General features: G+C 72.9%; 57 protein-coding genes and 1 tRNA gene (1 of these 58 cut by a window edge). 32 read left to right on the top strand and 26 right to left on the bottom strand.

Annotated features, from left to right (window positions below):
• Positions 1 to 16 precede the first annotated feature (16 nt).
• Positions 17 to 265: a hypothetical protein gene (locus tag AC5WRL_RS06630; RefSeq protein ID WP_496087354.1), complete on the top strand. Its 249-nt coding sequence runs from the start codon at positions 17 to 19 to the stop codon at positions 263 to 265.
• Positions 262 to 501 carry a hypothetical protein gene (locus AC5WRL_RS06625; protein ID WP_496087353.1) on the top strand — a complete coding sequence of 80 codons (240 nt, stop codon included), beginning with the start codon at positions 262 to 264 and terminating at the stop codon, positions 499 to 501. Before AC5WRL_RS06630 ends, AC5WRL_RS06625 begins: the two co-directional genes overlap by 4 nt.
• Here the strand turns inward: AC5WRL_RS06625 and AC5WRL_RS06620 are convergent.
• Positions 473 to 1114 carry a TetR/AcrR family transcriptional regulator gene (locus AC5WRL_RS06620; RefSeq protein ID WP_496087352.1) on the bottom strand — a complete coding sequence of 214 codons (642 nt, stop codon included), beginning with the start codon at positions 1112 to 1114 and terminating at the stop codon, positions 473 to 475. The two genes, AC5WRL_RS06625 and AC5WRL_RS06620, sit on opposite strands and share 29 nt — an antisense overlap.
• Before the next feature lie 107 nt (positions 1115 to 1221).
• Between AC5WRL_RS06620 and AC5WRL_RS06615 the strand changes: the two genes are divergently transcribed.
• Positions 1222 to 2103, top strand: a complete 882-nt coding sequence (locus AC5WRL_RS06615) for an NAD(P)-dependent oxidoreductase (RefSeq protein WP_496087351.1) — start codon at positions 1222 to 1224, stop codon at positions 2101 to 2103.
• Positions 2104 to 2254: 151 nt separating this feature from the next.
• On the opposite strand, the gene AC5WRL_RS06610 is transcribed toward AC5WRL_RS06615, so the two are convergent.
• A complete protein-coding gene (locus tag AC5WRL_RS06610; protein ID WP_496087350.1) occupies positions 2255 to 2845 on the bottom strand; it encodes a CGNR zinc finger domain-containing protein in 591 nt (196 codons plus the stop codon).
• A gap of 101 nt (positions 2846 to 2946) precedes the next feature.
• Here AC5WRL_RS06610 and AC5WRL_RS06605 point away from each other — a divergent pair, with 101 nt between their 5' ends.
• Both AC5WRL_RS06605 and AC5WRL_RS06600 read left to right on the top strand, forming a co-directional pair.
• Positions 2947 to 3678: a metallophosphoesterase gene (locus AC5WRL_RS06605; RefSeq protein ID WP_496087349.1), complete on the top strand. Its 732-nt coding sequence runs from the start codon at positions 2947 to 2949 to the stop codon at positions 3676 to 3678.
• A complete protein-coding gene (locus AC5WRL_RS06600) occupies positions 3675 to 4280 on the top strand; it encodes a LysE family translocator (RefSeq protein ID WP_496087348.1) in 606 nt (201 codons plus the stop codon). The genes AC5WRL_RS06605 and AC5WRL_RS06600 overlap by 4 nt, the downstream gene beginning before the upstream one ends.
• Before the next feature lie 94 nt (positions 4281 to 4374).
• Here AC5WRL_RS06600 and AC5WRL_RS06595 read toward each other — a convergent pair whose 3' ends face one another.
• The 5 genes from AC5WRL_RS06595 to AC5WRL_RS06575 form a co-directional block, all read right to left on the bottom strand.
• Positions 4375 to 5643 (bottom strand): beta-ketoacyl-[acyl-carrier-protein] synthase family protein, encoded by a 1269-nt coding sequence (locus tag AC5WRL_RS06595; RefSeq protein ID WP_496087347.1) that lies wholly within the window; start codon positions 5641 to 5643, stop codon positions 4375 to 4377.
• Between the two features lie 98 nt (positions 5644 to 5741).
• A complete protein-coding gene (locus AC5WRL_RS06590; RefSeq protein ID WP_030726299.1) occupies positions 5742 to 5990 on the bottom strand; it encodes an acyl carrier protein in 249 nt (82 codons plus the stop codon).
• 85 nt (positions 5991 to 6075) lie between these two features.
• Positions 6076 to 7110 carry a ketoacyl-ACP synthase III gene (locus tag AC5WRL_RS06585; RefSeq protein ID WP_496087346.1) on the bottom strand — a complete coding sequence of 345 codons (1035 nt, stop codon included), beginning with the start codon at positions 7108 to 7110 and terminating at the stop codon, positions 6076 to 6078.
• A gap of 21 nt (positions 7111 to 7131) precedes the next feature.
• Positions 7132 to 8085, bottom strand: a complete 954-nt coding sequence (locus AC5WRL_RS06580) for an ACP S-malonyltransferase (protein ID WP_496087345.1) — start codon at positions 8083 to 8085, stop codon at positions 7132 to 7134.
• A gap of 112 nt (positions 8086 to 8197) precedes the next feature.
• The gene (locus tag AC5WRL_RS06575) at positions 8198 to 9394 is read right to left on the bottom strand and encodes a PucR family transcriptional regulator (protein WP_496087344.1); all 1197 of its coding nucleotides are present in this window, start codon (positions 9392 to 9394) and stop codon (positions 8198 to 8200) included.
• 54 nt (positions 9395 to 9448) lie between these two features.
• Between AC5WRL_RS06575 and AC5WRL_RS06570 the strand changes: the two genes are divergently transcribed.
• Complete coding sequence (locus AC5WRL_RS06570; protein ID WP_496087343.1) at positions 9449 to 10153, top strand: pirin family protein; 705 nt, start codon at positions 9449 to 9451, stop codon at positions 10151 to 10153.
• A gap of 117 nt (positions 10154 to 10270) precedes the next feature.
• On the opposite strand, the gene AC5WRL_RS06565 is transcribed toward AC5WRL_RS06570, so the two are convergent.
• Positions 10271 to 13615 carry an AfsR/SARP family transcriptional regulator gene (locus AC5WRL_RS06565; RefSeq protein WP_496087342.1) on the bottom strand — a complete coding sequence of 1115 codons (3345 nt, stop codon included), beginning with the start codon at positions 13613 to 13615 and terminating at the stop codon, positions 10271 to 10273.
• A 280-nt stretch (positions 13616 to 13895) separates the two neighbouring features.
• On the opposite strand from AC5WRL_RS06565, the gene AC5WRL_RS06560 reads away from it, so the two are divergent.
• Positions 13896 to 15281 carry a nucleobase:cation symporter-2 family protein gene (locus AC5WRL_RS06560; RefSeq protein ID WP_496087341.1) on the top strand — a complete coding sequence of 462 codons (1386 nt, stop codon included), beginning with the start codon at positions 13896 to 13898 and terminating at the stop codon, positions 15279 to 15281.
• Here AC5WRL_RS06560 and AC5WRL_RS06555 read toward each other — a convergent pair.
• Positions 15232 to 16080: a serine hydrolase domain-containing protein gene (locus tag AC5WRL_RS06555; RefSeq protein ID WP_496087340.1), complete on the bottom strand. Its 849-nt coding sequence runs from the start codon at positions 16078 to 16080 to the stop codon at positions 15232 to 15234. The two genes, AC5WRL_RS06560 and AC5WRL_RS06555, sit on opposite strands and share 50 nt — an antisense overlap.
• 83 nt (positions 16081 to 16163) lie before the next feature.
• Here AC5WRL_RS06555 and AC5WRL_RS06550 point away from each other — a divergent pair, with 83 nt between their 5' ends.
• Positions 16164 to 16649: a MerR family transcriptional regulator gene (locus tag AC5WRL_RS06550; RefSeq protein WP_496087339.1), complete on the top strand. Its 486-nt coding sequence runs from the start codon at positions 16164 to 16166 to the stop codon at positions 16647 to 16649.
• Positions 16646 to 17683: an aldo/keto reductase gene (locus tag AC5WRL_RS06545; protein ID WP_496087338.1), complete on the top strand. Its 1038-nt coding sequence runs from the start codon at positions 16646 to 16648 to the stop codon at positions 17681 to 17683. The genes AC5WRL_RS06550 and AC5WRL_RS06545 overlap by 4 nt, the downstream gene beginning before the upstream one ends.
• Here the strand turns inward: AC5WRL_RS06545 and AC5WRL_RS06540 are convergent.
• The 4 genes from AC5WRL_RS06540 to AC5WRL_RS06525 form a co-directional block, all read right to left on the bottom strand.
• Positions 17644 to 17823 (bottom strand): hypothetical protein, encoded by a 180-nt coding sequence (locus AC5WRL_RS06540; RefSeq protein WP_496087337.1) that lies wholly within the window; start codon positions 17821 to 17823, stop codon positions 17644 to 17646. The two genes, AC5WRL_RS06545 and AC5WRL_RS06540, sit on opposite strands and share 40 nt — an antisense overlap.
• Positions 17820 to 18419, bottom strand: coding sequence for an Rv1733c family protein (locus tag AC5WRL_RS06535; RefSeq protein WP_496087336.1), 600 nt, complete (start codon positions 18417 to 18419; stop codon positions 17820 to 17822). The genes AC5WRL_RS06540 and AC5WRL_RS06535 overlap by 4 nt, the downstream gene beginning before the upstream one ends.
• A gap of 94 nt (positions 18420 to 18513) precedes the next feature.
• Positions 18514 to 19746: an acyltransferase family protein gene (locus AC5WRL_RS06530; RefSeq protein WP_496087335.1), complete on the bottom strand. Its 1233-nt coding sequence runs from the start codon at positions 19744 to 19746 to the stop codon at positions 18514 to 18516.
• Positions 19730 to 20842, bottom strand: coding sequence for an alpha/beta hydrolase (locus AC5WRL_RS06525; protein WP_496087334.1), 1113 nt, complete (start codon positions 20840 to 20842; stop codon positions 19730 to 19732). Before AC5WRL_RS06525 ends, AC5WRL_RS06530 begins: the two co-directional genes overlap by 17 nt.
• A gap of 215 nt (positions 20843 to 21057) precedes the next feature.
• Here AC5WRL_RS06525 and AC5WRL_RS06520 point away from each other — a divergent pair, with 215 nt between their 5' ends.
• A complete protein-coding gene (locus tag AC5WRL_RS06520) occupies positions 21058 to 21654 on the top strand; it encodes a TetR/AcrR family transcriptional regulator (RefSeq protein WP_496087333.1) in 597 nt (198 codons plus the stop codon).
• Positions 21651 to 22466 (top strand): alpha/beta fold hydrolase, encoded by an 816-nt coding sequence (locus tag AC5WRL_RS06515; RefSeq protein WP_496087332.1) that lies wholly within the window; start codon positions 21651 to 21653, stop codon positions 22464 to 22466. The genes AC5WRL_RS06520 and AC5WRL_RS06515 overlap by 4 nt, the downstream gene beginning before the upstream one ends.
• 1 nt (position 22467) lies before the next feature.
• On the opposite strand, the gene AC5WRL_RS06510 is transcribed toward AC5WRL_RS06515, so the two are convergent.
• The 3 genes from AC5WRL_RS06510 to AC5WRL_RS06500 form a co-directional block, all read right to left on the bottom strand.
• Positions 22468 to 23169 carry a response regulator gene (locus AC5WRL_RS06510; protein ID WP_496087331.1) on the bottom strand — a complete coding sequence of 234 codons (702 nt, stop codon included), beginning with the start codon at positions 23167 to 23169 and terminating at the stop codon, positions 22468 to 22470.
• A complete protein-coding gene (locus AC5WRL_RS06505; RefSeq protein ID WP_496087330.1) occupies positions 23166 to 24464 on the bottom strand; it encodes a sensor histidine kinase in 1299 nt (432 codons plus the stop codon). The genes AC5WRL_RS06510 and AC5WRL_RS06505 overlap by 4 nt, the downstream gene beginning before the upstream one ends.
• Before the next feature lie 185 nt (positions 24465 to 24649).
• Positions 24650 to 25366: an SDR family NAD(P)-dependent oxidoreductase gene (locus AC5WRL_RS06500; protein WP_496087329.1), complete on the bottom strand. Its 717-nt coding sequence runs from the start codon at positions 25364 to 25366 to the stop codon at positions 24650 to 24652.
• Positions 25367 to 25444: 78 nt separating this feature from the next.
• On the opposite strand from AC5WRL_RS06500, the gene AC5WRL_RS06495 reads away from it, so the two are divergent.
• Positions 25445 to 25906: a winged helix-turn-helix transcriptional regulator gene (locus AC5WRL_RS06495; RefSeq protein ID WP_496087328.1), complete on the top strand. Its 462-nt coding sequence runs from the start codon at positions 25445 to 25447 to the stop codon at positions 25904 to 25906.
• 6 nt (positions 25907 to 25912) lie between these two features.
• Here the strand turns inward: AC5WRL_RS06495 and AC5WRL_RS06490 are convergent, their stop codons facing one another.
• The 3 genes from AC5WRL_RS06490 to aceE form a co-directional block, all read right to left on the bottom strand.
• On the bottom strand, positions 25913 to 26797 hold the full coding sequence (locus tag AC5WRL_RS06490; protein WP_496087327.1) for a DUF4429 domain-containing protein: 885 nt from the start codon (positions 26795 to 26797) through the stop codon (positions 25913 to 25915).
• 87 nt (positions 26798 to 26884) lie between these two features.
• Positions 26885 to 28072, bottom strand: a complete 1188-nt coding sequence (locus AC5WRL_RS06485) for an alpha/beta hydrolase (protein WP_496087326.1) — start codon at positions 28070 to 28072, stop codon at positions 26885 to 26887.
• Between the two features lie 149 nt (positions 28073 to 28221).
• Positions 28222 to 30954 (bottom strand): pyruvate dehydrogenase (acetyl-transferring), homodimeric type, encoded by a 2733-nt coding sequence (aceE, locus tag AC5WRL_RS06480; protein ID WP_496087325.1) that lies wholly within the window; start codon positions 30952 to 30954, stop codon positions 28222 to 28224.
• 418 nt (positions 30955 to 31372) lie between these two features.
• Between aceE and AC5WRL_RS06475 the strand changes: the two genes are divergently transcribed.
• The 9 genes from AC5WRL_RS06475 (at position 31373) to AC5WRL_RS06435 (ending at position 38259) form a co-directional block, all read left to right on the top strand.
• Positions 31373 to 31801, top strand: a complete 429-nt coding sequence (locus tag AC5WRL_RS06475; RefSeq protein WP_496087324.1) for a DUF3052 domain-containing protein — start codon at positions 31373 to 31375, stop codon at positions 31799 to 31801.
• Positions 31802 to 31898: 97 nt separating this feature from the next.
• Complete coding sequence (locus AC5WRL_RS06470; protein WP_496087323.1) at positions 31899 to 32357, top strand: peroxiredoxin; 459 nt, start codon at positions 31899 to 31901, stop codon at positions 32355 to 32357.
• 94 nt (positions 32358 to 32451) lie between these two features.
• Positions 32452 to 33039 (top strand): TerD family protein, encoded by a 588-nt coding sequence (locus tag AC5WRL_RS06465; RefSeq protein WP_496087538.1) that lies wholly within the window; start codon positions 32452 to 32454, stop codon positions 33037 to 33039.
• Positions 33040 to 33086: 47 nt separating this feature from the next.
• Entirely contained in the window at positions 33087 to 34253 is a 1167-nt protein-coding gene (locus AC5WRL_RS06460; protein ID WP_496087322.1) for a DUF475 domain-containing protein, read from the top strand.
• A gap of 114 nt (positions 34254 to 34367) precedes the next feature.
• Complete coding sequence (locus AC5WRL_RS06455) at positions 34368 to 35120, top strand: Tellurium resistance (protein ID WP_496087321.1); 753 nt, start codon at positions 34368 to 34370, stop codon at positions 35118 to 35120.
• Between the two features lie 109 nt (positions 35121 to 35229).
• Positions 35230 to 35562, top strand: coding sequence for a type VII secretion target (locus AC5WRL_RS06450; RefSeq protein WP_496087320.1), 333 nt, complete (start codon positions 35230 to 35232; stop codon positions 35560 to 35562).
• Positions 35559 to 37358: an alpha/beta hydrolase gene (locus AC5WRL_RS06445; RefSeq protein ID WP_496087319.1), complete on the top strand. Its 1800-nt coding sequence runs from the start codon at positions 35559 to 35561 to the stop codon at positions 37356 to 37358. The genes AC5WRL_RS06450 and AC5WRL_RS06445 overlap by 4 nt, the downstream gene beginning before the upstream one ends.
• Positions 37359 to 37447: 89 nt before the next feature.
• On the top strand, positions 37448 to 37927 hold the full coding sequence (locus tag AC5WRL_RS06440) for a hypothetical protein (protein ID WP_496087318.1): 480 nt from the start codon (positions 37448 to 37450) through the stop codon (positions 37925 to 37927).
• Positions 37927 to 38259, top strand: coding sequence for a hypothetical protein (locus AC5WRL_RS06435; protein ID WP_496087317.1), 333 nt, complete (start codon positions 37927 to 37929; stop codon positions 38257 to 38259). Before AC5WRL_RS06440 ends, AC5WRL_RS06435 begins: the two co-directional genes overlap by 1 nt.
• Here AC5WRL_RS06435 and AC5WRL_RS06430 read toward each other — a convergent pair.
• The gene (locus AC5WRL_RS06430) at positions 38240 to 38917 is read right to left on the bottom strand and encodes a TerD family protein (RefSeq protein WP_496087316.1); all 678 of its coding nucleotides are present in this window, start codon (positions 38915 to 38917) and stop codon (positions 38240 to 38242) included. The two genes, AC5WRL_RS06435 and AC5WRL_RS06430, sit on opposite strands and share 20 nt — an antisense overlap.
• 111 nt (positions 38918 to 39028) lie before the next feature.
• Between AC5WRL_RS06430 and AC5WRL_RS06425 the strand changes: the two genes are divergently transcribed.
• From AC5WRL_RS06425 to AC5WRL_RS06415, 3 genes are read left to right on the top strand one after another with little or no spacing between them, the layout of a single operon-like run.
• The gene (locus AC5WRL_RS06425; protein WP_496087315.1) at positions 39029 to 40204 is read left to right on the top strand and encodes an HpcH/HpaI aldolase/citrate lyase family protein; all 1176 of its coding nucleotides are present in this window, start codon (positions 39029 to 39031) and stop codon (positions 40202 to 40204) included.
• On the top strand, positions 40201 to 42648 hold the full coding sequence (locus AC5WRL_RS06420) for a phosphoribosyltransferase (protein WP_496087314.1): 2448 nt from the start codon (positions 40201 to 40203) through the stop codon (positions 42646 to 42648). Before AC5WRL_RS06425 ends, AC5WRL_RS06420 begins: the two co-directional genes overlap by 4 nt.
• Positions 42645 to 43541 (top strand): HAD family hydrolase, encoded by an 897-nt coding sequence (locus AC5WRL_RS06415; RefSeq protein WP_496087313.1) that lies wholly within the window; start codon positions 42645 to 42647, stop codon positions 43539 to 43541. The genes AC5WRL_RS06420 and AC5WRL_RS06415 overlap by 4 nt, the downstream gene beginning before the upstream one ends.
• Here AC5WRL_RS06415 and AC5WRL_RS06410 read toward each other — a convergent pair.
• The 4 genes from AC5WRL_RS06410 to AC5WRL_RS06395 form a co-directional block, all read right to left on the bottom strand.
• Complete coding sequence (locus tag AC5WRL_RS06410; RefSeq protein ID WP_496087537.1) at positions 43423 to 44091, bottom strand: DUF4383 domain-containing protein; 669 nt, start codon at positions 44089 to 44091, stop codon at positions 43423 to 43425. The two genes, AC5WRL_RS06415 and AC5WRL_RS06410, sit on opposite strands and share 119 nt — an antisense overlap.
• Before the next feature lie 58 nt (positions 44092 to 44149).
• Positions 44150 to 44374: an FmdB family zinc ribbon protein gene (locus AC5WRL_RS06405; RefSeq protein ID WP_496087312.1), complete on the bottom strand. Its 225-nt coding sequence runs from the start codon at positions 44372 to 44374 to the stop codon at positions 44150 to 44152.
• A gap of 9 nt (positions 44375 to 44383) precedes the next feature.
• The gene (locus tag AC5WRL_RS06400; RefSeq protein ID WP_496087311.1) at positions 44384 to 45721 is read right to left on the bottom strand and encodes a hypothetical protein; all 1338 of its coding nucleotides are present in this window, start codon (positions 45719 to 45721) and stop codon (positions 44384 to 44386) included.
• A gap of 70 nt (positions 45722 to 45791) precedes the next feature.
• A complete protein-coding gene (locus AC5WRL_RS06395) occupies positions 45792 to 46559 on the bottom strand; it encodes a DUF4097 family beta strand repeat-containing protein (protein WP_496087310.1) in 768 nt (255 codons plus the stop codon).
• Positions 46560 to 46699: 140 nt separating this feature from the next.
• Between AC5WRL_RS06395 and AC5WRL_RS06390 the strand changes: the two genes are divergently transcribed.
• Positions 46700 to 46771 (top strand) — tRNA-Val (locus AC5WRL_RS06390).
• Positions 46772 to 46831: 60 nt separating this feature from the next.
• Here AC5WRL_RS06390 and AC5WRL_RS06385 read toward each other — a convergent pair.
• On the bottom strand, positions 46832 to 47332 hold the full coding sequence (locus AC5WRL_RS06385; RefSeq protein ID WP_496087309.1) for a hypothetical protein: 501 nt from the start codon (positions 47330 to 47332) through the stop codon (positions 46832 to 46834).
• A gap of 20 nt (positions 47333 to 47352) precedes the next feature.
• Complete coding sequence (locus AC5WRL_RS06380) at positions 47353 to 48696, bottom strand: MFS transporter (RefSeq protein ID WP_496087308.1); 1344 nt, start codon at positions 48694 to 48696, stop codon at positions 47353 to 47355.
• A gap of 98 nt (positions 48697 to 48794) precedes the next feature.
• Here AC5WRL_RS06380 and AC5WRL_RS06375 point away from each other — a divergent pair, with 98 nt between their 5' ends.
• The 7 genes from AC5WRL_RS06375 to AC5WRL_RS06345 all read left to right on the top strand — a co-directional run.
• Positions 48795 to 49367, top strand: coding sequence for a CGNR zinc finger domain-containing protein (locus AC5WRL_RS06375; protein WP_496087307.1), 573 nt, complete (start codon positions 48795 to 48797; stop codon positions 49365 to 49367).
• Between the two features lie 124 nt (positions 49368 to 49491).
• On the top strand, positions 49492 to 50196 hold the full coding sequence (locus AC5WRL_RS06370) for a GntR family transcriptional regulator (protein WP_496087306.1): 705 nt from the start codon (positions 49492 to 49494) through the stop codon (positions 50194 to 50196).
• The gene (locus AC5WRL_RS06365; RefSeq protein ID WP_496087305.1) at positions 50193 to 50978 is read left to right on the top strand and encodes a LamB/YcsF family protein; all 786 of its coding nucleotides are present in this window, start codon (positions 50193 to 50195) and stop codon (positions 50976 to 50978) included. The genes AC5WRL_RS06370 and AC5WRL_RS06365 overlap by 4 nt, the downstream gene beginning before the upstream one ends.
• The gene (locus tag AC5WRL_RS06360; RefSeq protein ID WP_496087304.1) at positions 50975 to 51619 is read left to right on the top strand and encodes a 5-oxoprolinase subunit B family protein; all 645 of its coding nucleotides are present in this window, start codon (positions 50975 to 50977) and stop codon (positions 51617 to 51619) included. The genes AC5WRL_RS06365 and AC5WRL_RS06360 overlap by 4 nt, the downstream gene beginning before the upstream one ends.
• Entirely contained in the window at positions 51616 to 52476 is an 861-nt protein-coding gene (locus AC5WRL_RS06355) for a 5-oxoprolinase subunit C family protein (RefSeq protein ID WP_496087303.1), read from the top strand. Before AC5WRL_RS06360 ends, AC5WRL_RS06355 begins: the two co-directional genes overlap by 4 nt.
• Positions 52477 to 52591: 115 nt before the next feature.
• Positions 52592 to 53047 (top strand): VOC family protein, encoded by a 456-nt coding sequence (locus AC5WRL_RS06350; protein ID WP_496087302.1) that lies wholly within the window; start codon positions 52592 to 52594, stop codon positions 53045 to 53047.
• A 192-nt stretch (positions 53048 to 53239) separates the two neighbouring features.
• A protein-coding gene (locus tag AC5WRL_RS06345; protein ID WP_496087301.1) for an MFS transporter crosses the window boundary here: on the top strand, positions 53240 to 54118 show its 5' portion. The gene runs 447 nt beyond the window's last position; 879 of the gene's 1326 nt are visible here — the first part of the coding sequence; its start codon is at positions 53240 to 53242; its stop codon lies off the right edge, out of view.

Here is a 54118-nt window from a genome sequence, read left to right as displayed (position 1 = left end):
GCGGTAATCTGCTCCCGTGGCAGAACCGCTGAAGACCTGGGTAGCGGGCCGGGAGGTGGATGTCCCGAACAGCATTCCGGACATCCGGGCCGCCCTGCCCCCGCAGCGCCGGCCGGACTTCGACACGGCCATCAACGAGGCCGGCGTGCACGAGATCCATGCCGTGATGCGGCACTGGATGCTGGAGGCCGTACCGGACCCGGCCGCCGACGCCACCATGGAGCGGCTGGCCCGGGAAGAGGCCGAGCGGCACGGCGCCGGGTGAGGCATCGCATCGCCTACGCGCCGCCGGCCGACGACGGCTTGCGCAAGATGCCGCGCCGGACGGAGTTCGAGAGCGCGATGGCGACGACGATCGCCCGCGAACCGTACGGCCACGGCTCCACGGAGGTCGGCGGCGACCGCGACCGCCGCGACGCCACGGTGGCGGGGGCCATCGTCCGCTATGTGGTCTCGGCGACTGTGCTGACCGTCACGGTGGTTCGGCTGATCTCGCTGTAAGCGGCGGCAGGCAGGCAGGCAGGTAGGCGGGCAGGCGGCCCCAGACGTCGTACGAGCGCAGCAGGCGGGCCAGTTGGCGGCCCGTGGTGTGCAGGGGGGCCTCGCTGCGGTTGACCTGGGCGGTGACTTCGGCGCCTTCCAGGGCGGCGATGATCGTGGTGGCCAGTTCGGCGGCGTCCCGGGGGCGGTAGCCCGCGCCGAGCAGCTTGTCCCGCACCAGGCGCTCCCAGCTGTCGAGCGCTTCCGCGCAGACCCGCTGGATCTCCGAATCGGTGCCCAGGGTTTCCAGCGCCGCCGCTGTGACCGGGCAGCCGTCCGTCCAGCCGGAGGCGCGGAGGTCCTCGGCGAGTCGGCGGGCGCATGCCTCCACCGCCTTGGCCGGGTCCTGGTCGGTGTCCAGTGCCGTCCGCAGGAACTCCGCGAACTCCCCGCCGCTGTGCTGGATCGCGGCGACGGCCACGGCCTCCTTGCCGCCGGGGAAGAAGTGGTAGACGGAGCCGAGGGTGGCCTGCGCCTCCTGGGAGATCTGCTTGATGCCGGTGCCGACGTAGCCCTGCCGCTGGAGGAGGCGCGCGGCGGCGATGACGATGCGATCGCGGGTGCTGGTCTGCATGTGGCCACCGTACCGGCTGCTGGGTAGAGCGTTCGTTCTAGGGGCGTGGTACGTTCTGGGCCGGCTCTAAATAGAGCGCTCGTTCTAGTCATCTGGAGTTGGTCGGCATGAGCAGCGGCATCAAGCGGTCCGTCACGGTCATCGGGCTCGGCCCGATGGGGCAGGCGATGGCCGGGGCGTACCTGGAGTGCGGGTACGAGGTCACCGTCTGGAACCGCACCGCCTCGCGGGCGGACAGGGTGGTGGCGCGGGGCGCGGTGCTCGCGCCGAGTGTGGAGGCGGCGCTGGCCGCCAACGAGCTGGTGGTGCTCAGCCTCACCGACTACGAGGCGATGTACGCCGTACTGGAGCCGGCCGCTGCGGCACTCAAGGGCCGGGTGCTGGTCAATCTCAGCTCCGACACCCCCGAGCGGGCCCGGGAGGCCGCCCGCTGGGCGGCCGAGCACGGCGCCGTACAGCTCACCGGCGGCGTCACGGTGCCGCCGGCCGGGGTGGGGCAGAGGGAGTCGGTGATTCTCTACAGCGGGCCGCGCGAGGTGTTCGACGCGCATAGGGCGACGCTCGAAGTGCTGGCCGGGGTGGCCGACCACCGGGGAACGGACCCCGGGCTCGCCGCGCTGCTCTACCAGATCAACATGGTCATCTTCTGGACCTCCATGCTCAGTTACTGGCAGGCGATCGCACTCGCCGAGGCCAACGGACTGGCGGCGGCCGACGTGCTGCCGATCGCCACCGACGTGGCGAAGTCCCTGCCGGGGTTCTTCGCCTTCTACGCCGAACGGATCGATGCCGGGCAGCACGCGGGCGACGTGGACCGGCTCGCCATGGGAACGGCCAGCGTCGAACATGTCCTGCACACGAACACGGACGCGGGGGTGGACGCCACCTTGCCGACCGCCGTCGCTCAGCTTTTCCAGCGCGGCATGGCGGCGGGCTGCGCGGGGGAGAGCTTCTCCAGTTTGTTGGGGGTGATGAAGAAGCGGGGTTGATAGGGCGTCGGGTGGGGGGTGCTGCCCTTGGTCGGGGCTGTCTCGTTTTCGGGCGGGGGGCGGGCGGGCGGGTGCGGGGGTGGCACCCACCCTGGGCCCCACCCACGCACCCGCCCGCCCGCCCGAAAACGAGACGGCGGTCAGTGGCGACTCACGACGAAGCGTCCGCTCCCGTCCGGCGGCGGTAGTGGCGGGCGGCGCGGGCGCGGTTGGCGCAGGAGGGTTTGCACCATTCCTGGCGGCCGTGGCTCTTGACGAAGTACCGCACGCAGCGCGGGGCCGTGCAGGCGCGGAGGTGTTCGCGTTCGGGGCCGGTCAGGAAGGTGATCGCCGCGCGGGCCAGGGCGGCGAGGAGACGGGTGTCCGGAGGTGTCTCCGGCGCGAGCCATGTCGTCGCGGGGGTGCCGTTGGCCGGCCAGTGGAGCTGGGGGGTGACGGGTTCCAGCGCGGCCGTGGCATTGAGGCGGGCCAGCGCCTCCTCGGCCGGCATCAGCCGCTGGGCGTCGGCCGGGCTGGGGGGCGCGGGGCTGACGGCCCTGGCGAACAGGGCGCGGACGGCGCCGCGCAGCGCGGTGATCCGCTGCCGCAGTTCCTCGCTCGCGCGCACTCCCTCGGTGGGCAGCGCGCGCGGTTCGCCGAGCCAGCCCGCCAGTCCTTCGACGGTGGCCAGGTCGTCGGTCACCCCGCCGTTGCCGTCGTGGCGGATGGTGCTCGCCAGGTCGAGGGCCGGCCAGTGTTCCATCGTGGTTCCTCGCTCGGTTGATGACATCCGGGTACACAGTCTAAGGTCCGTCTAACGGAAAAAGAAGAATTTGACGTGAGAAGAAGAGGAGGGGGTGTGCTGTGCTGCTTGCCCAGATCAGCGACCTGCACCTGGACGGAAGCCCACGGGCCACCGAACGTGCCACCCGGGTCATGGACCACCTGCGCGCTCTGCCCCGCCCCGTCGACGCGCTGCTCGTCACCGGGGACATCGCCGACCACGGCGCCGAGGACGAGTACGCGGAGGCGGCCCGCATCCTGGAGGCGCCCTTCCCCGTACTGCCGTGCCCCGGCAACCACGACGCGCTGGCCCCCGCCGCGTACGAGAAGGCGTTCGGTCCCGGCAATCAGGTTCATCACATCGGGGGTGCCGCCATCCTCATGTGCGATGTCACCCTTGAGGGAAAGGACGAGGGGTACCTGTCCCCGCCGACCGCCGAGTGGATCGATCACACCCTCGCGAGCTGCCCGCCCGGCGTCCCCGCGCTGATCGCCTTCCACCAGCCGCCCGTTGAGCTGCACCACCCCCTCCCCGACGCCGGGATGCTCACCAACCCGGGGGAGTTGGCGGCCCTGCTCGACGCGCACCCGCGCGTCGCCGGCCTCCTCACCGGACACGCCCACACGGCCGCCGCCTCCGTCTTCGCCGGCCGGCCGCTCATCGTGGGGCCCGCCGTCACCTGGACACTGCGGATGCCGTGGGAGGGCGACCACCCGGCCGACCGGGAGCAGCCGCCGGGGCTCGCCTTCCACATCCTCGACGACGCGGCACGGCGGCCACGGCTGACCACCCACTTCCGCGTCATCCCGTGACCGGCTACGCCCTGGCGATCCTGCCGCTCGTCGTCACTCCGGGGGCCAGTCTCACCCTCCTCATCCGGCATGTCACCGAGGGCGGCCGGCAGCGGGCCGTACCCGTCATTCTGGGGACGGCCACCGGGCTGTACGTTCACGCCACGCTCGCGCTCGCCGGCCTCTCGGCCCTGGTGACGCGGTCCGATGTGGCGTTCGCCGTGGTCCGGTTGATCGGGGCCGGCTATCTCATCGGGCTCGGGGCGTGGACCTGGTGGTCCGCCCGGACCGGGCCGCGCGCCGCCGCCGGGCGCGGTGGCCGGGCGCGGTGGAACTCCGCCTATCCGCAGGCGCTGTTCGCCAACGTCCTCAACCCCAAGGCGGCTTCGGTCTTCCTGACGCTCATCCCGCAGTTCATCGTGCCCACCCGGGCGCTCGGCCCGCAGATTCTCGCCCTCGCCACCGTCCAGGTGGTCATGGTCGGCCTGTGGCTGGCCGGCTGGGCGCTGCTGGTACGGCGGGCCGCCCCGTATCTGGCGAGCGACCGGGTACGGCGTACGGTCGGCCGGGTCACCGGCGGCGTGCTCGTCGGGTTCGGACTGTGGTCCCTGATCACCGCGTGACCGCCCGGCGAACACCCGGCCACGTACGCATGGCGAAGGCCGCCCCCCGGGACACGGTGCGTTCCCGGGGGGCGGCCTTCGCCATGCGGTCCGCTCAGATCGAGCGCAGCGCCAGCACCACGTTGTGGCCGCCGAAGCCGAAGGAGTTGTTCAGGGCGGCGATCCGCCCGGACGGCAGCTCGCGGGGCGTGCCGCGCACGATGTCGGCGTCCGCCACCTCCGGGTCCACCTCGTCCAGGTTCAAGGTGGCCGGGGCCAGCCGGTTGTGCAGGGCCAGGACGGTGGCCACCGTCTCCACGCCGCCCGCGCCGCCCAGCAGATGGCCGGTCATCGACTTGGTCGCGGAGATCGCCGCGTGGTCGAGGTCGGCGCCCAGTACCTTGCGCATCGCCTTGATCTCCGCCACGTCGCCCTGCGGCGTGGAGGTGGCGTGCGCGTTGACGTGGGCCAGTTCCCTCGGGTCGAAGTCCGTGGTCTCCTGAAGGTGTTCGAGCGCCGCCGCGATGCCCCGGCCGGTCGGCTCGGGCTGCGCGATGTGGTGGCTGTCGGCCGACAGGCCCTGGCCGATCACCTCGCAGTACACGCGCGCGCCGCGCCGCTCGGCGTGCTCGGCGGACTCCAGGACCACCACGCCCGAGCCCTCGCCCATCACAAAGCCGTCGCGCGCCGTGTCGTACGGACGCGAAGCGGCCTGCGGGTCGTCGTTGTTCTTGCTCATCGCCATCATGCTGGCGAACGCCGCGATCGGCAGCGGGTGGATGCACGCCTCCGTACCGCCCGCGACCACGATGTCGGCGCGCCCGCTGCGGATCATCTCCACCGCGTAACCGACCGCCTCCGAGCCGGACGCGCAGGCGCTCACCGGCGCGTGCACCCCCGCCCGGGCGCCGATCTCCAGACCGACGTTCGCGGCCGGGCTGTTCGGCATGAGCATGGGCACGGTGTGCGGGGAGACCCGGCGCGCGCCCTTCTCCTTCAGTACGTCGTACTGGTCGAGGAGCGTGGTCACGCCGCCGATGCCGGAGGCCACCACGGCACCCAGGCGCTCGGGGATCACCGCCGACTCCTCCTCACCGGCCTTGCCGGTGAAGCCGGCGTCCGCCCACGCCTCGCGGGCGGCGATCAGCGCCAGCTGCGCCGAACGGTCCAGGCGCCGGGCCAGCGGCCGGGGCAGCACCTCGGACGGGTCGACGGCGACGGTCGCCGCGAATCGTACGGGCAGCTCGGCCGCCCACTCCTGCTCAAGGGGCCGCGCACCGGACGTGCCGGCGAGCAGTGCATCCCAGGTTGACGCGCTGTCGCCACCCAGCGGTGTGGTTGCGCCGATGCCGGTGACAACCACCGTTCGATTGGTCGCGTTCACGGGACTTTCCTATCCGCTAGTAAGGGTTCAGAGGTACAGGGGTACCGCGCCACCACTCGGTGGCGACAGGCGTCGGGCCCAGGCTCAGCCGGTCAGACTCAGCTCTGGTGGGTCAGGATGTAGTTGGCGGCGTCGCCGACGGTCTTCAGACCCTTGACGTCGTCGTCCGGGATCTTGACGTCGAAGCGCTCCTCGGCGGCCACGACGACCTCGACCATGGACAGCGAGTCGACATCGAGGTCATCGGTGAACGACTTGTCCTCAAGCACGTCCTCCTCGGGGATCCCGGCGATCTCGTTCACGATCTCGCCGAGACCAGCGATGATCTCTTCCTTGGTGGCAGCCATTACGGCGCTCCTTCAGTGTGCTGCGGTGGGTACCGCATCTGGGTGATGAAACGGCCCGGCGCTCGCCGTGCCGACTCAGTTGTGCTTAGGGGAGAGTAACGACCGTCGCGGCGTACACGAGCCCCGCCCCGAAGCCGATGACGAGAGCGGTGTCCCCGCTCTTCGCCTGGCCGGTCGCCAGCATCCGCTCCATCGCGAGCGGAATGGAGGCGGCCGAGGTGTTACCGGTGGTTTCGATGTCGCGGGCGATCGCGACATGCTCCGGCAGCTTCAAGGTCTTCACCATCGAGTCGATGATCCGCATGTTGGCCTGGTGCGGGATGAACACATCCAGGTCATCGGCGGTGATCCCGGCGGCGTCCAGCGCCTGCTGCGCCACCTTCGCCATCTCGAACACCGCCCACCGGAAGACCGTCTGGCCCTCCTGGCGCAGCGCCGGGAACTTCACCTCGCCCTGGGAGTCCACCGGAAGATCGCTCACATCGCCGATCCGGAACCGGTCCCACGGCACGGTCTGCGCGATGACGTCCGACTTGTCGCCCTCCGAGCCCCACACGGTGGGGCCCATCGCGGGCTCCTCGGCGGGGCCGAGTACGACCGCGCCCGCGCCGTCGCCGAACAGGAAGGCCGTGGAGCGGTCCTCCTTGTCGGTGAGGTCGGACAGCTTCTCCACCCCGATCACCAGCACGTAGTCGGCGCTGCCGGAGACGATCAGGCCCTTGCCGACCGCCAGGCCGTAGCCGAAGCCGGCGCAGGCGGCGGAGATGTCGAACGCGGCGGCGTTGCCGGTGCCCAGCTTGTGGGCGATCTCGGTGGCCACGGACGGGGTCTGCATGAAGTGGGTCACGGTGGCGACCACCACGGCGCCGACCTGGTCGGCGGTGATCCCGGCGTCGGCGATGGCCTTGCCGGCGGCGTCCAGGGACATCGAGGCGACCGTCTCGTCCTCGCCCGCCCAGTGCCGGGTCACGATGCCCGAACGGGAGCGGATCCACTCGTCGGAGGAGTCGATGTGTCTGAGGATCTCTTCGTTCGGTACGACCCGGGCCGGGCGGTAGCCGCCGACGCCGAGGATGCGCGCGTGGGGCGCGCCCGTGGCGGGACTGATGGTGGCGGTCATACTCGGTGGCTCCTCTTCGCCTTATTCGCTTGATTCGCCTGTGGGTGAAGCGTCGGCCTCAGCGCCGGCGAGCAGGTCGCGGGCGGCCGGCAGCTGCTCCGGGGTCTTGATCGCCAGCTGGGCGACGCCCTTGAGGTTGCGCTTGGCCAGACCGGCGAGCGTGCCGCCGGGGCACAGCTCCACCAGCGCGGTGGCCTCCAGGCTCCGGAAGGTCTCCGTGCACAGGTCCCAGCGCACCGGGTTGGAGACCTGTGCCACCAGGCGGCGCACGATCTCCTTGCCGCTGGTGACGACCTCACCGTCGGCGTTCGACACGTACTGGATGCCGGAGGCCGGGTCGGCCGGGCTGAGGTCCGCGACCGCGGCGTCCATGGCGGCCACGGCGGGCGCCATGTGCGCGGTGTGGAACGCACCGGCCACCTTCAGCGCGATGACCCGCGCCTTGTCGGGCTTGTCGGCGGCCAGCGCCGCCAGCTGTTCCAGGGTACCGGCGGCCACGATCTGACCGCCGCCGTTGTTGTTGGCCGGGGTCAGGCCCAGCGCGTCGAGCTTCGCCGCGACCTCGTCCGGGTCACCGCCGAGCACGGCGGACATCCCGGTCTCGGTGACGGCGGCGGCCTCGGCCATCGCCAGACCGCGCTTGCGGACCAGCGTCATGGCCTCCTCGTCGCTCAGCACCCCGGCGATCGCCGCCGCCGCCAGCTCACCGACGCTGTGCCCGGCGACCACTCCGCGGTACGGGGCGCCGTCCAGCAGCGCGCGGGCCGACAGCAGGGAGCCGGCGACCAGCAGCGGCTGTGCCACTGCCGTGTCGCGGATCTCCTCGGCGTCCGCTTCCGTGCCGTAGTGGATCAGGTCGAGGCCGATGGCCGCCGACCAGCTGTCCAGCCGATCACGGGCACCGGGGACATCGAGCCAGGGCGTGAGGAAGCCGGGCGCCTGTGCGCCTTGGCCGGGAGCGACGAGTACGAACACCCTCACACTCTCTCTTGGCCAAGGGTGTCCACGCCGGTGGGGACGGGGACGAAGAACGGCTGATCGAGTTGTGAGGACCCCACAACGTAAGGGGTGAGCCTCACCCGGCCGCTCACACCCGCTGCTCCCCATCGGCGAGCCGTCCCAGCATCAGCGCGATGCGCAGCGTAAAGGCCGATCGGACATCGGACGGCGGCCAGCCGGTGACGTCCGTCACACGACGCAGCCGGTAGCGAACGGTGTTGGGGTGCACAAAGAGCATTCTGGCGGCACCCTCCAGGGAGCTGGCCTGTTCCAGATACACACTCAGCGTTTCCAGCAGCGCGGCGCCCGACTGCTGAAGCGGTCTGTAGATCTCCTCCACCAGGAGTGTCCTGGCCACCGGATCGCCCGCCATGGCGCGCTCGGGCAGCAGATCGTCCGCCAGTACGGGGCGCGGGGCGTCCGGCCAGGCGGCGCACGCCCGGAGCCCGGCGGCGGCGGCCTGCGCGGAGCGGGTGGCCGCCCGCAGATCGCCGACCACCGGTCCCGCCACCACCGGGCCGGACGCGAACGGACCGATCAGCGCCTTGGCGGCGGCCAGCGGATCGTCGCTGCCGCCGGTGATCACCACCAGCCGCTTGCCGAGCACCCCGGTCAGCACCTGGAGCTTGGCGTACCGGGCGGCTCGCCGGATCGCCTCCACCGTCAGCTCGCTGTCGCCGTTGGGCGCGCTGCCGAGCAGCACTGTCACATGGTCGGGCGAGGACCAGCCGAGCGCCGCCGCCCGGGAAAGATCACCCTCATCGGCCTCCCCGGACACCACGGCGTTGACGACCAGGGATTCGAGCCGGGCGTCCCACGCGCCGCGCGCCTCGGCGGCCTGCGCGTACACCTGGGCGGTGGCGAAGGCGATCTCGCGGGCGTAGACGAGCAGCGCGCCGCGCAGCGCCTCCTCCTGGCCGGGGGCGGCGATCTCGTCGACGGCGGCCTCGACGACCTCGATGGTGGTACGCACCATCTCCACCGTCTGGCGCAGCGTGATCGCCCGGGTCAGCTCGCGCGGCGCGGTGCCGAACACGTCCGTGCTGATGGCCTGCGGGGTCTCGGGATGCCGGAACCACTCGGTGAACGCCGCGATGCCGGCCTGGGCGACCAGGCCGATCCAGGACCGGTTCTCCGGCGGCATCGCGCGGTACCAGGGCAGTTGCTGATCCATCCGGGTGATCGCGGCTGCCGCCAGCTTCCCGGACGATTGTTCGAGGCGGCGGACGGTTGCGGCATGCGGGTGGCTCTGATCGGCATCGGACACGGGACCAGCCTGCCTCATCTCGCGGGTGCGCATGCGCGGCGGGGGTGTCCGGGCGGTGGATACGGTGGCCGCATGCGTGACGAACGGGAGGCCGACAGGGTGCGGGTCCAGCGCGGCGCGGACCGCTATCGCGGCGGGCGGCCGGGGGAGGGGATCGACAGCCGGTACGCCTTCTCCTTCGGCGCCCACTACGACCCCGACAACGTACGGTTCGGGCCGCTGCTCGCCTGCAACGAGGAGCGGCTGGCGGCGGACTGCGGCTTCGGCGAACACCCGCACCGCGATGTGGAACTCGTCAGCTGGGTGCTCTCCGGCGAGCTGACGCACCGGGACGCGGCGGGCCGCACGGTGGTGCTGCGGCCGGGCGACCTCCAGCACCAGTCGGCGGGGGCCGGCATCCGGCATGTGGAGCGCAACGCGGGGGCGCTGCCGGTGTGCTTCCTCCAGATGTGGCTGGAGCCGCGCGCGCCGGGCGGCGCGCCGGCGTACGCGGTGGTGCGCGCGGTGCGGGACGGCGAACCGTACGAGGTGGCCGGGGCCGGCGCCCGGCTGTGGGTACGGCGGCCGGCGGCCGGGGCCCACTTTGACCTGCCGGTGGCGGGACAGGTGTACCTGCATGTGGCGGCGGGCGCGGTACACCTGGGCGACACGGTGCTGGAGGAGGGCGACGCCGCCCGCATCACGGCCCCGGACGGCGCCGCATCACCCCCGAACCCGAGCGCGGTGGCCGACCGTGACAGCGAGGTGCTGGTGTGGGAGTTCCACGGGGAGGACTGACAGGGCGGGGCCGGGCGGGGCTGGGCCCGGCTCGGCCCGGCGCGGCCCGGGCAGGCCCGGCGGAACTCCGCTCGACCCGGCGTCCGCCGTCGCCGAAGATGGGCGCCTCGGCCGGACCTACCCCTCGGACGGCGGTCGCCTGCCCAGCAGCGCCGCCGTTTCCGTCCGGCGCGGGATCGCCAGGGCGGTGAAGAAACGGTGGGCCCGGCCCCACGCGGCGCGGGCGCCCGGGGCATCGCCGGTCAGCGACCGGGCGTGGCCCAGCGGGACCAGGGCCAGCGCATGGACCAGGTGTTGGCCCGAGTGGCGGGACACCCGCAACGCCCGGCGGCATTCCCGTACCGTGCCGGCCGGATCGCCCTCCGCCAGCAGGGCCTCGGCCAGCGCCAGATGGGCCTTGGCCAGGGCGAGCGGGTTGCCGGACGCCGCCCGCACCACGGCGCCCTCGGCCGGTTCGCGCGCCCCCTCCAGCCGCGAGACGGCGATCAGCATGTCCACCTCCCCGGCCCCGTACCCCGTCCGTTCGATGATCGTGCCCGCTTCCGCCAGATGACCGCGGGCCCACTTCCGGTGGCCCAGGCCCAGTTCCGCCTCGGCCAGCCCGATCAGCGAGTCGGCATGCGAGTTGCGGTTCTCCACCTGGCGGGCGATCCGCAGCGCCGCGCGGTGCGCCCGCGCCGCCGCCGCCCAGTCGCCCGCGTCGTTGTGGACCCGGCCGATCGTCTCGTACGCGATGCCCTCGCCGTACCGCAGTCCCGCCGCCCGGGCGACGCGCAGCGCCTGTTCCAGATGCCCGAGCGCCGCGCGCTGATCGCCCCGTTCCTGCTGGACCAGGCCCAGGTTCACCAGCACGATCGCCCGCAGATTGTCGTGCGGGGTGCGGTCCAGGATGGGGAGGGTGGCCAGCAGCGTGTCCTCGGCGGGGCCGAGCCGGCCCAGCAGGTGGTAGACGGAGGCCAGATTGTTCCGCCCGGAGGACTCGCCGCGGTCGGAGCCCTCCTCGTGGTCGAGGCGGATCGCGGTGCGGTAGTGCGGCAGCGCCGCCCGGGGCCGTCCTGACTGTTTCAGGCAGACGCCGACCCCGCGCCGGGCGTCCGCCTCCGCGCGCCGCCAGCCGAGCCGGCGGGAGAGCGTGAGCCCCTGCCGGTAGTGGGCCAGCGCGGCCGGGAACTGCGCCATCCGCCAGTGCGCGTGCCCCAGCGTCTGGTGCATCGCCGCCATGCCGCGGGTGTCCTCGTCGGCGGTGGCGGCGGCGAGGCCCAGCTCCGCGACGCGCTGCCACTCGGCGAGCGGGCGCTTGTGGTGCAGATAGTCCTGGAGCACCGTCACCAGATTCCAGGACTGCGGCAGCCCGGCGCCCGGGGCGCAGGGCGCGGCGGGGAGCGCCACGGCGGCGGTGATCTCCTCCCAGGCGGCGTCCAGCCAGGCACTGGCGGCGGCGCGATCGGCGAAGGTCTGCGGAAGCACGTCGTGCGGTACGGGGTCCTGGGGCGTCCAGAGCACCGCGAACTCGCAGGCGCCCGCCGCCGCCACGGCGGAGCGCAGGTAGTACGTCATCAGCCGGGTGACGGCCGCCCGCCGCTCGGTGGCCGCATCCTCCTCGGCGGTGCGTTCGGCCGCGTACTCCAGCAGCAGATCGTGGCAGGCGAACCGGTACGGGCCCACCTCCGTGGCCAGGTGCACCCGGGCGACGGTGTCCAGCAGTTCGGCGGCCCGGGCCCGGCCGACCCCGGCGAGCGCGGCGGCAGCGGCGGTGGCGATGCCGCCGCTGGGGGCGAGGGACAGCAGCCGGAACATCCGGCGGGCGGGCGGCGGCAGCGCCCGGTAGGAGAGGTCGAGGGCGGCGCGTACGGCGCTGTGTTCGTCGTCGCCCTCCACCCGCAGATGGCCGAGCCGGCCCCGGTCGGTCAGCTCGGTGACGTACGAGCCGAGGGTGTGGTGCCGCAGATCGCCGAGCCGGGCGCCGGCGATGGCCAGCGCGAGCGGCATGTGGCCGCACCGGTCGGCGAGCCGGCGGGCCGCCTCGGGCTCGGCGTTGAGCCGGTCCGCGCCGATGCGCTGGGTGAGCAGGGCCAGCGACTCGGCGGGGGTGAGCGCGTCGAGGGTGATCCGGTCGGCGCCTTCGCGGGCGCGCAGTCCGCCGAGCCGGTCGCGGCTGGTGATGATGGTGAGACAGCCGGGGCCGCCGGGGAGCAGGGGGCGTACCTGTTCGGCGCTGCGGACGTTGTCGAACAGCAGCAGGACCCGGCGTTGGGCGAGGAGCGAGCGGTAGAGCGCGATCTGTGCCTGGAGTTGTGCGGGAATGTCGGCGGGCGATCGGCCGAGGGCTTGCAGGAGCAGCGGCAGCGCCTCCGCCGCGGACATCTCGCCGCCGGGGTCGAAGCCGCGCATGGTGAGCCAGAGTTGGCCGTCGGGGAACCGGTCGGCGATGGAATGGGCCCAGCGTACGGCGAGGGTGGTCTTCCCGGCCCCGGCGGCGCCGACGACGAGCGTGACCTGGCTGCCGGCGGCGGCGAGGGCGTTGAGTTCGGCGGTGGCGGCGTCCCGGCCGACGAACCCGCCCACCCGGGCAGGCAGCTGCCGGGGGACGGCGGGGACGGCGGGGACGGCGGGGACAGCGGGGACATCGGGGACGTTGGACTCCGCTGCGGTCCCGGCCGGAAGCCGCAGGGCTCCCGCGACCGGCGCGCCCGCGCTCCGCGGCCCGGTGGTGGTCCCGGTGGTCCTGGTCAGTACCCGGTGGTGGGCCTCGCGCAGCTCCGGACTCGGGTCCACACCCAGTTCGGCGACCAAGCGGGCGCGCAGGGTCCGGTAGATCTCCAGGGCCTGGGCCGGGCGGCCGGCCGCCGACAGCGCGTCCATCAGCAGGGCGTGCGGGCGTTCGCGCAGGGGGTCCTCCGCGGTGAGCCGGGTGAGTTCGGCGATCGCCTCGGGCTCCAGGCCCTGCGCCAGCAGGGCCCGCGCTCTGCCTTCCCGTGCGGTGGTGCGCAGTTCCAGCAGCCGGGCGGCCTCCGCCCGGCTGTGGGGGTCCTCCAGGCCGGCCAGCGGGGCGCCGCGCCACAGTGTCAGTGCCTCGTCGTACGCGGCCAGGGCCTGTCCCGCCCGGCCGTCGAGCGCGGTCCGGTGCGCCGTGTCCAGCAGGGTGGTGAAGACGGCGGCGTCGAGTGCGCCGCGCGCCACGTGGAGCAGATAGCCGGGCCGCCGGCTCTCGATCAGTCCTTCGGCGCCGGCCGGCGCGAGAGCCCGGCGCAGTTCGGCCACCAGTGCCCGTACCCGGGCCGCCGCCGAGACCGGCGGGTGTTCGCCCCACAGCCGGTCGGTGATCGCCGCGACGGACACCACCCGGTTGGCCTCCAGCAGCAGCGCCGCGAGCAGCGCGCGCTGTTTTCCGGTGAGTGGCACCGGCCGGCCGTCGAAGCGGATCCCCACCGGCCCGAGGACGGTGAACTCCGTCGTGACCATCGCCAACTCCCCCCAGACGTTCGAGAGGTTACAGGCCGTACAGGGTACGCATGCCTCGGGTCCGCCGGGTGGTCTCCTTCGTCGCGGGGCTCGGGGCGAAGGCCGTGAGACGGCTCAGGTCCGGAGGCGGCCCGGTGCGTACGGCGTCGGCCGGTGAGCCGGTTCCGGCGGCGGGCTGTGACCGCGCGTGCCCCGCCGTGCTTGGCCGAGCGCGGTCGCGGTCACACGGACGAAATCCCGGTGATATCAACAGACTGTTTAAGGCGCCTACCGTCCAGCTATGGCCAGAGCTTCGCGAGATCAGGTCCATCCCGTCGACGCCGTCCCCCACCCCGCCCGCCTGATGGCGTTCGGGCTCCAGCACGTACTCGCCATGTACGCCGGCGCCGTGGCCGTCCCGCTGATCGTCGGCGGCGCGCTCGGGCTCACCCCCGCCGAGCTGGCGTATCTGATCACCGCCGACCTGCTGATCTGCGGCATCGCCACCCTCATCCAGTGCGTCGGCTGGTGGCGGTTCGGGGCCCGGCTGCCGATCATGCAGGGCTGCACGTTCGCCGCCGTCACCCCGATGGTCCTCATCGGGCAGGACGGCGGGCTGCCCGCCATCTACGGCTCGGTCATCGTGTGCGGCATCGCCATCATGCTGCTCGCCCCGCTCTTCGGCCGGCTGCTGCGCTTCTTCCCGCCCCTGGTGACCGGCACCGTCATCCTCATCATCGGCCTCAGCCTGCTGCCGGTCGCCGGAAACTGGGCGGCCGGCGGCGCCGGGGCGGAGGACTTCGGCGATCCGCGCAACCTCGGCCTGGCCGGCGGCGTCCTGCTGGTGACGCTCCTCATCCAGCGCTTCGGCCCCGGACTGCTGGGCCGCGTCGCCGTCCTGGCCGGCATCGCCGTGGGCATGGCGGCGGCCGTACCGCTCGGCTACACCGACTTCACCGGCGTCGCCGACGCCGACTGGCTCGGCGTGAGCACCCCCTTCCACTTCGGGGCGCCCGCCTTCCACCTGACGGCCATCGTCTCCATGCTGGTGGTCGCCCTGGTGACGATGACCGAGACCACCGGCGACCTGATCGCGGTCGGCGAGCTGACCGACCGCAAGCCCGACCCGCGCCGGCTCGCCGACGGGCTGCGCGCCGACGGCCTGTCCACCGTGCTCGGCGGCGTCTTCAACACCTTCCCCTACACCGCGTACGCGCAGAACGTCGGCCTGGTCGCGCTCACCCGGGTCCGCAGCCGGTGGGTGGTCGCGGCGGCCGGCGCCATGCTGGTGGTGCTCGGACTGCTGCCCAAACTGGGCGCCGTCGTCGCCGCCATCCCCGCCCCCGTACTGGGCGGCGCCGGGCTGGTGATGTTCGGAACGGTCGCCGCCGGCGGGCTGCGTACCCTGGCGCGCGTCGACTTCGGCGACGGCGGCCACCGGCTGACCGTCGTCGCCGTGTCCGTGGCGGTCGGCCTGCTGCCGGTCGGGGTGCCCGGCGTCTACGCCCGGTTCCCGCACTGGTTCCAGACCATCATGGACAGCGGCATCAGCGCCGGCTGCGTCACCGCCATCGCGCTCAACCTGCTCTTCCACCACCTGCCGGCCGGCCGCCGTGAGGCGGTGGCAACCGCACCCGTTACGCCTGATCCGCCCGCTGAGACAGCTCGGCCAGCACCGCGTCCGTGAACGCCGGCCACGCCTGCGCCGCCCACGCCCCGAACGGCCGGTCCGTCAGCACCACACACGCCGCGCCCGCCGCACCCGCCGCCGGATCCACCCACAGGAAGGTCCCCGACTGCCCGAAGTGCCCGAACGTCCGCGGCGAGGAGCCCGCACCCGTCCAGTGCGGGCTCTTGTGGTCCCGGATCGAGAAGCCGAGACCCCAGTCGTTCGGCTTCTGATGCCCATAGCCCGGCAGCACCCCGTTCAGCCCCGGGAACGCCACCGACGTCGCCTCGTCCACCGTCTCCCGCGCCAGCAGCCTCGGCGCCTGCAACTCGGCCGCGAAGGCGGCCAGATCGTCCACCGTCGAGATCCCGTCCCTGGCCGGCGAACCCACCAGCTCCGTGGCCGTCATCCCCAGCGGCTCCAGCACCGCCTCCCGCAGATAGTCCGCGAACGGCATCCCCGTCGCCTTCGCCAGATGATCGCCCAGCACCTCGAACCCCGCGTTCGAGTACAGCCGCCGGGTGCCCGGCTCCGCCATCACCCGGTGCTCGTCGAAGGCCAGACCCGAGGTGTGCGCCAGCAGATGCCGTACGGTCGACCCGGGCGGACCGGCCGGCTCCGCCAGCTCCACCGCCCCCTCCTCGACCGCCACCAGCACCGCGTACGCCGCCAGCGGCTTGGTCACCGACGCCAGCGGGAACCGCTGCCCGGCAGGCCCGTGCACCCCGGCCACCCGCCCGTCCGCCAGCACCACGGCCGCCGCCGCGGCCGGCACCGGCCAACTGTCGATGATCTCCAGGCTGCGCAGTGTTGACATGCCCCCGAGCGTAGCGCCCGGCCCCGTACTCCCCGCCCGGCGGCCCTTGCCTTGAGTGCGCTCGAAGTCCGTACGGTGGGACCATGACCCTGACCCAGCAGGAGATCACCGGAACCGGCACCGGCCCAGGCACCGCGACGGAAACGGACGACGACCTGTGTGCCTCGGTCGACCGGCCGCACCCCAGGCCCAGCGGCCAGGACCGCTACAGCATCAGTGAGGTCGCCGCCCACACCGGGCTGAGCGTGCACACCCTGCGCTGGTACGAGCGCATCGGCCTGATGCAGCACATCGACCGCTCCCACACCGGGCAGCGCCGCTACACCAACCAGGACCTGGAGTGGCTGGCCTTCGTCGGCAAGCTGCGGCTGACCGGAATGGCGGTCGCGGACATGGTGCGGTACGCCGATCTCGTACGACAGGGAGACCACACCTACCCCGAGCGCCGCGCGCTGCTGGTCGCCACCCGCGCCGAGGTGACGCGCCGGATGGCCGAACTGCACGGCACGCTCGCCGTCCTCGACTTCAAGATCGACATGTATACGACGACAGGGGAACACTCCGCATGAGCACCACCAGCCCCAGCGCCACCCCCACCCCCATCGAGAAGGCCCCGCTCGGCACCGGCGGCCCGCTCGTCGGCGTCCAGGGCCTGGGCTGCATGGGCATGAGCTTCGCGTACGGCCCCACCGACACCGAAGCCGCCCGCGCCACCCTCGACCGGGCCCTGGAACTCGGCGTCACGCTCTACGACACCGCCGACATGTACGGAGCCGGCGAGAACGAGACCTTCCTCGCCCCGTTCTTCGCCGCGCACCGCGACGAGGTCACCATCGCCACCAAGTTCGCCATCAGCCACGCCCCCGGCGACCCGGGAACCCGCGTCGTCCGCAACGACGCCCCCTACATCCGGCAGGCGGTCGAGGGCAGCCTGCGCCGGCTCGGTGTCGATGTCATCGACCTCTACTACATGCACCGCCGCGACCCGGCCATCCCCCTGGAGGAGTCCGTCGGCACCATGGCCGAACTCATCCAGGAGGGCAAGGTCAAGCACCTCGGGCTCAGCGAGGTCACCGGCGCCGAACTGCGCGCCGCCCACGCCATCCACCCCATCGCGGCACTCCAGTCCGAGTGGTCACTGTTCTCGCGCGACGTGGAACGCACCGCCGTGCCGGCCGCCAAGGAACTCGGCGTCGCCTTCGTGCCGTACTCTCCGCTCGGCCGCGGCTTCCTCACCGGCTCCTTCACCAACGCCACCACCGACTTCGGCAGCGACGACTTCCGCCGCCAGCAGCCCCGCTACACCGGCGACAACGCCGCCGTCAACCGGGAACTCCTGCGCCACATCCAGGGCGTCGCCGACGCGCACGGCGCCACCCTCGGCCAGGTCGCGCTCGCCTGGGTGCAGCAGCAGGCCGCCCTGCGCGGCCAGACCGTCATCCCCATCCCCGGCACCCGCCGCCCCTCCCGGGCCGAGGAGAACACCGCCGCCACCCGCATCGAACTCACCGCGGAGCAGCTGGCCGTCCTGGAACCGATCGCCGCCCAGGTGGCCGGGGACCGCTACGCCGACATGTCCGGCACATCGGCCGGACGGGAGTGATCCCCGGGCCCCGTCGCGTGGCGGCGCGCGAGGCGCCGGAGCACGGCGTACGCCAGCCGGTAGCCCAGCGACAGCGCGATCGGGGCCACCAGCCGCCGTACCCGGCGCGAGTGCACGAGATACCGCAGCGCGGACCTCATGAGTGGTGCCGTCCCGCCCAGCGCGGCTCGACCTCCAGCCAGGCCCGGCCCCAGTACCGGTCGTGCCCGCGCTCGAACCGCTCGCGCGCCAGATGCCGGGTCAGCAGCACCGCCGCCCCGACCCCGCCCGCCGACAGCAGCCCGGAGGCCGAGGACTGCACCGCCCTGGCCGCCGGTCCCGGCGGCGCCTGTGTCGGGTCGCCGTGCTGGTCCAGCCACAGCGTGACCTGATCGCCGGGCTTGCCGCCGTGTTCGAGCCGTACGGTCTGGGTGTGCTCGGTGCCGTTCGGCTCGTGCCACCGCACGGTCGCGGTGGTCTCGCCGTTGCTGGGCCGTACCGCCGGGTTGGGGGCGGCGGAGTGGGAGTCGTCCACCACCACCGCCGGGGTGCTGTGCCGGGTCTGCTCCTGCCGCACCGCCGAGTGATAGGTGCTGGAGAACGCCAGCGCGCCCACCAGCGCGGGCCCGGCCACCAGCAGTACCGACAGCACCAGCAGCACCACGGCCTCCACCACGTCACAGCGCCGCCGCAGCGGAGAGCGGTGCCAGCGCCACATCCGATGCTGCTGCTGTTGCTGCCTGTCCGTGTCCGCCATCGCAGTCAGTCCTCGGTCCTCGCATGCCGCGCGGCCCCCGTCGTGCCCCGCCCGAGTACCCGGCACCGGCCGCGTAACCCCCTCGCGGCCCCCGTCACACCACGGCGAACGCGTACAGCGAGAACCCCGCCGCCAGCACCCCGGCCAGCACCCGCCGACCCGTCGAGGCACCGGTCCACGGCTGCTCGAACCGCCTGGTCAGCGCCCCGATGCCGACCAGCAGCACGGCGAACAGCGGCAGCCACATCAGCCGCGCCGCCACCCACCCCACCGTGGTGGGCGCCGCCGTCAGGCCCGCCAGCGCGCTGCCGCCGTGCAGCGCGGCGGCCGGGATCGCGGCGGCCAGCATCGCGCTCTGGTGCCAGCACAGGATCGTCATCGCGCTCAGATTGATCACCACCACCGGCGCCCACAGCGCGGGCCGGGCCAGCAGCGCCGCCAGCCGGTCCCGTACCAGCACCGCCACCCCCGACTGCGCGGCGGCCAGCGCCGGCACCAGCAGCGACGGCGGGTGGGAGTTGGTACGGGCCTCGCCCGGCACGCCCACCATGGACGCCGGGTAGCCGAACACCGTCAGCAGGGTGACGAAGAGCAGCACCCCGCCGCCCAGCAGCAGCCACCGGGCCGCCCGCCGCGACAGCCGTCCCACCCCCCACACCAGTCCCAGCTGGTAGCCGAACAGCCAGCCCGGCAGCAGATTCAGCAGCCCCAGCCAGGACGGCATCGCCTCCGCGTACGGGCCGTACCGCAGCGCGTCCACCACGGCCACCGAGGCCAGCAGCGGCAGCGCCGACCACAGCCCGGCGCGCTCGGCGGCGCGCAGCGCGTACGGGGTCAGCGCGGTGATCACCGCGTACACCCCGACGAACCACAGGGGCTGGACGACCAGCACCGACGCGGTGCGCAAGGTGGCGCCCGGCACCCCGGCGAGGGAGAGCAGCGGCAGCAGCGCCGCCCACACGGCGGTGACGCCGAGCACCGGGCGGCCCAGCCGCACCAGCCGGCCGCGCAGCCACGCCCCGGCGGGGGTGCCGCGCCCGGTGGCGCGGCGCAGTGAGAGGGCGGCCGAGTAGCCCCCGACCAGGAAGAAGATGCCCAGCAGCTGGAACAGCCAGCTGGCGGGGGCGAGCCCGCCGAGGGCGGCGAGCGGGCTGGTGTTGTGCAGCGCGCCGGTCTCGTCGAGGGTGAAGCCGCCGACCAGCCAGTGGCCGGCGGGCACGGACAGCAGGGCCAGCGCCCGCAGGCCGTCGATGGCGCGGTCCCGGTGGGCGGGGGTGCGGGCCTCGATGGAGGTGGCGACGGTGCGCAGCTCAGCGGACAGGGACATCGGAGCACTCCGGGGTGGTTGGGGCGCAGCTGACCTGCGGGTAGGCGCCCAGGGTGATGGCGGTGATGTTGTGCAGCGCGTCGGTGCCCGGGGTGCCGTAGCCGGCGTGGCCGGCGGCGTCGTCGGAGGTGAACACCCGGGCGCCGTACGCGGGATCGGTGGGGTCGGTGCCGTGGCCGAGGCCCAGCAACTGGACGTTGGGCACGGCGCTGATCCAGTCGGCGGGGGCGCGGGAGGCCCAGACGCGGGCGTCGGTGCCCAGGGCGGCGGCGGAGCCGGCCCGGGTGCCGGGGCTGCCGACGAGGATCAGGTCGCCGGCCGCCAGCCCGTTTCCGGCGTCCTTGCCGTCCTTGGCGGCCAGGCCGCACACGACCGAGCCGTAGCTGTGGCAGAGCACGGTGGGCGCGGCGGCGGTACGGGTCGTGGTGACGGCGAGTCCGGCGAGGAACCGTTCGAGCCGGGGCGCCCCCGCCCGCGCCATTCGGTCGGTGGCTTGGTCGGGGCCGATGCCCTCGGGGGTGGTGTAGCCGACCCAGGCGATGGTGGCGGCGGGCACTCCGGGTGCCTCGGCGGTGAGTTCGGCACGCAGGTTGCGCGCCCAGGTGGTGGGGGTGCGGTACGTGTCGAGGTCGTTGTCGGTGCCCGGCACGACGACGGCGACGCGTTCGGCGGCGGGGAGTTCGCCGTACACCTCGGCGAAGGTGCCCCGGCCGCGCGGATCGAAGGCGAGCAGTTGCCGCCCGGGGTCGGGCGGGGAGCCGTAGAAGTCCTGCCAGGCGCGGGCGTTGGCCTCGTACCGCAGCTCGATGGGGGCGCCGTCGAGATTGCCGACGGTCAGCGGATGCCGGGCGGCCAGCCCGTGCCGCTGGGCGGCGGTGAGACCGGCGAAGAACGCGGCCACCTCGGCGGGGCGGGCCCCGGCCGGGTCGGGCAGCGGCCGGCCCAGGCTGTCGTCGGCCCGCCACGCCTGGGCCCCGGGCGGCGGGCCCTGGACGATCTCGGTGTGCGGCCCGAAGGTCCACCCCCCGGTCGCGGTGGCGGCGGTCAGCGCGAGTACGCAGCTGGCCAGCACCCGCGTGGAACGACGGCGCGGCATGACATCTCTCCCTCCCCGGCCCACCGGAACGACCGGTGCCCGGACGGGAAGGAGAGTGCGGCGCGGGATGACGTACCCGCGTCACACCGGGGAGCCATTCCCGGTGTCATACCGGGGTAGGGGGTGGGACATCAGAAACCTATGTACCCTAGATTTTTGCCTAGGGGTCCTAGGTTTTGGCATCCGGTGGCGAGAGGAAAGAGGTGAGGGCCCGTATGGTCCGAGCAGGGATCACCACGGCCGGGCTGACCCGCGCGGCAGCGGAGCTCGCCGACGACAAGGGCCTCGACCGGCTCACCCTCTCCGCACTGGCCCGGCACTTCGGCGTCAAGGACGCCAGCCTGTACGCCCACGTGCGGAACCTGCGCGACCTGCGCGTCCGCGTCGCGCTGCTGGCCTCCGAGGAGATGACCGACCGCATCGCCCTCGCCGTGGCCGGCCGGTCCGGCAAGGACGCCCTCGTCGCCTTCGCCGACGCCTACCGCGACTACGCCCTCCAGCACCCGGGCCGCTACGCCGCCACCCAGCAGCGCTTCGACCCGGCCGAGATCAGCGACCTCACCGTCTTCCGGCGCAGCGTCGACCTCACCTACGGCATGCTGCGCGCCTACGGCCTGGCCGAACCCGACCTCACCGACGCCGGGCGGCTCCTGCGCAGCACCTTCCACGGCTACGTCCACCTGGAACTCAGCGGCGGCTTCGGACACCCCAGGGACGTACGCGACTCCTGGGCCCGAGGACTCGACGCGCTGCACTTCCTGCTGGCCCACTGGCCGGCGCACACCCCGGCACCCGAGGAGAACCCCCGATGAGCACCCTCGCCGTACCCGGCGCGACCCTGCACTACGAGCGGCGCGGCAGCGGGCCGCTCCTGCTGCTCATCCCGGGCGGCGCCGCCGACGCCGGCCTGTACGCGGGCATGACCGGCGCGCTCGCCACCCACCACACCGTCGTCTCCTACGACCCGCGCGGCCTGTCCCGCAGTACCCGCGACGGACCGCTCACCGACCAGCGGGTGGCGGTGTGGAGCGACGACGCCCGCCGGCTGATCGACGCGCTGTCACCGCACGAGGAGGCATACGTCCTCGGCAGCAGCTCCGGCGCCATCGTCGCCCTCGACCTGCTGGCCCGGCACCCGCACCGGCTGCGCCGGGTCGTCGCGCACGAGCCCCCGCTGGTGGAACTGCTGGCCGACCCGGCCCCGCACCGGGCGCTGTTCGCCGAGGTACGCGCACTGTTCCGTACGGACGGGGCCGGGGCGGCGATGGCCAGGCTCGGCGAGGGCCTCGGCGGCGGCCGGCCCGCCGACCGGGAACCCACCGAGCTGCCGCCCGCACTCCAGGAGATGGCCCCCCGGATGCACGCCAACCTCCCCGTCTTCCTGGACCACATGCTGTGCCCCTTCACCGCGACCGTGCCCGACCTGGACGGGCTGCGCCGCGCCGGGAAACGGCTCGTACCGGCGGCGGGCCGGGACTCGCGCGGGCTGCTCCCGCTGTACGGGCCCGCCGCCCAGCTCGCCGAACTGCTCGACCTGGAGGTGGCCGAGTTCCCGGGCGGACATGGGGGAGCCGTCGAACACCCGGAAGCCTTCGCCGAACGGCTGCTGGAGCTGCTGCCCTGAATCACTGATCGCCGGGGGAGACCAGCCCCGACTCGTAGGCGAAGATCACCGCCTGCGCGCGGTCGCGCAGGCCCAGCTTGTGCAGGATGCGGCTGACGTGGGTCTTCACCGTCTGTTCGGCCACGAACAGGGTGGCGGCGATCTCCTGGTTGGACTGGCCGCGCGCCACCAGCACCAGGACCTCCGACTCGCGCGCCGTCAGTCCCTTCAGCCGCAGCGCCGGATCCTTGCGGCGGTGCGCCGCCGGGCGGGCGGCGAAGTCGGCGATCAGCCGGCGGGTCACCGACGGCGCCAGCAGCGCGTCGCCGGCCGCCACCACCCGGACCGCCGCGATCAGATCGGCCGGCGGCGCGTCCTTCAGCAGAAAGCCGCTGGCCCCGGCGCGCAGCGCCTCGTACACGTAGTCGTCGATGTCGAAGGTGGTGAGCATCAGCACCCGGGGCCGGTGGATGACCCCCGGCGGCGGGTCGAGGAGCTGCCGGGCGGCCTCCAGGCCGTCCATCACCGGCATCCGGACATCCAGCAGCACCACATCGGGGTGCTTGCGGCGGCTCAGCTCCACGCCCTCGGCGCCGTTGACGGCCTCACCGACCACGTCGATGTCGCTCTGCGCGGCGAGCAGGGCCGCGAACCCGGCCCGTACCATCGCCTGATCGTCGACGATCGCCACGGTGATGGTGGCGGTGGCGCCGGCGCTGCTCATGGAATCTCCCCCGGGGTCGGTGCGGCCAGTGGCAGCACGGCCGCCACCCGGAAGCCGCCGTCCGCCGTCGGGCCGGTGTCAAGTGAGCCGCCGACCAGGCGGGTTCGCTCCCGCATCCCGATCAGACCATGCCCGGTGCCGTGCGCCTCCAGCGGGCGGGCCGGGGCGGGGGCGGGGCCGTTCACGATCTCGACGCGCAGTGCGCGGCTGTCCTCGGTGAGGGTCACGGTGACGGTCGCCGAGGCGCCGGGGGCGTGCCGTACGACATTGGCCAGCGCCTCCTGAACGATCCGGTACGCGCTGAGCGTCACCGTCTGCGGCAGGCCGGCGGTCTCGCCGGAGCGGGACAGCCGGGCGGCCACCCCGGCGCGTACCGCGGACTCGACCAGCGCGTTCAGCTCGTCCAGCCCGGGCTGCGGCGCGAGCTGCGGATCGCCGCCGCTGCCCTCGCTGCGCAGCACGCCGAGCAGCCGCCGCATCTCCGCCAGCGACTGGCGGGCGGTCCCGGCGATGGTCGCGAACTCGGCGCGGGCCGCCTCCGGCATGCCCTCGATGCGGTACGGGGCGCTGTCCGCCTGCACGGTGATCACCGACATGTGGTGCGCGACGACATCGTGCAGTTCGCGGGCGATCCGGGCGCGCTCTTCGAGAAGGGTGCGGCGGGCGCGCTCGACCTCGCTGATGTGCTGGGCCTCGGACCGCTCCCGGACGGCGCCGCCCAGCAGCAGGACGATGCCGGACAGGACGACGAAGAGCACATTGGAGCCGGGGGCGTGGCCGGGGCGCAGCAGGCCGAGCAGCACGGCGGCGGCGACGGTCGCCAGCCAGACGGCGACCAGGGTGCGGCGGGGCTGGCGCAGCGCGAGCGGCAGACAGAGGAGGAGATAGCCGATGATCGCGGGCGGCGGCCACGGCCACGCCTGGTCGCCGAGGGTGTCGGCCCAGACGAGCAGGGCGAGGGCGGTGAGGACGTTGGCGCAGAAGACGATGTACCAGGCGGCCAGCGGGCGGACGGCGGCCAGCAGGAGCGGCGCCGCCTGGGCGGTGCCGAGCAGGCCGGCGAGACCGCCGGGGAGGCCGTAGTCGTTGAGGAGTACGACGATCCCGGTGGGCAGCAGCGACGCGGCGGTGGCGAAGGCGAGGACGTGTGGCAGCAGTCGCATCCACGCGCGGGGCGCGCGGGCGAGCAGCGCCTCCGACGGCTCGGGCGCCCCGAGCGCCTGGGACAGCAGCACACCCTGCCGCCGCACGTCGGCGACCAGCCGCCCGCCCACCGATTCGGAAGAAGACCCCACGCCCGTCAGCCTACGGCCTGCGGCCCGCCGGGCCCCGAAGCCGGCTGCCGGCCCGGGCCGGTGGGGTGGTGCGGGCTGTGCCCGGGCCGTGGTCTGCTGGGCCGCGGCGGCGGCTGCCGGCCCGGGTGGCTTCCGGGGTGCTGGGCTGCCCGTGGGTGGGCTGTGGGTCGGGTGGTTGGGTGTGGTCAGAAGCCGACCGTGGTTTCGAAGGTGTCGCGGGCCCTGGCCAGGTCGTACCAGCGGGCGGCCAGGGTGTCCGGGTCGCCGTGCTCGTGGCCGGGGACGATCGGGGCGCCGACGCTCAGGTGGCCGACGTAGACGCCCTGGGGGGCGAGTTCGGTGTGGGCGGCGGTGAGCCAGTTGCGCAGCCCGGCCTGGGCGATGCCGGCGTTGCCCAGGATCGGCATCGGGGTGATGGCGGAGGCGCCGGTGGTGAACAGCAGCGCGCCGTCGCGGGCTTCGCGCATGGCGGGCAGTACGGCCGCGACAGCGGTCAGCGCGCCGCCGACGATCAGGTCGAACTGGGTACGGGCGGAGTCCGGGGTGGTCTCCAGGGTGCTGGTGTAGCCCATGCCGGCCAGGTCGGGCAGGCCGCCGCCGGAGTGGTCCCACACCGGGGCGGGGCTGTAGGACAGGACGCCGACGCGGCCGAGGTCGCCGGCGGCGGCGTCGAGGGCGGCGGTGAGCGCCTTGCCGTCGCGGGCGTCGGCCGGGTAGGCGCGGGCGGTGATGCCCTCGGCGTCGAGGGCGGCGGCCAGGGCGGCCAGCTTGTCGTGGTTGCGGGCGATCAGGGCGACGGGGTGGCCGGCGGCGCCGAAGCGGCGGGCGATGGAGCGGCCGAGGCCGGCTCCGGCGCCGACAACGGCGATGGTGGCGGGGGCCGGGGTCGGGTTCGCGGGCATGAGGGGTCCCTCCTTGGTTACGCTTTGTACGTAACGTCAAGGTAGTGACTCAGGACGACCTCTACAAAAGGCACTTTCATGTTCGGTAGGAACACCGGTGATCCCCACGAGGACCATGAGGACCACGGGGACCACGGCGACCACGGGGACCCGCCCCCGCCCTGGCGGGTCCCCCCGCATCCCTGCGCGTCCTGGCCGGACAACGGAGCCGGCATCCGGGAGACCCTCGACCGGGTCGGCGACAAGTGGTCGGTCCTGGTGATCGGCATCCTCGCGGCCGGGCCGCTCCGCTTCGGCGCCCTCCGCGACCAGGTGCCCGGCATCTCGCAGCGCATGCTGACTCTCACCCTGCGCCACCTGGAGCGCGACGGCCTGCTCACCCGTACCGTGCACGCCGAGGTCCCGCCGCGCGTGGTGTACGAGCTGACCCCGCTCGGGCAGGGGCTGCGGGAGACGTTCTACGCGTTCGTGCGGTGGGCGACGGACCACAACGACGCGATCGAGGAGGCCCGTCGCCGCTACGACGCGGAAGCGGAATAGCAGGCGTCACAGCTCGGCCAGCAGGTCCTTCTTCTTCGCCGAGAACTCCTCGTCCGTCAGCAGCCCCGCCCCGTGCAGATCCCCCAGGTGGCGGATGCGGTCCGCGATGTCCGCCGGGTCCGACCGGTGGTGGTGGGCCCTGGTGGCCGCGGCCACCTTCGCCGGCGTCGGGTCACTGGCGTGCACCGCCGCCAGCACCGCCGCCGCCAGCGGCAGCGACTCGTGGACCAGCCCGTAGCCGAGGCCGAAGCACACCGCCATGGGGTCCTGGTCGGGCTCCGCCGTCGCCGGTTCCGGTTCGCCGTCCGGGCCGTGCCGCAGCAGCCGCAGATGGCCGCCGGCGATTTCCGGCGAGCGCCATTCGATGCCGGCCAGCTCGCCCACCGGGAAGAACTGGTCCCCCGCCTTCCACTTCGCCGACGACGCCCCGGTCGAGAACCAGCGGAAGGACACCATGTCGCCGTCGAAGGCGACCCGCGCGTCGTACGCCTTGAATTGCAGTGGCGCCGCCGGCGCCGCCACCAGATAGCCGTCCGCCGGCTCCCCCGCGTCCCCCCTCAGAACCGCCCGCAGCTCGGTCGCGTAATACTCGGCCGGTGTCTCCCGCTCCGCCGGCAGCAGCAGCCGGTACGGATCGGCGGAGGACTTCAGCTGCCCGGCCGCCGCGTCCAGCAGCGGGTCGGCGCCCGGCCGGGGCACCGCGTGCAGCACCATCGTTCCCTTGCGCTTTCCCGGTGTGAGTTCCACCGAACTCAGCGCCTCATACGGGATACGGCGCTCGCCGAGTATCTGGAAAAGCTTCGGCGTACGTATGCCCCGTTCGAAGCGGATGAGCACGGAGTCGGTGTCGAACTCCCAGGAGGAATGAATTCCCGCCAGCACATCACCCATACGGGTCATCGTAAGCGCCCGCGCTGACGGTTTCGCCTCTCCCGGCCGAGCGTGTCCGATGCTCGCCAGCAAACGGCGCTACGCGCATCACGCGACGGCCGCGCACGGGTCGGACGGCGCGCAGTGGTCGATGCCGGGCGCGCACTCGACATCGTTGACCGCGCCGGTCGCCACCAGCGCGAGATTCACCAGGCTCTCCGCGCCGGGCTCGAAGTAGCCGCCGTGCCCCGCCGCGTCGCCGGTGCTGAGCAGCCGCGCCCCGAAGGACGGATCGGCCGGGTCCGCGCCGTGCCCCAGCGGGCCGACCTCCAGGTGCGGCACCTCGCTGATCCAGTCGCCGTTCGCGATCATCGCCCACACCCGGGCGCCGGTGCCCAGCGCCGTCACATCCGGGGCGCGCATCCCGGGGCTGCCGGCCACCGCGATGTCGCTCACCCGCTCCGGGAGCCGGCTCGCCGCGAGACCGCACACCACCGAGCCGTACGAGTGACACAGCAGCGCCACCGGGGCCTCGCCCGGCAGCCCGGTCAGGGTGGTCAGCAGCCGGTCCGCGCCCGCTGCCGCCCGGTTGCCGGTGAACGCCGACATGGCGATGCCGGTCGGGGCGTCGTAGTCGGCCCAGGCGATCACCGCCGTCCTCACGTCCGGCTCCAGGTCCTGCTCCTCGCGGTACAGCGCCTGCGCCATGCCGGCCGGGGCGGTGTACTTGCCGAAGGTCTTCTGGAAGCCCAGCAGGTCGGTGTCCACGCCGGGCACGATCAGGGAGACGCGCTCCGCCGTCTCCAGATCGCCCAGCACCTCGGCGACCTTGCCCCGCCCGCTGGGGTCGAAGGCGAGGATCTGCCGCCCCTCGTCGGCCAGCGAGTCGAACCGGTTCAGCCGGCGCTGCGCCTCGTGGGCGCCGGCGGGGGAGAAGCCGCCGATGGCGATCCGTTCGCGTTCGGCCGCCGCCGCGTCCGCCAGCGCCACCCGGTTGGCCGCGTACCGGAGGGTGACGGGGGCGCCCGCCATGTTGCCGACGACCAGGGGGTATTCGTTCGCCAGCGCGTTCCGGTCGGCGGTGGTGAGGCCGGCGAAGAAGGCGCCGATCTCCTCGGCCGGCAGGCCCGGGTCCGGGAGCGGTTCGCCGTGCAGGGTGCCCTGGGCCCAGGCGGTGTGTTCGCGGGAGTAGGCGCTGGGGGGCGGCGCGTCGCCCCTGGCCATCCAGCCGGCGGTGGCCAGCACGGCGAAGACCACGGCCAGCGGGAGCAGCACCCGGCGGGCGGTGGCCGGCATCGTGGGACGGTCCTGGCGGAGCGTGGCGAAGGTCAGCACTATTCGCGCATCATATGAGCCCGCAGACCGCAAATCGGACAAGCCCCGCCGTGGCGTGTGACACACCTCGACGGGGCCTGATCAGCGCCGATGTGGTAGCGAGGGGTCCGTTACGCGTCCCCGCCGGCCGGTCCGGGGTCGGCCGCCGCAACGTCCAGCAACTGGTAGCGGTCGATCGCCGTGTTCAGCACCTCGCGGTTCAGCTTGCCGTCCCGCACCAGTTCGGTCAGCACGCCGAGCACGATCGACGGCGCGTCGATGTGGAAGAACCGCCGGGCCGCGCCCCGGGTGTCGGCGAAGCCGAAGCCGTCCGCGCCCAGTGACTGGTAGGTGCCGGGCACCCAGCGCGAGATCTGATCGGGAACCGCCCGCATCCAGTCGGAGACCGCCAGCACCGGTCCATGGGTGTCGCGCAGTGTCCGGGTCACATACGGCACCCGCTGCTCCTCCTCCGGGTGCAGCAGATTGTGCTCCTCGGCCGCCAGCGCGTCCCGCCGCAGCTCCGTCCAGGAGGTCGCCGACCACACATCGGCCCGTACGTCCCACTCCTCGGCGAGCATCCGCTGCGCCTGGACCGCCCACGGCACCGCCACCCCCGAGGCCAGGATCTGCGCCGGCACCGTGCCGCCGCCGCCCGCCCGGTAGCGGTACAGGCCCTTGAGCAGCCCGTCGATGTCCACCCCGGCCGGCTCCGCCGGGTGCTGGATCGGCTCGTTGTAGACCGTCAGGTAGTAGAAGACGTCCTCGGCGTCGGGGCCGTACATCCGGCGCAGCCCGTCCCGCACGATGTGGGCGATCTCGAAGCCGAACGCCGGGTCGTACGCCACGCACGCCGGGTTGGTGGAGGCCAGCAGCTGGGAGTGGCCGTCCGCGTGCTGGGTGCCCTCGCCGGTCAGGGTCGTACGGCCGGCGGTCGCGCCCAGTACGAAACCGCGGGCCAGCTGATCGGCCATCTGCCAGAACTGATCACCGGTGCGCTGGAACCCGAACATCGAGTAGAAGACGTACACCGGGATCAGCGGCTCACCGTGCGTCGCGTACGCCGACCCCGCCGCGATCAGCGACGCCGTGCACCCCGCCTCGGTGATCCCGTCGTGCAGCAGCTGCCCGGTCGGCGACTCCTTGTAGGCCAGCAGCAGCTCCCGGTCCACCGACTCGTACGTCTGCCCCAGCGGGTTGTAGATCTTCGCGGACGGGAAGAGCGAGTCCATCCCGAAGGTGCGGTACTCGTCCGGTGCGATCGGCACGAAACGCCTGCCGATCTCCTTGTCCCGCATCAGATCCTTCAGCAGCCGCACGAAGGCCATCGTCGTCGCGATCGACTGCTGCCCGCTGCCCTTGCGCAGCTGCGCGTACGCCGCCTCGCCCGGGAGCGTCAGCGGACGCGCCCGCACCACCCGGGAGGGCACATAGCCGCCCAGCTCCCGGCGCCGGTCGTGCATGTACTGGATCTCCGCCGAGTCCCGGCCCGGGTGGTAGTACGGCGGCAGGCCCTCCTCCAGGTCGCGGTCCGGGATCGGCAGCCGCAGCCGGTCGCGGAAGCCCTTCAGATCGTCCACCGTGAGCTTCTTCATCTGGTGGGTCGCGTTGCGGCCCTCGAAGTTCGGGCCGAGCGTCCAGCCCTTCACCGTCTGCGCCAGGATCACCGTCGGCTGCCCCCGGTGCTCGGTGGCCGCCCGGTACGCCGCGTAGATCTTGCGGTGGTCATGACCGCCGCGCCCCAGATGCAGGAGCTGGTCGTCCGTCATGTGCGCGACCATGGCGCGCAGCCGCTGGTCGCCGCCGAAGAAGTGCTCGCGGATGTAGCCGCCGGTCTCGGTGGCGTACGTCTGGAACTGCCCGTCCGGGGTGGAGTTCAGCTTGTTGACCAGCGCGCCGTCCCGGTCCTGGGCCAGCAGCGGGTCCCAGGAGCGGTCCCACACCAGCTTGATCACATTCCAGCCGGCGCCCCGGAAGACCGACTCCAGCTCCTGGATGATCTTCCCGTTGCCGCGTACCGGGCCATCCAGCCGCTGAAGGTTGCAGTTGACGACGAAGGTGAGATTGTCCAGGCTCTCGCGGGCGGCGATCGTCAGCTGGCCCAGCGACTCCGGCTCGTCCATCTCGCCGTCGCCCAGGAACGCCCACACACGGGAGCGGGAGGTGTCCGCGATGCCGCGCGCCGCCAGGTAGCGGTTCATCCGCGCCTGATAGATCGCACCGATCGGGCCCAGCCCCATGGAGACGGTCGGGAACTCCCAGAAGTCCGGCATCATGCGGGGATGCGGATAGCTGGAGAGCCCGTAGGGAGCCTTGGAGCGCTCCTGCCGGAAGCCGTCCAGGTTCCGCTCGCCCAGGCGGTCCAGGAGGAACGCACGGGCGTAGATGCCGGGCGAGGCGTGGCCCTGGAAGAAGATCTGGTCGCCGCCGTCGCCGCCGTCCTTGCCCCGGAAGAAGTGGTTGAAGCCCACGTCGTACAGGGACGCGGAGGAGGCGAAGGTGGCGATGTGCCCGCCGACCCCGACGCCGGGGCGCTGGGCGCGGGAGACGGTGACGGCCGCGTTCCACCGGGTGGCGTTGAGGATCTTGCGTTCGATTTCCTCATTGCCGGGGAAATACGGCTCGTCCTTGGTCGCGATGGTGTTCACATAGTCGGTGCCGCTCATCTCCGGCACCGCGACCCGCCGCTCGCGGGCGCGTTCGATCAGCCGGAGCATGAGATAGCGGGCCCGCTCCCGGCCGCGCTCGTCCACTGCGGCGTCGAGCGAGTCGAGCCATTCCCGGGTCTCCTCAGGGTCGAAATCCGGGACCTGGCTGGGCAGACCGCCAATGATGATCGGGTTGCGATCGGATCCGGAAGCCACGCTGTTCCTTCACGTCCTTCGCTCGGGTGTGGTCGGAGTGTGTGGGGGGCATTGCGAGGTCATTGCGGGGTATGTCGGTGTTTTTCTGGTGTCCTTCGGGGCCATCGTGTACCGGGCGGGGGTGGGAAATCATCTCTACCGGGCGGTATTCCTCACTCCGGTGGACACCGTCCCCGTACCGCCATCCGGCCGCTCCTGGGGCCCGGACACCGGGGTGCCGCCGCCCGCGCGGGCGGCGTCTGAAACTATGACGCAGATCACGCAACCCTGGCCGACATCGGCCCCGGGCGTCAACGACGGTCCGGGTTCGCCAGGCCGGGTACTTGCGCGATTCGCCCGGCCCGTGTGGACTACGGCCCAAGCCGCGCGTCACGCGCGGGCCCGATTCGTACTGACTGAGACAGGACAGGAGCAATCCGTGAGCGCGACCGCGGACCACGCGGAGACCAACCTTGCCGTGAGGCTGGGTTTCCAGCCCGGAATGGTGGTCCAGGAGATCGGCTACGACGAGGACGCCGAGGAGGAACTCCGCGAGGTGATCGAGGCCACCACGGGCCAGGAACTCGTCGACGAGGACTATGACGACGTCGCCGACGTGGTGCTGCTGTGGTTCCGCGAGGACGACGGCGATCTGACCGACGCGCTGGTGGATTCCATCGGGCTCCTCGACGAGGACGGGCAGATCGTTCTGCTGACGCCCAAGCCGGGCCGGGACGGCTACATCGAGCCGAGCGAGATCGGTGAGGCCGCCAAGACGGCGGGCCTGGCCCAGACGAAGAACCTCAACGCCGGCAAGGACTGGACGGGCAGCCGTCTGCTGACCCCCAAGGCGGCCCGCAAGAAGTAGCAGCGTGGTACGGCCCCCGGCGCCATCCCGGCCGCCGGGGGCCGCAACGTAGGCTGGGCGCGACACATGTAACCGACACCGAAATGGATGTCCGTCCATGGCGATTGAGCCCGGCACCAAGGCCCCCGACTTCACCCTGCGGAACCAGCACGGCGAGTCGGTCACGCTCTCGTCCTTCCGGGGCGAGAAGAACGTCGTCCTGCTGTTCTACCCCTTCGCGTTCACCGGCGTGTGCACCGGCGAGCTGTGCGCCCTGCGCGACGAACTGCCCAGCTTCGTCAACGACGACGTCCAACTGCTGGCCGTCTCCAACGACTCGCCGTTCTCGCTGCGGGTGTTCGCCGAGCAGGAGGGCCTGGAGTACCCGCTGCTGTCCGACTTCTGGCCGCACGGCGAGACCTCCCGCGCCTACGGCGTCTTCGACGAGGAGAAGGGCTGCGCGGTGCGCGGCACCTTCATCATCGACAAGGAGGGCGTGGTCCGCTGGACGGTCGTCAACGGGCTGCCGGACGCGCGGGACCTGGAGGAGTACGTCACAGCCCTCAAGGCGCTGTAACCCGGATCACCATCCAACGCGTCGTAATGACATATTGGGGACGGTTCACATGTCCCCGTACCCGCACAGACACCACTACGGACTGGAGGACACCGTGGGAGTCAGCCTCACCAAGGGCGGCAATGTCTCGCTGACCAAGGAGGCCCCGAACCTGACGGCGGTCACCGTCGGCCTGGGCTGGCAGGCGCGCACCACCACCGGCGCGGACTTCGACCTGGACGCCAGCGCCCTGCTGACCAACGCCCTCGGCAAGGTCATCAGCGACCAGCACTTCGTCTTCTTCAACAACCTCAAGAGCCCCGACGGCTCCGTCGAGCACATGGGCGACGAGCTGGTCGGCGGCAGCGGCGAGGGCGAGGACGAGGACGAGGAGGAGATCAAGGTCAACCTGGCGGCCATCGGCCCCGAGGTCGACAAGATCGTCTTCCCGGTCTCGATCTACGACGCCGACTCCCGCCAGCAGAACTTCGGCCAGGTCTTCGGTGCGTACATCCGCATCGTCAACCAGGCGGACGGCCGCGAGCTGGCCCGCTACGACCTGACCGAGGACGCCTCGACCGAAACGGCGATGGTCTTCGGGGAGCTGTACCGGCACGGTGGCGAGTGGAAGTTCCGCGCCATCGGGCAGGGCTACGCCTCGGGACTGCGGGGCATCGCACTGGATTATGGCGTCAACGTCTGACTCGTGATACAGCGCCGTGACGCCCGGCGTGGGAGACAGGACTTCTTGTGATACTGAAAACGTTCGGCTGGTCCTTCGGGGTCACCGCCATCGGACTGGCGGCAGCTCTCTACTTCTGGGGGTGGGAGGGATTCGCCGTCGTGGCGATCCTGACCGTCCTGGAAATCTCCCTCTCCTTCGACAACGCGGTGGTCAACGCCGGTGTGCTGAAGAAGATGAACGCCTTCTGGCAGCGCATCTTCCTCACCATCGGCATTCTCATCGCGGTGTTCGGGATGCGACTGGTCTTCCCGGTCGCCATCGTCAGCGTCACGGCGGGTATCGGGCCCATCGACGCGGTGCAGCTCGCGCTCGACCACCCCGATCAGTACCAGGAGATGGTCACGGACGCCCATCCGGCCATCGCCGCCTTCGGCGGCATGTTCCTGCTGATGATCTTCCTCAACTTCATCTTCGAGGAGCGGGACGTCCACTGGCTGGGCAGGCTTGAGCGCCCGCTGGCCAAGCTCGGGCGGATCGACTCCTTCTCGGTGGGCGTGGCGCTGGCCGCGCTGCTGCTGACCGCCGGCACCGTCGCCACCCACGCCTACCAGCACGGCGGTACGTACGCCGACGAGTCGAGCACCGTACTGCTGGCCGGCGTCGCCGGTGTGCTCACCTATCTGGTGGTCGGCGGGCTCTCCGGGTTCTTCGAGAACAAGCTGGAGGAGGACGAGGAGCGCGAGGAGGCCCAGGCCGCCGAGGCCAAGGCGGCGGGGAAGCAGCCCACGGTCGTCGGACTGGCCGGCCGGGCGGCGTTCTTCCTCTTCCTCTACCTCGAAGTCCTCGACGCCTCCTTCTCCTTCGACGGGGTCATCGGCGCCTTCGCCATCACCAACCACATCTTCTGGATGGCGCTCGGCCTGGGCATCGGGGCCATGTACGTGCGGTCGCTCACCATCTACCTGGTGCGCGAGGGCACCCTGGACGAGTACCGCTACCTGGAGCACGGCGCGCACTACGCGATCGGCGCGCTGTCCGTGATGCTGCTGGTGAGCATCCGCTTCCATCTGCCCGAGTGGGTCACCGGCGGCGTCGGCGTCGCACTGATCGGCCTGTCGTTCTGGTCCTCGGTACGCGCCAACCGCGCGGACGCCGGGGCCGGCGGCGGGGATGACGGCGGGGACGGCGGCGGGGTGGACTCCGGGAAAACCGTCGTGCCGTCGGGGGTGTGATCACCCCCCGATTGCGGAAACCATAAGGCGGGGCGCCGCTGGGCCACGTACCCGGCGCGCCCCGCCACGTGTTGGCGTGTTGGCGTGTTGGTACGAGGGTGGGTGGAGTAGGACATGGCGTCCCTGTGGAGCTATCTGAGGCGCAGCCGGGAGCCCGCGCAGAAGTTCGACACGGTCGGCGGTGCGGCCAGCTACGCGTACGAACTCACCAAGCGCTACCCCGAGTTCTCCCTCACCCGGCGCGGCGCCGACACCGGCACCCTGCGGGTGGACCTCACCTGGCGGATGCGCACCGACCTCGGCGGCTCCAGCCACCGCAGGCTGAACGCCTGGCGGCACCCGCTGGAACTGTTCAAGCCGGCCGAGATCCAGGGGCACACCCAGGGACTCGCCAACGTGGACTTCGACCTGGGCTGCCTGTACGAGCTGAAGGACGGCACCAAGGGCGTGGTGCAGCCGCTCGGCGGCCTCACCGGGGACTTCGGCGACCCGCCGTACATCAAGCTCAGCGGCGACGACCGGTTCGGCACCGCCTCCGGCGAGCAGATGTACATCAACCTCGACAACAAGGACGAGATCAAGCGGCTGCTGGTCTTCGTCTACATCTACGACGGGGTGGCCGCGTTCGCCCGCGCCGACGTGGTCATCACCCTGGTGACCAGCGACGGAAAGAACGTCGAGATCGGCCTCATCGACCCGCCGGACCAGGCGCATTCCTGCGCGGTGGTGCTCATCGAGCACGACGACAAGGGGCACCTGATCGCCCGCCGCCAGGTGAAGTACACCTACGGCTTCCAGTCGGAGATCGACCACCTCTACGGCTGGGGCATGTCCTGGGCGCGGGGCCGCAAGGCCGGCCGCACCTGACCCGGCCGGCGCCCGCCCCTGGCATCTGAGTACCCGTACTCATGTCCGCCCGGCCCCGGCACTGATAGCTTCCTGCTGCCGAAGGGGTGAAGCGGGGAGCTGACTGACCTTGTCGAACGGACTGGACGTCGATCCGGGCGAGTTGCGGGGCCTGTCCACCAACTCGGGTGTGGTCGCCGGGAACCTGGACGTACTGTTGCGGCTGCTGCGCTCCGCCGAGAGCGAGGGCGCCGCCCCCGAGGGCGGCCTGACGGCGCTGGCCAAGCTGCGCGCGGTCCGCACCAGCTGGGAGGAGCGGCTCGCCACCGTACGCGACGAGGCGGCGGACATGGAGCACCGACTGGTCACCGCTGCCGGGGACTTCGAGACCACCGAGGCCGACATCCAGGCCGGTTTCACCGCCATCCACGCGCAGCTGGGGGAGGGGGCGGCGCCGCGATGATCACCGTGACGCAACTGGACGCCGCCCGCCCCGCCGACTTCGCCGCCGAGGCCGAACACTGGTCGCAGTTCACCACCTGGGCCGGTACCGCGAAGGACTTCGTCGACCAGCAGATGGCCGACGTGCTGCGCCCCCGCTCCGGCGAGACCGTCACCGCCGCCCTCGGCCGGGTCACCGTGCTCGCCGACAACTGCGAGTACGCGCGCATCCAGTCCGGCCTGGTGCGCGCCGCGCTGGACGGGCTCGCCGAAGAACTCACCGACGCTCAGCAGCGGTTGCGCACCGCCCTGGCGGAGGCCGCCGAACGCGGCTTCCCGGTGGGCGAGGACGGCACGGTCGGCTTCCCCGAGATCAAGGGCCCGGACGGCGAGATCAGCTGGGCCGGCGGCACCGCCGGCCACCTCGGCGAAGGCGGCTTCATCGGCGACTACCTCAGCTCGGTGCGCGCCCTGATCGGCGGCCCGCACGCGATCGCCGCGCAGGGCCTGGCGCAGCGCATCGGGCGCGCGCTGCGCCAGGCGGAAGAGATCGACGAGCGGTACGCCCGTACGCTGGCCGCCCTCGTCGTCGAACCCGGGCTGCGGATCACCGAGGCCATGTGGGCCGACGCGGGTGAGGACCTGCGCACCGTGGGGGCCGCGCTCACCGGGCTGCTGTCGGCCGCCGACATCCCGGCCGGTGCCTCCCCGGCGGAGAACGCCGCGTGGTGGAACGGGCTCGGCGACCGCGAACAGGACACCTATCTGGCGCTGTTCCCGGCGGCCGTCGGCGCGCTGGACGGGCTGCCGGCGGTGGTACGCGACCGGGCCAACCGCGGCGTGCTGGAGATCGAGCAGGCCCGGGTGTCCACCGCGCTGGACGCCCTCCGGGCGGTGGAGCCGGCCGCCGGTGATCCCGCGCACGCCGGCTGGCAGCGGGAAGCCGACCGGCTGGCCGGCCAGCTGCGCGGCATGGAATCGATCCAGCGGCGGCTGGACGCGGGCGGCAGCAACGGACTCCCCGAAACGTTCCTGCTCGGCTTCGGCACCGAGGGCAACGGGCGCGCCGTCGTCGCCATCGGCAACCCGGACCTCGCCGACCACACGGCGGTGTACGTGCCGGGCACCGGCGCCCGGCTGGAGAAGGTCGAGGGCGACCTGGTGCGCACCACCCGCATGTGGCGCGAGAGCACGGTGGCCGCCATGGGCGAGAGCGTGTCCACCATCATGTGGCTGGGCTACGACGCGCCGCAGAACGCGATGCCCTTCCAGAACGGCGAGATCATCCCCTCGGCCACCGACCGCCGCTACGCGCTGGACGGCGCCCCGGCGCTGCGCGACTTCACCGCCGGCCTCCAGGTCGCGGCCGGCGGCCCGGACGCCGGCCACACGACCGTCATCGGGCACAGCTACGGCAGCACGGTGGTGGGCGCGGCGGCGAAGGCGGACGGCGGGCTGGCCACCGATGACATCGTGGCGGTGGGCAGCCCCGGGATGCTGGTGCCGTACGCCAGGGACCTCGGGGTGGGCAGCGACCATGTGTGGTCGATGGCGGCCGGCGCGTTCGACGACGTGGTGCCGAACGCGGGCCGGATGTTCCTGGGCGAGAACGATGTGGGGATCGGCATCGGAAAGTGGGGCATTCCGTACCTCAAGACCGATCTGATACCGAATGTGCCCTCCGATGGGCAGTTCGGCGCGAATATCATGGCGAACGACTCCACGGGCCACAGCGCCTACTGGGACGAGAACTCCCTGAGCCTGCGCAACCAGTCGCGGGTGATCGCGGGCCGGTACGACGACGTGGAGCTCGGATGAGCGGGACACCGCGGCGGTCGGCCGGAGCCGTTCCGGCGATACTGACGGCACTCATGACGGCTCTCATGACGGGATGCGGCGGCGCGAGCATGGCAAACGCGAACGAGGACAACGACAGCGCTGCGGCGGTCGCGGAGAAGTCGGTGCAGGCGGCACGGGAGGAGACCCGGGCGCTGTCCGACCACCTGCTGGAGCTGGCCGGCCCGGCGGACGGCGCGGCGGTCACCGACCCCGGCCCCGGCGTGGACCTGTGCGCCGATGACCCGGACCGCGAACGGCTGTTCACGATGTACCACGCCTGGGGCATCCACCGCCTGCCACGCCCCGACCTGGAGCAGGCGATGGACCGGCTGCGCGAGGGGCTCCCGGCGGAGGGCTGGCGGATCACCGAGGACGGCGTCCTGAACAACGCCAACCGCTCCCCGCGCCTCCTGCTGGAGAACGCGACCCTCCACTTCGCGGCGGACATCACCCTGGCCGGCAGCGCGGACACCTCCCAGCTCCGGATCACCCTCCAGTCGGCCTGCTTCACCACCCCGGAGGGGGAGAGTCCGGCCGGGGAGTACTGATGGCGGCCACGGACCGCCCATTGACCGGTGAGGAGATCTTCATCCGGACGGCCGGGATCGTGGTCATCGTGCTCTTCGCGGGCTGCACCTTTCTCATCGCTCCCTTCGGGGCGATGAACAGTGCCGGCTGCCATGACGGTGACAGCCGGTCGATCTGCTCCGCCGGCGTCCAGCGGGCGGTCGTTCTGGTGCCCTGGGTCGCGTCGCCGCTCGCCGCCGTGGCGGGCATTGCCGGCATGGTGAGGCGGGAGGACGGCGGCGTCGGATGGTGGTTCTGCGGTGTCCTGCTGCTGCTCGTGACGTGGGTCTTCGTCATGTCGATGGCGGGTTGACCGGCGGCAGGAACTGGGGGCCCTGGGGCGGGAGGGTGAAGTCCGGGGCCAGGTCGGGGGGCGGGGCCTGGGGCGGGTAGCCGTAGCCGGATCGGCGGCGCGGGTCCGGGGGGCGGGCGGGGGCCGCGGCCGTGACGCCGAACTCCGCCGCCAGCGCGACCAGCCCGCCCCCGAAGCCGAGCCCCGAGGCCCGGAAGTGCCAGGCGCCGCCCGCCCGGTACAGCTCCCCGCAGATCACCGCCGTCGTCCCCGGCGCCGGATCCGGCGCGAACCGCACCAGCGGATCCGCCCCCGAGGCCCCGTACAGCAGCAGATGCGGATGGGTGCGGGCGGCGTCGAAGCCCGACTCCGCCGAGGCGGCCAGCACCACCCGGCTCACCGCCGGGTCGAGCCGGGCCAGTTCCGCCTCCACGGTGCCCAGCAGCCCGTGCCCGTCCCGCCGCTTGGGCAGCCGCCGCACCAGGCCGGTGGGATGCCGGGGCTGGTTGTAGAAGACGAAGTCGCCGGGCGAGCGCACCCGCCCCGCGCCGCCGAGCAGCAGCGCCGACAGCTCCACATCCGTCCCGCCGTGCGCGTCGCGCGGTGACCAGCGCAGCACCGCCCGTACCGAGGTGACCGGCAGTCGAACGGTGGCCCCCTTCTCCAGTGCGTGCGTCATACAGAAATCCTGCCTGCCGCCACACCGGTGAAACAACGGCGCGCTTACGATGACCGAGATCCGGTGTTACCGATGGGGTGCCCGGGAAACATCGACAGTCCGGGGTGAAATATGCGGCATTATGGGCATCTCTCCGCCGCGCAACGTCGCGTTCTGTTCCATCAGGAGCCGGCCGAGTTCAGCCTGAACTCCCCCGTGCGCACCCTGGGCACGGCGCTCGGCGCGACCCTCTACAGCCCCGCCACCCGGCCCCGGCTCGCCGCCGACATCCGCAAGCAGCAGGCCGCCGGGGTGGTGTCCATGGTCCTGTGTCTGGAGGACTCCATCAGCGACGCGGAAGTTCCCGGCGCGGAGGAGAATCTGGTGCGCCAGTTCGGCCGGCTGGAGCGCGAGGACCCCGCCGATCAGCCGCCGCTGCTGTTCATCCGGATCCGCACCCCCGAGCAGATCACCGATCTCACCAGCCGGCTCGGCCCTGCGGTCCGGCTGCTGGCCGGGTTCGTGCTGCCCAAGTTCACCGCCGCCGTCGGGCCCGCGTTCCTCGAAGCCCTCACCGGCGCCGAGGTGATGTGCGGCCGGCGGCTGCTGGCCATGCCGATCCTGGAATCCCCCGAACTGCTCCATCTCGAATCCCGCGCCGCCCATCTCGCCGACGCCGCCCGGGTACTGGACAAGTACCGCGAGCGAATACCGGCCGTGCGGCTCGGTGTCACCGACTTCTGCTCCGCGTACGGCCTGCGCCGTACCCCCGACATGACCGCGTACGACGTGCACGTCGTCGCCTCCGTCATCGCCGATGTGGTGAATGTCTTCGGCCGCGCCGACGGCACCGGCTACACCGTCTCCGGGCCGGTGTGGGAGTACTTCCGGGCGCAGGAACGGATGTTCAAGCCGCAGCTGCGCCGCAGCCCGTTCAGCGGGCGCGCCGAGGGGCTGCGCGAATCGCTCATCGAGCACAACATGGACGGGCTGCTCCAGGAGATCGAACTCGACCAGGCCAACGGCCTTCAGGGCAAGACCTGCATCCATCCCTCCCATGTGGCGCCGGTGCACGCGCTGTCCGTGGTCACCCACGAGGAGTTCAGCGACGCGGCCGACATCCTGCGCACCGGGCCGAGCGGCGGCGGCGTGCTGCGCTCCGCCTACACCAACAAGATGAACGAGGTGAAGCCGCACCGGGCCTGGGCCGAGCGGACGATCCGCCGCGCCGAGGTGTTCGGAGTGGCCCGGGACGGCGTCGACTTCGTCGATCTGCTCGCGGCCGGCATGGAGGGTGAGAGCGAATGACGACCAGCACGACGCAGGCGTGGGACGGCGATTGGGTGACCCGGCGGCTGGGGGTCGAGGTGCGGGGCGAAGCGGTACGCGACCAGGTGGGGCTCGCGGTGCGGCGCAACCCCAAGCGGGCGCATCTGCTGGTGTCGCGGATCCTCGGCAAGCATGTGCCGCAGCGGCCCGGGGTGGTGTACGGGGCCGGGGTGGCCCTGGGCCGCCGGGTGCGGGAGGTGCTGGGGGCCGGGGAGCGGGTGGCCGTGGTGCTCGGGTACGCGGAGACCGCGACCGGGCTCGGGCACTGTGTCGCGGACGGAATCGGCGGGGACGGCGGGGGCGGCGGGGACGGCGGTGGCGGGGGCGACGGCGGGGGCGGCGTCACGTATCTGCACTCCACCCGGCGCACCGTCCCGGGGGTGGGGCAGGTGCGGTTCGAGGAGGAGCACAGCCACCACACCGGGCATCTCGTACTGCCCGCCGATCCGGCGCTGCTGACGGGGGAGGGGACGCTGGTGCTGGTGGACGACGAACTGTCCACCGGGCGCACGGTGCGCAACACCATCACCGCGCTGCACCGGCTGCGGCCCCGGGAGCGGTACGTGGTGGCCGCGCTGGCCGATCTGCGCACCGAGGAGGACCGGGCGGCGCTGGAGAAGTTCGCCGCCGGACTCGGCGCCGTGGTGGAGGTGGTCGCGCTCGCGGCGGGCGAGGTCCTGCTGCCGGCCGAGGTGCTGGCGCGCGGGAAGGCGATCGTTGACGAGCTGGACGATCCGGCACCCGAACGATCCGGCCCGCCGACCACCGGCGGCACCGTCCGGCGGATCTCCCCCCAGTGGCCCGCCGCGCTGCCCGAGGGCGGCCGGCACGGCTTCACCCCGGCCCACCGCGAGCGGCTTGAGGCCGCGCTCCCCGCGCTCGCCCGGCAACTCGCCGCCACCCTGCCGGCCGGCCCCGGACGCGTACTGCTGCTGGGCACCGAGGAGTTCATGTACGTCCCGCTGCGGCTGGCCGCCGCGCTGGAGGAGGAGCTGGGTGGCGGGCGCGAGGTGCGGTTCTCCAGCACCACCCGCTCACCCGTCCTGCCGGTGGACGACCCCGGGTACGCGATCCGCTCCCGGCTGGTCTTCCCCGCCCACGACGACCCGGCCGACGGCCCCGGACCGCGCTACGCGTACAACATCGCCGGCCAGGACTGGGACGCCATCGTCGTGGTGACCGACACCCCCGCCGACCGGCCCGCCCTGCACACCCCCGGCGGCCTGCTCGACCGGCTCGCCGCCCACACCCCGCACCTCGTGCTGGCCACCGTCCCCGCCACCACCCCGCCGCTGCGCGGCCCCGCCTTCTCCTCCTACGCCCCCGACGAGGTCGGCTGGCTGCTGAAAGACCTCACCGACGTCTCCCTGGAGGCGCCCACCGAGGAACGCGAGGAGGCCATCCAGAGCGGCGGCGCCCACTACGCCGAATCGCTGCCCGTCGAATACCAGCCCAGCCCCGAGTACCAGCGGCTCTTCCACACCGCCCTCGACGCCTCCGCCCGCCGCATCGCCGCCGCCGTCGGCACCGTCACCGACCTGCTGCTGGCCGACCGCCCCCGCCCCCGCCCCGTACTCGTCTCGCTCGCCCGGGCCGGCACCCCCGTCGGCATCCTCATGCGCCGCTGGGCCCGGCAGGCCCACGGCCTCGAACTCCCGCACTACGCCGTGTCCATCGTGCGCGGCCGGGGCATCGACACCACCGCGCTGCGCTGGCTCGCCGCCCACCACGACCCGGCCGACGTGGTGTTCGTCGACGCCTGGACCGGCAAGGGCGCCATCACCCGCGAACTCACCGACGCGCTCGCCCCGTTCCCCGGCTTCGATCCCTCCCTGGCGGTGCTCGCCGACCCCGGCGGCTGCGTGACCACCTACGGCACCCGCGAGGACTTCCTCATCCCCTCCGCCTGCCTCAACTCCACCGTCTCCGGGCTGATATCGCGCACCGTGCTGCGCGCCGACCTGACCGGCCCGCACGACTTCCACGGCGCCAAGCACTACGCCGAACTCGCCGGCGCCGACCAGTCGGCGCACTTCCTGGACGCCGTCAGCGCCCACTTCCCCGACCCGGCCCTGCGGCGCGAGGTGGCCGCCGCCGTCCCCGCCCTGCTGGCCGCCGACCGCGCCCCCACCTGGGCCGGCTGGCAGGCCGTGGAACGCATCAGCGAGGCGTACGGCATCGGCGACATCAATCTCGTCAAACCCGGCGTCGGCGAGACCACCCGGGTGCTGCTGCGCCGTGTCCCGTGGCGCGTCCTCACCCGGCGCGGCGTCGGCGCCGACCTCGACCACATCCGGCTGCTCGCCGAGCAGCGCGGCGTCACCGTCGAGGAGACGGACGACCTCCCCTACAGTTGCGTCGGACTGATCCACCCCCGGTACACCAAGGGCGCCACCGGCGCCGATGGAAGGGCAGCACGTTGAGCACCACCGGCCCCGGTCCCACCCTCATCGCCAGCGACCTCGACCGCACCCTCATCTACTCGCAGGCCGCCCTCTCCCTCGGCATGCCGGACGCCGACGCACCACGCCTGCTGTGCGTGGAGGTGCACCAGGGCAGGCCCCAGTCCTTCCTCACCGAGGCCGCCGCCGGGCTGCTGACCGAGCTGGCCGGCGCGCCCCGTACCGTCTTCGTGCCCACCACCACCCGCACCCGCAAGCAGTACCGGCGCATCAACTTCCCCGGCCCGCCCGCCCGTTACGCGATCTGCGCCAACGGCGGGCAACTGCTGGTGGACGGCGAGACCGACTGGGACTGGCACGCCCAGGTGCGGCGCGCCCTGGCCGCCGAATGCGTGCCGCTGCGCGAGGTCAAGGACCATCTGCGGCGCTCCGCCGACCCGGCGTGGCTGCTCAAGACGCGGGACGCGGAAGACCTGTTCGCCTACCTGGTCGTCGAACGCGCCCTGCTGCCCGACACCTGGGCCAAGGAACTCGCCGACTGGGCCGAACCGCGCGGCTGGACCGTCTCGCTCCAGGGCCGCAAGCTGTACGCGGTGCCGCGCCCGCTGACGAAGTCGGCCGCCGTCGCCGAGGTCGCCCGGCGCACCGGGGCCGGCACGGTGCTGGCCGCCGGCGACTCGCTGCTGGACGCCGATCTGCTGCTGGCGGCGGACGCCGGGTGGCGCCCCGGGCACGGCGAACTCGCCGACACCGGCTGGAGCGCGCCGCACATCACCGCCCTGCCGGGCCGGGGGGTCAGCTGCGGGGAGGAGATCCTCCGTGCCTTCCTCGCCCACGCAGCAGCCCCCGGCGCCGCTCAGGACGCCGCTCGGGACGCGGCTGCTCAGGGCGCGGTGCCGGCTCCGGGGGATTGAGCACCCGCTCCCGGTCGGCGGCGATCTCGCGCAGCCGCCGCTCCTCGGCGGCCTGCTCGGGATGCCGGGCCTGCCAGTACGGGTTGTCGTGCGGCAGTCTGCCGCTGACCCGCCCGTACATCCCGAAGAACATCAGCAACAGCCCCACCACAAAGCTGAAGAGGACGTTCTGAATCCGGAACGCCAGGAAGTTGGCGCCGGTCTCCAGTACGGCGAGGTTGTAGAAGCCGCTGAGGGTGAACAGGACGCCCAGCACCAGATTGAGGGTGGAGGCGAAGTTGCCGCCCTTGATCATGCCGGCGAAGAGGATAAGGCCCACGACGATGGACAGCCAGCTGAGGGCGCCGTTGCTGTTCAGCCCGGCGACGGTGTTGTCACCCGTGGAGAAGAACCCGACGCGCTGCACCACGCCGAACACCCCGAAGACGATCAGCCCCAGCCCCACCAGGCCGGCGCCGACCCGGTAGACGACGCTCAGCCGGTGCTCGGCGGGCAGATGCTCATCGAGCCTGGCCCGCAGGAAAAGGCCCCGCAGCCCGACCTCGGGCATCCGATCGTGCGAATGCGTAGTGGCCATACCACCAGCATCACCCGCATACCGGAACGGCTCAACCGCAGCAGCCGCCCCCACAGCAACCGCCGCCACCACCGCCACTGGGCGCCGGAGCGCCGGCGGCACCGGCGGCCGTACCGCCCACCGCGACGGTGGACAGGAGTTTGACGGAATCCTCGTGCCCGGCCGGACAGACGGCGGGATCGGCGGACGCGGCCATCGGACGGCTCAGCTCGAATTCGGCGCCACAGCTGCGGCACCGGTACTCATAACGCGGCATGGCCGAAGCCTAACCGCGCCGGATGTCCTCCACGACCGCCGTCACCATGCCCCGTACCGCCTCCGTCTCGGTCAGGAACAGCCAGTAGTCGGGGTTACGGCCCCCCGCCTCCAGCGCGGCGACCGCCCGGTCAAGACGCTCCACCGCCGCGTCCAGCGGCCCGGCATGGCGCGGATCGGGGATCGACCGGCCGCTCATCGCCAGCCGCTGCCCGTCCCGGATCGCGAACCGGGTCCGCTCCGCCTCCTTCGACGGATCGAAGGACACCTCGTTCAGCCGCCGCAGCCGCTCCCCGGCCGCCGACACCGCCTCATCGGTGCGCCCCAGCAGCGTCTGCACCGCCGCCAGCCGCGCCGTCGCGTCGTCCCAGCGCTGCTCGTCCCGCGCCCGCCCGGCGTCGCGCAGCGCCGCCTCCGCCTCCCGCACCGAGGCCGCCGCCTGCTCCGGCACCCGCTGGAGGTCCTGCCAGCACGCGGCGCTGAACCGGCGGCGCAGCTCGCTGAGCACCGGCTCCACCTGCCCGGCCCGGGTGGTGATCGCCTGCGCCCGGGTCCGCAGCGACGCCAGCCGCTTGTCGATCCCCGCCGCCCGGCGCGGCAGCTGCTCGGCCTCGGCGGTGATCGCCTCGGCCCGCCGCCGTACGTCCTCGGCGCGCCGCACGGTGGGGCGGATGCCGTGCTGGGCCGGGCCCTCGTTCAGCAGCCGCAGCTCGGGGCCGAGCGCCGCCAGCGCGGCGGCCAGCTGATCGGCGGCGAGCCGGGCCTCACGCACCGCGTCCAGGGCGGTGGTGGCGGCGAGCAGCGCCCGCTTGGCACCCTCGACGGCCGGGGCGACCTGGCGCAGCTGGTTCTCGGCGCGCTCCAGCAGCGGGGCCAGGCTCTGGCCGAAGGTGTCGAGATCGGCCTTGGCGCGGCGCAGCTCGTCCCGTACCCGGGTGAAGTCGTGCCGGGCCCGGGAGGCGGCGCCGGCGTCCAGACCCTCGCTGTCGAGGTCGTGGGCGTCGACGGTACGGATGTACTCGTGGCTGACCTGATCGATGCGCTCACCGAACGCGGCGAAGTCGGCCGCCACCCGGCCCGCCTGCCGGGAGTCCTCGGCGGCGGCCGTGATGGTCTCGATGGTGATGCGCAGCTCCCGCTGCGCGGTGTCGAGCTCGTAGAACGCGGCGGCCGTCTCGTCCTGCGCGGCCTGCGCCTCGCCCCGCAGATCCTCCACCCGGCCCCGGCCCCAGCGCCGTACCCCGCCGCCGGTGAACGCCCCGGGGAGGGCGAGCGCGACGGCCGGCAGCAGTGCGAGCGGAAGCAGCGCGATCCCGGCAAGCTCCTTCGCGGTACGCGTCGCCCTCACTGTGTCTCTCTCCCCACTCCACGACTGGTGGTCATTCTTTCATCCGGAGCGGGACAGGAACATGGCCAGGTCAGTCGGAGCCGTGCACGGATATGTCGCCGTTGTGGGTGCTGATGCCGATCCGGGCGGCGGCGTCGTCGCTCTCGGGCACGTCGACGGCGACGGACCCGTTGTGGGTGTCGGTGCTGACCCGGTAGGGGCCGGGGGCGGGCAGGGCGAGTTCGACGCGGCCGTTGTGGGAGGTGATGTCGACCTGCCCGGGGACGGTGGCGAGGCCCAGGGAGATGGCGCCGTTGTGGGAGGCGGCGGTGAGCTGCGGCACGTCGAGGCCGGAGCCGCTGACCTTGCCGTTGTGCGATTCGAGCCGCAGGGAGGGGGCGGCGAGATCGGTTACGGTGACGCTCCCGTTGTCCGACTCCAGATCGAGCGGGGCGGTGAACCCGGTGGCCTCGATGTCGCCGTTGGACCCGCGCACGGTCACGGCGAGGTCGGCGGGGACCGCGATCTCGTGCCGGATGTCGCAGGTGGTGACGAAGCCGTCGCAGATGGTGTGCAGGGTGAGGGTGTCGCCGTTCATGTCCCAGCTGACGTCGGTGGTGCCGAAGACCTTGCCGGCCTTGAACCAGCGGGTCACGTCGATCTCCCCGTCCAGCGTCGGATCCGGGACCAGCTGGATGGCGCTGCTGCCGGCCTCGATGGTGAGGGTGTCCCCCGCGACGGCGAAGGTGGCGTGCTCGGGGGCGCCGTCGTGGGTCTGCTGGGAGCAGCCGGTGAGCGCCGCGAGGAGGGCGGCGGTTCCGGTGAGGAGAACGGTGAGGGTTGTGGCGGTGCGGCGCACGGTGCGGCTCCTGATGACAGCATGACGCGAGGACACCACCACGCTAGAAACGGGCCCGCCACCTGGTAATCCGGCTGCCTGGCGTCAGCCGGTATGGCTAACCCCACCACGGTCGGCCATGTACGCTGTTGCAGGTCTGCGGGTGCATAGCTCAGCGGTAGAGCGCCGCCCTTACAAGGCGGATGTCGGCGGTTCGAACCCGTCTGCACCCACCCGGATCCATGGCCCCTCCGCGGCAACGCGGAGGGGCCATGGTCGTTTTGGGGCCGGGGTCACGACCTGTCGAGCGTGATGCGCAGCGGGTGCCGCTCCGGGCCGCTCAGGGCGTGGGCCAACTGCTCGTAGCCGTGCTGGGCCGGCGTCCGGGCGTCGTCGTCGAGAGAGTCGTCGCGGAGGGCGTGCCACAGCGTGTTGAGGACGGCGATGAGCGCCCGGGCGGAGATACCGGCCGTGAGGGTGCCGGGGGATTGCGTCAGGTGATCGGCCTGAAGCCGGAAGTTCTCCCGGCGCGCGGTGTGTTCGACGAGGAACGCCCAGGTGTCGGGGTGGCAGACGAGTTCGGCGTGGCCGACGGTGGCCGCCCGGGTCAGGCAGTCGAAGTAGCGTGCCTGGCGGTCCGCGGCGAGCACCTCGGCCCGCTGGGCGGGTGACAGCGGCCGGGGGTGGTACTCGGGCGGGAGCTTCGCGATGGCCTGTTGTACGCCCTCGGCCAGTGCGCCGCGTACGGAGGCCAGTTCGTCGGCCGTCGTCCGGAGGTCGTCCCGCTCGGTCACCCTGTGCCCCCTCACCGCGTTCACCGCGTCGCGTCGGTTCTCAGGATAGGGCGGCGGCGCTTGAGGCGCAGATAGAGCGCGGCGGCGGTGAGTTGGAGGGTCGCGGCCCACAGGAGGAGGAGTGTGGGCGGGAGGGCCGCGGACAGGCCGATCAGCGTCGCTCCGCAGGCGGCTGCCGTGATTTTGAGGCCTGCGCCAAGGGTGAAGACCTGGCTGCGGAGGTGGTCGGGGGCGTGGTCGGCGCGGATGCGGAGGGTGGCGCTCAGCAGGGGGCCGTCGCACAGGCCGGCGATCGCGTACAGCGGCAGACAGAGCGCGGCTGAGGGGGCGAACGCGGCGGCGGCCAGGGCCAGTCCGGTGCCGAGCAGCGCGCCGGTGACCAGCCGGGCGGCGGGTACGGGCCGGCGCCGCCGGGCCGTGGTCAGGGCGCCGGCGAGGGCGCCGATGGCGAAGACGGTCAGCAGCAGGCTGCCGCCGCCGGGGAACGACCGGCTCTCGGCGAGCAGCACCGTGGTGGTGGTGAGTCCGCCGATGCCCAGGAAGGCGAGGGTGGTGGCCGCGGTGACCGCCCGCAGCTCCGGTATCCGCCACAGTGCGGCCAAGGCGGCGGCCGGTCCGGCACACAGGGGCGCGCCGGGGGCGGCGGTCGCGGCAGAGGCCGCGCGGGCCGCCGGTGCGGCGGGTTTCCCCGGTTCGGTCCGTGTGCCGGATGACGCCGGTGGCGCTGACGCGGCGGGTGGAGCCGGTGCGGCTGATTCCGCTGGTTCCGCCGGTTCCGCCGGTTCCGCCGGGGACATCGATGGGGCCGGTGCGGTGAGTGCCGTCGATGCGGGTCGCCGCCGTTGTGGCGTGGTCATGGTCAGCAGGGCCGCTGTCGTTGCCGCCACGGCCAGCGTCAGCATCGCCGTGGCGGGCGCCGTGAGTGCGGCCAGGCCGCCCACCGCCGCCGGGGCCGCGACCGAGGCGGCGTTGTAGGTGGCCGCGTCGAGCCCGTAGCCGCGGTCTCTGGCCGCGCCCGGTGCCGTCAGGGTGGCGACCAGGCTGGAGAGGCCGCCCGACACCACCGGCCCGCAGCAGCCGCCCGCCACCGCGATGGCCGCCGTCAGCGCGATCGGGGCCCGGCCCAGTGTCGCCGCCAGCGCGGCGATCGACGCCGCGAAGACGGCCAGCGCCGCCCCGTACCAGCGTGCGGACATCGCGCCCACCAGCGGTGCGGCCAGCACGTGCGGCGCCATCCAGGCCGTCAGCACGAACGCCCCCTGGGCGGCGCTGCCCGTGCGGTGCAGCGCCAGCAGGGCCAGCGCCACCGCCATGCCCTCCTCTGCCAGCCGGGCCAGGAAGGCCGTCGTCAGGTATCGGGTCATCCGCCTTCTCGTTCTGTCCGCCCGGCGGCCGGCGCCGTGACTCCGCAACCCCGTAACTCCGTAACGGGTTGTCTTTATAAGACGTTACAATCGGGCCCATGGTCAAGCAGGGGTTCCAGCCCGCCCAGCGGGCGGTCGATCTCGCCAATGCCGTACGCGCGGACCCCGGCACGTCCCGGGACGCCCTCGCCGCGCTGCTGGCCCGGCACGGCGAGCGGCCCGCCGACCTCGCGCCCGGCGCCTTCACCGACGCCGACGCCGCCGAACTGCGCACCGCCGCACGGCGGCTGCTGGACCAGGTCCTCACCGAGGCCGACACCGACCGCGCCGCCGGCGCCCTCAACCGCGTCCTCGCCGACTGCGGCGCCCGGCCCCGGCTCACGCGGCACGAGGGACACCCGTGGCATCTGCACGTCGACCGGGGCGGGGACGCCGGGTGGGCCGACTGGTTCCTGGCGGCGAGCGCGCTCGCCCTGGCCCAACTCCTCACCGAGTACGGCCGCGTCGCCTGGGGCGAGTGCGCCTCCCCGCGCTGCGCCCGGGTGTTCCTCGGCGCCGGCCCCGGCAGTCCCCGCCGCTACTGCTCCACCGCCTGCGCCTCCCGCGAGCGCGTCGCCGCGCACCGCAAGCGCCGCCGGGCGGGAGATCCCGGCCCCGACGGCCCGCGCTGAGCGTCCGTCAGGGGTACGAAGGCGGTCGAATCAGTCAGCGGCGCAGGTTTCGGAGCGGTAAAACCCAGATCAACTGTGGTCGACCCGTATCCCAACTGGGTGGATCCACTGTATACAGATCCCCATGAGCCGAGCAGACCGAACTCTTCGCGGTGACGCGCACGGCGCGGACGATGTCACCAGCGAGCTGCGCCGACTGGTCGTCGAAGGCGTCTACCCGCCGGGACACCGGCTGGTCCAGGACGAACTCGCCGACCGCTTCGGCGTCAGCCGCATCCCGCTCCGCGAAGCCATGCGCACCCTCATCAGCGAAGGACTGCTGCGCTCGACGCCGGGGCGCGGCACGTTCGTCACGGTGCTCGATCTGGAGGAGATCGACGAGGTCTACAACCTGCGCCGGCTGATCGAACCGAGCTTCGCCGAGCATGTCGCCGAGCGCGTGTCGCGCCGCGACATCAGCCGGTTCGAGGACATGGTCGCCCACATGGACCGGGTCGCCGAGACCGGCGCGGACTCCTGGTCCCGCACCAACCTCGCGTTCCACCTCGACATGTACCGGCTCTCCCGGCTGCCGCTGCGCTACGAGGTCATCGCGCAGATGTACCACCGCCTGGAGCCGTACTCCCGGTTCTACGTGCACGGCACCTGCGCCTACGACCGGGTGCAGGCCGAACACACCGCGATGGTGCGGGCGCTGGCCGACGGCGACGCCGACGAACTCGCCAGGCAGATCCTCGCGCACATCGACGGCGGCCAGCAGGGCCTGCACGCCGCCTGGGAGAACAGCTCCGGCTCCATCCAGGCGTACTGGGCGGAGGCCGTCCAGTGACCGCGCTCGCCGTCAACACCGACGTCGGCGAGGGCTTCGGCGCCTGGGGCCCGGCCGACGAGGGGCCGCTGCTCGACCAGGTCACGGCCGCCAACGTCGCCTGCGGCTTCCACGCCGGCGACCCCGACATCCTGCGCCGTACGTGCACGGACGCCGTCGCCCGTGGCGTCGCCATAGGGGCGCAGGTCTCCTACCGCGACCTGGCCGGGTTCGGCCGCCGCTTCATCGAGGTGCCGCGCGCCACCCTCGTCAACGAACTCCTCTACCAGATGGGCGCCCTTGAGGTCTTCGCCCGGCTCGCCGGCAGCCGGATCAGCTATCTGAAGGCGCACGGCGCGCTCTACAACGCGGCGGCGCGGCACGCCGGGCACGCCGCCGCCATCGTCGAGGCCGTCACCCTCTACGACCGCGAACTGCCGCTGCTCTGCCAGCCGCGCACCGAGGTCTGGGCCCGCGCCTCCGCCGCCGGACTGCGCCCGCTCGCCGAGGCGTTCGTCGACCGCGCCTACACTGACGACGGCCTGCTCGTCCCCCGGTCGCAGCCCGGCTCCGTCATCACCGACCCCGCCGAGGCGGCGCGCCGCGCGCTGCTGATGGCGCGGACCGGCACGGTGACCGCGCTCAGCGGCCGTACGGTACGGGTCGCCCCGGACGGCGGCGCCGTCGCCGCGCTGTGCGTGCACAGCGACACCCCCGGCGCCGTCGCCATCGCGCGCGCCGTGCGGGAGGCCCTGGCGGCGGCCGGGGTCGGGGTGTGCATACCCACCGAGGTGCCGGCATGACCGGCGCCGGGACCCGGCTCAGACGCGCCGGCGACCGTGGCTGGCTGATCGAGTGCGCCGGCCGCCGCCCCGCCGAGGTGGCCGTGGCGATCCGTCGCCGGTCCTGGTCGGTGCCGCTGCGCGAGGTGGTGCCGGCCGCCACCACGGTGCTGGTGGTGGCGGAGCACGCCGCCGGGATGGAGCGGCTCGCCGTCGAGCTGGGCCGGCTGCTCCGTACGGATACGAGGGGGACCGAGCCTGTTGCCGCCACCGCGCCGCGCACCGTCGTGATTCCCGTCCGGTACGAGGGCGCCGACCTGGACGCCGTCGCCGAGCGGGTGGGGCTGCCCCGCGCCGAGATCGTCCGCCGGCACACCGGCGGCGAACACACCGTCGCCTTCTTCGGCTTCGCACCGGGGTTCGCCTATCTGGACGGGCTCCCCGGCCCGCTCCGGCTGCCCCGGCTGCCCAGCCCGCGCGCCCGGGTACCCGCCGGCGTGGTGGCGATCGCCGGGAACCAGACCGTCGTCTACCCCGGCGGCACCCCGGGCGGCTGGCACCAGATCGGGTTCACCACCGCCCGGCTGTGGGACGTGGCCGCCACCCCGCCGAACCGCCTCGGCATCGGCGACCGGGTGGTGTTCGAGGAGGTCGCGCCATGACGACGCTGACCGTCGTCGAGGCCGGAGTCGCCGCGACCATCCAGGACCTGGGCCGTACCGGGCTCGCCCACCTCGGCGTGCCCGCCGCCGGCCCCACCGACCGGCGCAGCTTTCTGCTCGCCAACCGGCTGGTCGGCAACCCGGACAACACCCCGGCCCTCGAACTGACCCTCGGCGGACTCACCCTGACCCTGACCACCGCCCGCTACGTCGCGCTCACCGGGGCGCCCGCCCCGGTGACGGTGGACGGCGTCCGGGTGGCCGACCCCACGCTGCTGCGGCTGCCGGCCGGCGCCCGGCTCACCGTCGGCCGCCCCTGGGCCGGCTGCCGCACCTACCTGGCCGTGTGCGGCGGCATCGAGACGGAGCGCGTGCTGGGCTCGGCGTCCCGCGACTCCCTGACCGGGCTGGGCCCGCCGCCGCTGGCCCCCGGTACGGTGCTGGGCCTTGGCCCGGCGCGCCCCGTGCCGGTGGTGCCGCTTGAACTGGCGTTCAGTGTCACCCCGGTGCGGGGGGCCGTCACCGCGCGGTTCCGCTGGGGCCCGCGCGATGACCTGTTCGGCGCGGCCGACCGGGACCGGCTGACCTCGGCGACCTGGCGGATCTCCGCCCAGACCGACCGGGTCGGCGCCCGGCTCACCGGGCCGCCGCTGACCATCGGTTCCGTGGACCTGCCCAGCGAGGGCACGGTACGCGGCGCCATCCAGATCCCGCCGTCCGGCGAGCCGATCGTGTTCCTGTCCGACCATCCGGTGACCGGCGGCTATCCGGTCATCGGGGTGGTCACGGACACCGACATCGACGTCGTCGGCCAGGCGCTGCCCGGAGACGAGCTGCGGCTCGTCCCGGCCCGCTGAGAGGAGGCCGGGGCCAAGGACCACCCGACCGACCACAGACCACCGACCACCGACCACATCGCCGGCCGAACCCGTCCGGCACACCCTCAATCAGCATTACCCGAAGGAGACTTCCATGGCCACCGAACCCACCACCGGCCTCGCCCCGTTCCATCTCGCCATCCCCGTCGACGACATCGAGGCGGCCCGAAAGTTCTACGGCGGGGTGCTCGGCTTCTCCGAGGGCCGCTCCGACACCAAGTGGATCGACTGGAACTTCGGCGGCCACCAGGTCGTCACCCACCAGGTCGGCGACGGCCCCGCCGAGACCCCGCGCGACGGCATCGCCGGCACCAACCCCGTCGACGGCCACCAGGTGCCGGTGCCGCACTTCGGCCTGGTGCTCTCCGTCGACCGGTTCAAGGAACTGGCCGCCCGCCTCACCGCCGTCGGCACCGACTTCGTGATCGAGCCCTACGTCCGCTTCGAGGGCGAGCCGGGCGAGCAGTGGACCATGTTCTTCCTCGACCCGGCGGGCAACGCCATGGAGTTCAAGGCATTCGCCGACATCAGCCAGCTCTTCGCCGTCTGACCCCTGCACCGGTGAACGGCCGGCCGCCGGGGCCCGTACGAGGCGACGGTCATCAGCAGGAGTCCAGTCCTGCGGATGACCGTCGCACGGGCCCCCGGCGCCGTACGTACCCGCACCCGCGTGGCCACGCGGACGCCCCGCACGACTGACCCGCACATCCCACCAAGGACATGTCAGAACCGGAGCACGCCCATGACGAGCCTATCAACGACGCCGCACGCCGCGGCAGACAGCGCGGCGGCCCCGCCCGCCGACCCCCGCCGTGCCCGCAGGGCGGCGGTGGCCGCCTCCGCCGGCACCGCGATCGAGTACTACGAGTTCGGCGTCTACGGCTATCTGGCCGTCGTCCTCGGACCGCACTTCTTCCCCGACGAGGACCCCACCGCCTCCCTGCTGGCCACCCTCGCCGTCTTCGGCAGCGCCTTCCTGATGCGTCCGCTGGGCGGCATCGTGCTCGGCCGGCTCGGCGACCGCGTCGGCCGAAAACCCGTACTGCTCCTCACCGTCATCGGCATGGGCAGCGCCACCGCCGCAGTCGGCCTGCTGCCCACCGCCGCCACCGTCGGGGTGGCCGCGCCCATCGCGCTGCTCCTGGTACGGCTCGCCCAGGGCTTCTTCGCCGGCGGCGAGGTCACCGGCTCCGCCACCTACCTCGCCGAGTCCGCGCCGCGCGGCCGGCGCGGCTTCTTCGGGGCGTTCACCCCGGTCGGGGTGGCCATCGGCGGTGGTACGGCGGCCCTGGTGGCCGGCGTCATCAGCACCGTACTGACCGAGCAGCAACTGGAGGACTTCGGCTGGCGGATCCCGTTCCTGCTCTCCCTGCCGCTGATCGTCGTCGCGCTGCTCGCCCGGAACCGGCTTGAGGACTCCGAGGCGTTCCTGACCGCGAAGCAGGAGGACGTCACCGCCAAGGCGCCGCTGACCGAGGTGCTCACCCGCTACCGCAAGCCCGTCATCAAGGTGACGCTGCTGGCCATCGGCTCCAACTGCGGCTACTGGGTCGGCCTGATCTTCATGAACATCTACCTCACCTCGGAGCTGGGCTACCCCAAGTCGTCCACGTTCTGGATC

The sequence above is a fragment of the Streptomyces sp. NTD107 genome, from assembly GCF_059510435.1.
The sequence above is the reverse complement of the archived record's forward strand: the minus strand, read 5'-3'. Positions and strand labels throughout refer to the sequence as shown.

Bases quoted from the DNA above. Each gene is read 5' to 3' on its own strand.
- AC5WRL_RS06620 (WP_496087352.1), bottom strand. From the start codon at position 1,114: ATGCAGACCAGCACCCGCGATCGCATCGTCATCGCCGCCGCGCGCCTC.
- AC5WRL_RS06615 (WP_496087351.1), top strand. From the start codon at position 1,222: ATGAGCAGCGGCATCAAGCGGTCCGTCACGGTCATCGGGCTCGGCCCG.
- AC5WRL_RS06610 (WP_496087350.1), bottom strand. From the start codon at position 2,845: ATGGAACACTGGCCGGCCCTCGACCTGGCGAGCACCATCCGCCACGAC.
- AC5WRL_RS06590 (WP_030726299.1), bottom strand. From the start codon at position 5,990: ATGGCTGCCACCAAGGAAGAGATCATCGCTGGTCTCGGCGAGATCGTG.
- AC5WRL_RS06585 (WP_496087346.1), bottom strand. From the start codon at position 7,110: ATGACCGCCACCATCAGTCCCGCCACGGGCGCGCCCCACGCGCGCATC.
- AC5WRL_RS06575 (WP_496087344.1), bottom strand. From the start codon at position 9,394: ATGAGGCAGGCTGGTCCCGTGTCCGATGCCGATCAGAGCCACCCGCAT.
- AC5WRL_RS06570 (WP_496087343.1), top strand. From the start codon at position 9,449: ATGCGTGACGAACGGGAGGCCGACAGGGTGCGGGTCCAGCGCGGCGCG.
- AC5WRL_RS06565 (WP_496087342.1), bottom strand. From the start codon at position 13,615: ATGGTCACGACGGAGTTCACCGTCCTCGGGCCGGTGGGGATCCGCTTC.
- AC5WRL_RS06560 (WP_496087341.1), top strand. From the start codon at position 13,896: ATGGCCAGAGCTTCGCGAGATCAGGTCCATCCCGTCGACGCCGTCCCC.
- AC5WRL_RS06555 (WP_496087340.1), bottom strand. From the start codon at position 16,080: ATGTCAACACTGCGCAGCCTGGAGATCATCGACAGTTGGCCGGTGCCG.
- AC5WRL_RS06550 (WP_496087339.1), top strand. From the start codon at position 16,164: ATGACCCTGACCCAGCAGGAGATCACCGGAACCGGCACCGGCCCAGGC.
- AC5WRL_RS06545 (WP_496087338.1), top strand. From the start codon at position 16,646: ATGAGCACCACCAGCCCCAGCGCCACCCCCACCCCCATCGAGAAGGCC.
- AC5WRL_RS06540 (WP_496087337.1), bottom strand. From the start codon at position 17,823: ATGAGGTCCGCGCTGCGGTATCTCGTGCACTCGCGCCGGGTACGGCGG.
- AC5WRL_RS06535 (WP_496087336.1), bottom strand. From the start codon at position 18,419: ATGGCGGACACGGACAGGCAGCAACAGCAGCAGCATCGGATGTGGCGC.
- AC5WRL_RS06530 (WP_496087335.1), bottom strand. From the start codon at position 19,746: ATGTCCCTGTCCGCTGAGCTGCGCACCGTCGCCACCTCCATCGAGGCC.
- AC5WRL_RS06525 (WP_496087334.1), bottom strand. From the start codon at position 20,842: ATGCCGCGCCGTCGTTCCACGCGGGTGCTGGCCAGCTGCGTACTCGCG.
- AC5WRL_RS06520 (WP_496087333.1), top strand. From the start codon at position 21,058: ATGGTCCGAGCAGGGATCACCACGGCCGGGCTGACCCGCGCGGCAGCG.
- AC5WRL_RS06515 (WP_496087332.1), top strand. From the start codon at position 21,651: ATGAGCACCCTCGCCGTACCCGGCGCGACCCTGCACTACGAGCGGCGC.
- AC5WRL_RS06510 (WP_496087331.1), bottom strand. From the start codon at position 23,169: ATGAGCAGCGCCGGCGCCACCGCCACCATCACCGTGGCGATCGTCGAC.
- AC5WRL_RS06500 (WP_496087329.1), bottom strand. From the start codon at position 25,366: ATGCCCGCGAACCCGACCCCGGCCCCCGCCACCATCGCCGTTGTCGGC.
- AC5WRL_RS06495 (WP_496087328.1), top strand. From the start codon at position 25,445: ATGTTCGGTAGGAACACCGGTGATCCCCACGAGGACCATGAGGACCAC.
- AC5WRL_RS06490 (WP_496087327.1), bottom strand. From the start codon at position 26,797: ATGGGTGATGTGCTGGCGGGAATTCATTCCTCCTGGGAGTTCGACACC.
- AC5WRL_RS06485 (WP_496087326.1), bottom strand. From the start codon at position 28,072: ATGCCGGCCACCGCCCGCCGGGTGCTGCTCCCGCTGGCCGTGGTCTTC.
- AC5WRL_RS06470 (WP_496087323.1), top strand. From the start codon at position 31,899: ATGGCGATTGAGCCCGGCACCAAGGCCCCCGACTTCACCCTGCGGAAC.
- AC5WRL_RS06455 (WP_496087321.1), top strand. From the start codon at position 34,368: ATGGCGTCCCTGTGGAGCTATCTGAGGCGCAGCCGGGAGCCCGCGCAG.
- AC5WRL_RS06445 (WP_496087319.1), top strand. From the start codon at position 35,559: ATGATCACCGTGACGCAACTGGACGCCGCCCGCCCCGCCGACTTCGCC.
- AC5WRL_RS06440 (WP_496087318.1), top strand. From the start codon at position 37,448: ATGGCAAACGCGAACGAGGACAACGACAGCGCTGCGGCGGTCGCGGAG.
- AC5WRL_RS06435 (WP_496087317.1), top strand. From the start codon at position 37,927: ATGGCGGCCACGGACCGCCCATTGACCGGTGAGGAGATCTTCATCCGG.
- AC5WRL_RS06430 (WP_496087316.1), bottom strand. From the start codon at position 38,917: ATGACGCACGCACTGGAGAAGGGGGCCACCGTTCGACTGCCGGTCACC.
- AC5WRL_RS06425 (WP_496087315.1), top strand. From the start codon at position 39,029: ATGCGGCATTATGGGCATCTCTCCGCCGCGCAACGTCGCGTTCTGTTC.
- AC5WRL_RS06420 (WP_496087314.1), top strand. From the start codon at position 40,201: ATGACGACCAGCACGACGCAGGCGTGGGACGGCGATTGGGTGACCCGG.
- AC5WRL_RS06410 (WP_496087537.1), bottom strand. From the start codon at position 44,091: ATGCCCGAGGTCGGGCTGCGGGGCCTTTTCCTGCGGGCCAGGCTCGAT.
- AC5WRL_RS06405 (WP_496087312.1), bottom strand. From the start codon at position 44,374: ATGCCGCGTTATGAGTACCGGTGCCGCAGCTGTGGCGCCGAATTCGAG.
- AC5WRL_RS06380 (WP_496087308.1), bottom strand. From the start codon at position 48,696: ATGACCCGATACCTGACGACGGCCTTCCTGGCCCGGCTGGCAGAGGAG.
- AC5WRL_RS06375 (WP_496087307.1), top strand. From the start codon at position 48,795: ATGGTCAAGCAGGGGTTCCAGCCCGCCCAGCGGGCGGTCGATCTCGCC.
- AC5WRL_RS06370 (WP_496087306.1), top strand. From the start codon at position 49,492: ATGAGCCGAGCAGACCGAACTCTTCGCGGTGACGCGCACGGCGCGGAC.
- AC5WRL_RS06360 (WP_496087304.1), top strand. From the start codon at position 50,975: ATGACCGGCGCCGGGACCCGGCTCAGACGCGCCGGCGACCGTGGCTGG.
- AC5WRL_RS06355 (WP_496087303.1), top strand. From the start codon at position 51,616: ATGACGACGCTGACCGTCGTCGAGGCCGGAGTCGCCGCGACCATCCAG.
- AC5WRL_RS06350 (WP_496087302.1), top strand. From the start codon at position 52,592: ATGGCCACCGAACCCACCACCGGCCTCGCCCCGTTCCATCTCGCCATC.